General features: G+C 65.4%; 49 protein-coding genes (1 of these 49 cut by a window edge). 27 read left to right on the forward strand and 22 right to left on the reverse strand.

The window, feature by feature from the left end; all coding sequences use genetic code 11:
• The 3 genes from H8F01_RS12120 to H8F01_RS12130 all read right to left on the reverse strand — a co-directional run.
• Positions 1–365: the beginning of a UDP-2,3-diacylglucosamine diphosphatase gene (locus H8F01_RS12120; RefSeq protein WP_187055375.1), read on the reverse strand. Its footprint begins 493 nt before the window's first position; 365 of the gene's 858 nt are visible here — the first part of the coding sequence; its start codon is at positions 363–365; its stop codon lies off the left edge, out of view.
• A 249-nt stretch (positions 366–614) separates the two neighbouring features.
• Complete coding sequence (locus H8F01_RS12125; RefSeq protein ID WP_187055376.1) at positions 615–1,211, reverse strand: SGNH/GDSL hydrolase family protein; 597 nt, start codon at positions 1,209–1,211, stop codon at positions 615–617.
• A gap of 27 nt (positions 1,212–1,238) precedes the next feature.
• Positions 1,239–2,483: an aminotransferase class I/II-fold pyridoxal phosphate-dependent enzyme gene (locus H8F01_RS12130; protein ID WP_187055377.1), complete on the reverse strand. Its 1,245-nt coding sequence runs from the start codon at positions 2,481–2,483 to the stop codon at positions 1,239–1,241.
• Between the two features lie 207 nt (positions 2,484–2,690).
• Between H8F01_RS12130 and rsgA the strand changes: the two genes are divergently transcribed.
• The 5 genes from rsgA to aceE all read left to right on the forward strand — a co-directional run bounded on the left by rsgA (position 2,691) and on the right by aceE (position 12,411).
• A complete protein-coding gene (gene rsgA / locus H8F01_RS12135) occupies positions 2,691–3,746 on the forward strand; it encodes a ribosome small subunit-dependent GTPase A (protein ID WP_187055378.1) in 1,056 nt (351 codons plus the stop codon).
• Between the two features lie 74 nt (positions 3,747–3,820).
• Positions 3,821–4,303, forward strand: coding sequence for a hypothetical protein (locus H8F01_RS12140; protein ID WP_187055379.1), 483 nt, complete (start codon positions 3,821–3,823; stop codon positions 4,301–4,303).
• Positions 4,300–5,574 (forward strand): peptidase MATCAP family protein, encoded by a 1,275-nt coding sequence (locus H8F01_RS12145; protein WP_187055380.1) that lies wholly within the window; start codon positions 4,300–4,302, stop codon positions 5,572–5,574. The genes H8F01_RS12140 and H8F01_RS12145 overlap by 4 nt, the downstream gene beginning before the upstream one ends.
• Before the next feature lie 238 nt (positions 5,575–5,812).
• A complete protein-coding gene (locus tag H8F01_RS12150; protein ID WP_187055381.1) occupies positions 5,813–8,104 on the forward strand; it encodes an NADP-dependent malic enzyme in 2,292 nt (763 codons plus the stop codon).
• Positions 8,105–9,717: 1,613 nt separating this feature from the next.
• Positions 9,718–12,411: a pyruvate dehydrogenase (acetyl-transferring), homodimeric type gene (gene aceE, locus H8F01_RS12155; protein WP_187055382.1), complete on the forward strand. Its 2,694-nt coding sequence runs from the start codon at positions 9,718–9,720 to the stop codon at positions 12,409–12,411.
• A gap of 235 nt (positions 12,412–12,646) precedes the next feature.
• Here aceE and H8F01_RS12160 read toward each other — a convergent pair whose 3' ends face one another.
• The 3 genes from H8F01_RS12160 to H8F01_RS12170 form a co-directional block, all read right to left on the reverse strand.
• Positions 12,647–12,970: a hypothetical protein gene (locus H8F01_RS12160; protein WP_187055383.1), complete on the reverse strand. Its 324-nt coding sequence runs from the start codon at positions 12,968–12,970 to the stop codon at positions 12,647–12,649.
• Between the two features lie 77 nt (positions 12,971–13,047).
• Positions 13,048–14,253 (reverse strand): 5-demethoxyubiquinol-8 5-hydroxylase UbiM, encoded by a 1,206-nt coding sequence (gene ubiM, locus H8F01_RS12165; RefSeq protein ID WP_187055384.1) that lies wholly within the window; start codon positions 14,251–14,253, stop codon positions 13,048–13,050.
• A gap of 96 nt (positions 14,254–14,349) precedes the next feature.
• Complete coding sequence (locus H8F01_RS12170) at positions 14,350–15,591, reverse strand: MFS transporter (RefSeq protein WP_187055385.1); 1,242 nt, start codon at positions 15,589–15,591, stop codon at positions 14,350–14,352.
• A 140-nt stretch (positions 15,592–15,731) separates the two neighbouring features.
• Here H8F01_RS12170 and H8F01_RS12175 point away from each other — a divergent pair, with 140 nt between their 5' ends.
• Positions 15,732–16,034 (forward strand): DUF3247 family protein, encoded by a 303-nt coding sequence (locus H8F01_RS12175; protein WP_187055386.1) that lies wholly within the window; start codon positions 15,732–15,734, stop codon positions 16,032–16,034.
• A 20-nt stretch (positions 16,035–16,054) separates the two neighbouring features.
• On the opposite strand, the gene H8F01_RS12180 is transcribed toward H8F01_RS12175, so the two are convergent.
• The gene (locus H8F01_RS12180) at positions 16,055–17,269 is read right to left on the reverse strand and encodes an acyltransferase family protein (protein WP_187055387.1); all 1,215 of its coding nucleotides are present in this window, start codon (positions 17,267–17,269) and stop codon (positions 16,055–16,057) included.
• A 155-nt stretch (positions 17,270–17,424) separates the two neighbouring features.
• On the opposite strand from H8F01_RS12180, the gene H8F01_RS12185 reads away from it, so the two are divergent.
• The 3 genes from H8F01_RS12185 (at position 17,425) to H8F01_RS12195 (ending at position 19,630) form a co-directional block, all read left to right on the forward strand.
• The gene (locus tag H8F01_RS12185; protein WP_187055388.1) at positions 17,425–18,318 is read left to right on the forward strand and encodes a LytTR family DNA-binding domain-containing protein; all 894 of its coding nucleotides are present in this window, start codon (positions 17,425–17,427) and stop codon (positions 18,316–18,318) included.
• A 75-nt stretch (positions 18,319–18,393) separates the two neighbouring features.
• Positions 18,394–19,125 carry a hypothetical protein gene (locus tag H8F01_RS12190; RefSeq protein ID WP_187055389.1) on the forward strand — a complete coding sequence of 244 codons (732 nt, stop codon included), beginning with the start codon at positions 18,394–18,396 and terminating at the stop codon, positions 19,123–19,125.
• 58 nt (positions 19,126–19,183) lie between these two features.
• Entirely contained in the window at positions 19,184–19,630 is a 447-nt protein-coding gene (locus tag H8F01_RS12195; RefSeq protein WP_187055390.1) for a DUF6491 family protein, read from the forward strand.
• 1,278 nt (positions 19,631–20,908) lie between these two features.
• On the opposite strand, the gene H8F01_RS12200 is transcribed toward H8F01_RS12195, so the two are convergent.
• On the reverse strand, positions 20,909–21,730 hold the full coding sequence (locus H8F01_RS12200) for a ferritin-like domain-containing protein (RefSeq protein WP_187055391.1): 822 nt from the start codon (positions 21,728–21,730) through the stop codon (positions 20,909–20,911).
• A 138-nt stretch (positions 21,731–21,868) separates the two neighbouring features.
• Entirely contained in the window at positions 21,869–22,285 is a 417-nt protein-coding gene (locus H8F01_RS12205; RefSeq protein ID WP_187055392.1) for a universal stress protein, read from the reverse strand.
• A 406-nt stretch (positions 22,286–22,691) separates the two neighbouring features.
• Between H8F01_RS12205 and H8F01_RS12210 the strand changes: the two genes are divergently transcribed.
• The 9 genes from H8F01_RS12210 (at position 22,692) to H8F01_RS12250 (ending at position 28,352) form a co-directional block, all read left to right on the forward strand.
• A complete protein-coding gene (locus tag H8F01_RS12210) occupies positions 22,692–23,150 on the forward strand; it encodes a hypothetical protein (protein ID WP_187055393.1) in 459 nt (152 codons plus the stop codon).
• Positions 23,151–23,244: 94 nt separating this feature from the next.
• Positions 23,245–23,790, forward strand: a complete 546-nt coding sequence (locus tag H8F01_RS12215) for a peroxiredoxin (protein ID WP_187055394.1) — start codon at positions 23,245–23,247, stop codon at positions 23,788–23,790.
• Positions 23,790–24,353 (forward strand): hypothetical protein, encoded by a 564-nt coding sequence (locus H8F01_RS12220; protein ID WP_187055395.1) that lies wholly within the window; start codon positions 23,790–23,792, stop codon positions 24,351–24,353. Before H8F01_RS12215 ends, H8F01_RS12220 begins: the two co-directional genes overlap by 1 nt.
• 62 nt (positions 24,354–24,415) lie before the next feature.
• Positions 24,416–25,168, forward strand: coding sequence for a DUF2884 family protein (locus H8F01_RS12225; RefSeq protein WP_187055396.1), 753 nt, complete (start codon positions 24,416–24,418; stop codon positions 25,166–25,168).
• A 117-nt stretch (positions 25,169–25,285) separates the two neighbouring features.
• The gene (locus H8F01_RS12230) at positions 25,286–25,720 is read left to right on the forward strand and encodes a PA2169 family four-helix-bundle protein (RefSeq protein ID WP_187055397.1); all 435 of its coding nucleotides are present in this window, start codon (positions 25,286–25,288) and stop codon (positions 25,718–25,720) included.
• A gap of 30 nt (positions 25,721–25,750) precedes the next feature.
• Entirely contained in the window at positions 25,751–26,326 is a 576-nt protein-coding gene (locus H8F01_RS12235) for a DUF924 family protein (RefSeq protein WP_187055398.1), read from the forward strand.
• 26 nt (positions 26,327–26,352) lie between these two features.
• Entirely contained in the window at positions 26,353–26,625 is a 273-nt protein-coding gene (locus H8F01_RS12240; protein ID WP_187055399.1) for a DUF2845 domain-containing protein, read from the forward strand.
• Between the two features lie 135 nt (positions 26,626–26,760).
• Positions 26,761–27,069, forward strand: coding sequence for a DUF2845 domain-containing protein (locus tag H8F01_RS12245; RefSeq protein WP_187055400.1), 309 nt, complete (start codon positions 26,761–26,763; stop codon positions 27,067–27,069).
• A gap of 62 nt (positions 27,070–27,131) precedes the next feature.
• Positions 27,132–28,352, forward strand: coding sequence for a low temperature requirement protein A (locus H8F01_RS12250; RefSeq protein WP_187055401.1), 1,221 nt, complete (start codon positions 27,132–27,134; stop codon positions 28,350–28,352).
• A gap of 103 nt (positions 28,353–28,455) precedes the next feature.
• Here the strand turns inward: H8F01_RS12250 and H8F01_RS12255 are convergent, their stop codons facing one another.
• The 3 genes from H8F01_RS12255 to H8F01_RS12265 form a co-directional block, all read right to left on the reverse strand.
• Complete coding sequence (locus H8F01_RS12255; RefSeq protein WP_187055402.1) at positions 28,456–28,605, reverse strand: hypothetical protein; 150 nt, start codon at positions 28,603–28,605, stop codon at positions 28,456–28,458.
• Between the two features lie 124 nt (positions 28,606–28,729).
• Entirely contained in the window at positions 28,730–29,767 is a 1,038-nt protein-coding gene (locus H8F01_RS12260) for a 2-dehydropantoate 2-reductase (protein ID WP_187055403.1), read from the reverse strand.
• On the reverse strand, positions 29,764–31,422 hold the full coding sequence (locus H8F01_RS12265) for an FAD-binding dehydrogenase (RefSeq protein ID WP_187055404.1): 1,659 nt from the start codon (positions 31,420–31,422) through the stop codon (positions 29,764–29,766). Before H8F01_RS12265 ends, H8F01_RS12260 begins: the two co-directional genes overlap by 4 nt.
• A 213-nt stretch (positions 31,423–31,635) precedes the next feature.
• Here H8F01_RS12265 and H8F01_RS12270 point away from each other — a divergent pair, with 213 nt between their 5' ends.
• The 4 genes from H8F01_RS12270 (at position 31,636) to lpdA (ending at position 37,214) form a co-directional block, all read left to right on the forward strand.
• A complete protein-coding gene (locus H8F01_RS12270; RefSeq protein WP_187055405.1) occupies positions 31,636–32,469 on the forward strand; it encodes a DUF2884 family protein in 834 nt (277 codons plus the stop codon).
• A 141-nt stretch (positions 32,470–32,610) separates the two neighbouring features.
• Positions 32,611–33,444, forward strand: a complete 834-nt coding sequence (locus H8F01_RS12275; protein ID WP_187055406.1) for a mechanosensitive ion channel family protein — start codon at positions 32,611–32,613, stop codon at positions 33,442–33,444.
• Positions 33,445–33,649: 205 nt separating this feature from the next.
• Entirely contained in the window at positions 33,650–35,338 is a 1,689-nt protein-coding gene (gene aceF, locus H8F01_RS12280) for a dihydrolipoyllysine-residue acetyltransferase (protein ID WP_187055407.1), read from the forward strand.
• A 100-nt stretch (positions 35,339–35,438) separates the two neighbouring features.
• Positions 35,439–37,214, forward strand: a complete 1,776-nt coding sequence (gene lpdA, locus H8F01_RS12285) for a dihydrolipoyl dehydrogenase (RefSeq protein ID WP_187055408.1) — start codon at positions 35,439–35,441, stop codon at positions 37,212–37,214.
• A 65-nt stretch (positions 37,215–37,279) separates the two neighbouring features.
• On the opposite strand, the gene H8F01_RS12290 is transcribed toward lpdA, so the two are convergent.
• The 7 genes from H8F01_RS12290 to H8F01_RS12320 all read right to left on the reverse strand — a co-directional run bounded on the left by H8F01_RS12290 (position 37,280) and on the right by H8F01_RS12320 (position 49,039).
• Positions 37,280–38,332 (reverse strand): hypothetical protein, encoded by a 1,053-nt coding sequence (locus H8F01_RS12290; protein WP_187055409.1) that lies wholly within the window; start codon positions 38,330–38,332, stop codon positions 37,280–37,282.
• Positions 38,333–38,925: 593 nt separating this feature from the next.
• Entirely contained in the window at positions 38,926–39,978 is a 1,053-nt protein-coding gene (locus tag H8F01_RS12295) for a hypothetical protein (RefSeq protein ID WP_187055410.1), read from the reverse strand.
• 731 nt (positions 39,979–40,709) lie between these two features.
• The gene (locus H8F01_RS12300; protein WP_187055411.1) at positions 40,710–41,378 is read right to left on the reverse strand and encodes a hypothetical protein; all 669 of its coding nucleotides are present in this window, start codon (positions 41,376–41,378) and stop codon (positions 40,710–40,712) included.
• Between the two features lie 62 nt (positions 41,379–41,440).
• Positions 41,441–43,270, reverse strand: coding sequence for a tetratricopeptide repeat-containing sulfotransferase family protein (locus H8F01_RS12305; protein WP_187055412.1), 1,830 nt, complete (start codon positions 43,268–43,270; stop codon positions 41,441–41,443).
• A 116-nt stretch (positions 43,271–43,386) separates the two neighbouring features.
• Positions 43,387–46,266 carry a TonB-dependent receptor domain-containing protein gene (locus tag H8F01_RS12310; protein WP_187055413.1) on the reverse strand — a complete coding sequence of 960 codons (2,880 nt, stop codon included), beginning with the start codon at positions 46,264–46,266 and terminating at the stop codon, positions 43,387–43,389.
• A gap of 168 nt (positions 46,267–46,434) precedes the next feature.
• Entirely contained in the window at positions 46,435–47,538 is a 1,104-nt protein-coding gene (dinB, locus tag H8F01_RS12315; RefSeq protein ID WP_187055414.1) for a DNA polymerase IV, read from the reverse strand.
• A gap of 175 nt (positions 47,539–47,713) precedes the next feature.
• Positions 47,714–49,039: a peptidase MATCAP family protein gene (locus tag H8F01_RS12320; RefSeq protein ID WP_187055415.1), complete on the reverse strand. Its 1,326-nt coding sequence runs from the start codon at positions 49,037–49,039 to the stop codon at positions 47,714–47,716.
• A gap of 275 nt (positions 49,040–49,314) precedes the next feature.
• Between H8F01_RS12320 and H8F01_RS12325 the strand changes: the two genes are divergently transcribed.
• Positions 49,315–50,646 carry an APC family permease gene (locus tag H8F01_RS12325; RefSeq protein ID WP_187055416.1) on the forward strand — a complete coding sequence of 444 codons (1,332 nt, stop codon included), beginning with the start codon at positions 49,315–49,317 and terminating at the stop codon, positions 50,644–50,646.
• A gap of 88 nt (positions 50,647–50,734) precedes the next feature.
• On the forward strand, positions 50,735–52,930 hold the full coding sequence (locus H8F01_RS12330; protein WP_187055417.1) for a beta-agarase: 2,196 nt from the start codon (positions 50,735–50,737) through the stop codon (positions 52,928–52,930).
• Between the two features lie 92 nt (positions 52,931–53,022).
• Here the strand turns inward: H8F01_RS12330 and H8F01_RS12335 are convergent, their stop codons facing one another.
• The 3 genes from H8F01_RS12335 to H8F01_RS12345 form a co-directional block, all read right to left on the reverse strand.
• Positions 53,023–53,430 carry a hypothetical protein gene (locus H8F01_RS12335; protein WP_187055418.1) on the reverse strand — a complete coding sequence of 136 codons (408 nt, stop codon included), beginning with the start codon at positions 53,428–53,430 and terminating at the stop codon, positions 53,023–53,025.
• A gap of 178 nt (positions 53,431–53,608) precedes the next feature.
• Positions 53,609–54,076, reverse strand: a complete 468-nt coding sequence (locus H8F01_RS12340; RefSeq protein ID WP_238480967.1) for an Mpo1 family 2-hydroxy fatty acid dioxygenase — start codon at positions 54,074–54,076, stop codon at positions 53,609–53,611.
• Between the two features lie 248 nt (positions 54,077–54,324).
• Complete coding sequence (locus H8F01_RS12345; protein WP_187055419.1) at positions 54,325–55,221, reverse strand: phosphoribosylaminoimidazolesuccinocarboxamide synthase; 897 nt, start codon at positions 55,219–55,221, stop codon at positions 54,325–54,327.
• Between the two features lie 250 nt (positions 55,222–55,471).
• Between H8F01_RS12345 and H8F01_RS12350 the strand changes: the two genes are divergently transcribed.
• The 3 genes from H8F01_RS12350 to rpe all read left to right on the forward strand — a co-directional run bounded on the left by H8F01_RS12350 (position 55,472) and on the right by rpe (position 57,348).
• The gene (locus H8F01_RS12350; RefSeq protein ID WP_187059271.1) at positions 55,472–55,765 is read left to right on the forward strand and encodes a c-type cytochrome; all 294 of its coding nucleotides are present in this window, start codon (positions 55,472–55,474) and stop codon (positions 55,763–55,765) included.
• Positions 55,762–56,571 (forward strand): co-chaperone DjlA, encoded by an 810-nt coding sequence (gene djlA / locus H8F01_RS12355; protein WP_187055420.1) that lies wholly within the window; start codon positions 55,762–55,764, stop codon positions 56,569–56,571. Before H8F01_RS12350 ends, djlA begins: the two co-directional genes overlap by 4 nt.
• Positions 56,572–56,667: 96 nt before the next feature.
• Positions 56,668–57,348, forward strand: coding sequence for a ribulose-phosphate 3-epimerase (gene rpe / locus H8F01_RS12360; RefSeq protein ID WP_222615660.1), 681 nt, complete (start codon positions 56,668–56,670; stop codon positions 57,346–57,348).
• The last annotated feature ends 323 nt before the right edge of the window (positions 57,349–57,671 follow it).

Genomic DNA, 57,671 nt, shown 5'->3' on the forward strand with positions numbered 1-57,671 from the left:
TCGTCGCCGTGGCTGACGCGGTAGCGGCGGCCGTCGGCGCCTTCATGCACCGCATCCAGCGCGATCTTCACGCCGCCAAAACTCTGCCCGGCCAGGCCGCGCACCGGCGCGTCGTGATTGCCGGGGATATAGATCACCTCGACGCCGCGGCGTGCGAGATCCAGCACCTCGGCAATGACGGCACCATGGTCGGCATGCCACCACGTGCGGCGCGCCAGTGCTTCCATGTCGATGATGTCGCCGACCAGGTAAAGCTTTTCGCAACGCAGTTTGCGCAGGAAATCGAGCAGGTAGCTGGCCTTGCAGTCAGGCGTGCCCAGATGCACGTCAGAGATGAAGGCGCTGCGGCAGTGGAAGGTCGCCATGGCAGTCTCTCCCGGTGGTTACCGGGATGCCAGAATGCCGGGGCTTCGTCACCGTGGCATGGCGGGAACGTTGCAGAGTGGTTTCCGTGTTCGTGTGCGACATCCACGTGTAGGAGCGCACTTGTGCGCGACCGGTGACGAGTTGGCCTTACAGTGCGCCTGTACGCCTATCGAAGATGCCGGCATGCTCAAGCACTGCAGGGCGCGCGATCGCGCACAAGTGCGCTCCTACAAAGGGGCGAGGCGACCTCAGCCCGCCAACATGGCCAGCGCCACCGGCACGGCCGCTTCCGTCCACAACGCGTACTGCGCGGCAGACGGATGCAGGCCATCGTCGGCCAGCAAGGCCGGGTGCTGGCGCGAGATGCCGGTGATATCCACGAAGTGCGCGCCGCGATGTTCGGTGACTTCGCAGGCGATGGCGTTATAGACGTCCAGTTCCTCGGCGATGCGCAACACGTCGCGGCCACTGCCGTGGGCAAATGGCGTGACGCCCCAGTCGGGAATCGACAGCACCAGCACGCGCGACGCGCGTTCGCCAGCCAGCGCTACGGCGCGGTCGAGCAGACGCTGGAACTCGTGCCGGTATTCGTCGGCACTGCGGCCCCGGTACTGGTTGTTGACGCCGATCAGCAGGCTTACCAGGTCGTACGGCGGCGTGAACGTAGCGGCGTCCATCGCCGCCGAGAGCTCGTCGGTGGTCCAGCCGGTGGTGGCGACGATCGTCGGATCGGCCAACAGCACGCCTTCGCGGCGCAGCCGCACGGCGAGCTGCACCGGCCAGCGGCCCGCCTCGGGCACGCCTTCTCCGATGGAGTAGGAGTCGCCCAGGGCCAGGTAGTGCATCGTTGCCGGTTCCATGGCGGGTGGTGCTCAGGCGACCGCGGCGGTGCGTGGCTTCTGGCTGCTGGCCATGCCGGCCAGCACGCGTTCGATGCGCACGAATACCTCGCGCAGCTGTTCCGGCTGCGGCAGCAGGGTCAGGCGCAGGTGTCGGCTGTGCGGCACGTTGAAGCTGCTGCCGGGCACCACCAGCACGGATTCTTCTTCCAGCAGGCGCAGGGCGAAGGCGTTGTCGTCGAAATCGGCCAGCCGGTCGGCTCGCACGCGCGGGAAGGCGTACAGCGCGCCCGCCGGCGATACCAGGTCGAGGAACTCGCTGGCGGCAACGCCTTCCAGCACGGCGCGACGAGCCTCGTGCAGGCGGCCACCCGGTGCCGTCAGCGCGTTGATCGTCGGTGCGGTTTCCAGCGCCGGGCGCACGGCCCACTGCGCCGTCACGTTGGCGCACAGGCGCAGCGCGGCGAGCAGCTGCAGGGCGTCTCGGTAGTCCGTGGTAAGCGCGGGATCGCCCGACAGGCTCATCCAGCCCACGCGGTAGCCGCAGGCGCGATGGACCTTGCTGAGGCCGCCGAAGCTCACGCAGGGCACTTCGCCCGCTACCGCCGCCAAGGGGTGGAAGCGGGTGCCGTCGTAGAGGATCTCGTCGTAGATCTCGTCGCTGAGCAGGAGCAGGCGATGGCGTGCGGCGATATCCACGATGCGCGCCAGCAGCTCACGCGGATACACGGCGCCGGTCGGGTTGTTCGGGTTGATCAGCACGATGGCGCGGGTGCGCGGCGTGACCAGCGATTCGATTTCGTCCGGGTCCGGCAGGTGGCCGTTCTCGGCCAGGCAGCGGTAATAGCGCGGCTTGCCGTCGTTGAGGATGGTGGCGGCGCTCCACAACGGGTAGTCGGGGCTGGGCAGCAGCACCTCGTCGCCCGGCTGCAGCAGGGCGCGCAGGCTCAGGTCAATCAGTTCGCTCACGCCGTTGCCGACGAAGATGCGCTCCACTTCCACGCCGTGCGCGCCGCGATGGCGCTGCTGGGCGACGATGGCTTCGCGGGCTTCTTCCAGGCCTTGTTCATGGCCGTAGGCTTCGCTGTCGTGAAGGTGACGGGCGATGGCCTCGCGTAGATGGGCCGGGGTCTCGAAGCCGTAGCGGCCAGGGTTGCCGATGTTGAGCTTGATGATCGGCAGGCCGGCGGCCTCCAGCTCACGGGATCGCCGGGTCAGGGCACCACGGATTTCGTAGCGCACGTCCGCCAGGTGCGCACTGGGTTTGATCGAGGCCAACGCGAGCGTCCTTCGTCTTGGTGTTGTTGCGGCGCAAGAATTTCGCCGCCAACCCGATCCTAGCAGCGTCCCGGCGCCGCGTGGGAGGCAAAAGGTACCGTTTATCGGGCTTTTTCCGGGCGGCGCCTCCGGTACGCCCCGGGCCCTGGCCTGGCGTTGGCTGGCGCATTGAATGGAACGGAGTATCCCCGGGCATAATGTGTGCCCATGATGAGCCCCGAAATCATCGAGCGACTGCGCCGCATCGGCTGGCGTGGCGACACTCTGCCCGCCGAAGGCCGGCAGCTGGCCCGCGTGGTTGCGCAGCACCGCGCGGGCTACGAGCTGCACGACGGCGAACATCTGTTCGGCGCCCAGCCGGCCGGCCATTTCCTCAAGCGCAGCCTGGACCCGGCCGAGCGGCCCGCGGTGGGCGACTTCGTGGAGATCGAGCCCGGCAAGCCGCCGCATATCGTCCAGGTGCAGCCGCGCCGCACCGTGCTTTCCCGTGCGGCGGCGGGCGAGCGCTACGAGCGTCAGATCATCGCCACCAATATCGACTACGTGCTGGTCTTGACCGGGCTGGACGGTGACTTCAACCCTGCCCGCATCGAGCGCTACCTGTCCTTGACCGAAGGCTCCGGCGCCCAGCCGGTGGTGCTGCTGAGCAAGCTGGATACCCGCGAAGACGCGGCCGAGCTGCTGGCCGCGCTGCGCGCCCGCCTGCCGCAGGACACGCCGATCCATGCCATCAACGGCAAGGATCCGGCCAGCATCAACGTGCTGCTGCCCTATCTGCAACTGGGCGACAGTGCCGTGCTGGTGGGCTCATCCGGCGCCGGCAAATCCACCCTGACCAACACGCTGCTGGGCACCGAGCGCATGGCCACCAGCGCCGTGCGCGGCCACGACAGCCGCGGTCGACACACCACTACTTACCGGGCACTGCTGCAGCTGCCTAGCGGTGGTTGTCTGATCGACACCCCCGGCATGCGCGAGCTCAAGCTCACCGGCGAGGAAAACCTGGACCTGTTCGCCGACATCGAGGCGCTGGCCGAGCAATGCCGCTTCGCCGATTGCGGCCACGGCAGCGAGCCGGGCTGCGCGGTGCAGGCGGCGCTGGACAGTGGCGACCTGTCCGCCGAGCGCTGGCGCAACTTCCTGAAGCTGCGGGACGAGCGCGAGGAGCAGGCGACCACGCTCGAGGCCAAGCTGCGCCGGCAGCGCGGCGGGCGACCGGCGGCCAAACCGCACGCCAACCGTCATTCGCGCGATCGGGATTAGGTGAACGCCACGGTGTTGCTGCGTTCCGCCCGGAACGCACTAGTATCGGAGCAAGGGTAGTTCGGGGAACAGGCATGCAGCGGCTGTCGTCGCGTTGGACGTTTTTCTACAAGCGGTTATTTCCTTTGTTCTGGTTCGGCATGATTGCCATGAGCATGACCGGGCTGTGGGCCGCACCCGCCGCCGGTGGCAGGCACCCCGACTTCTGGTTGATGCTGCTTCCGCCGCTATTCATGGCCGTGGTCGTCTTCGTGCTCTTCAAGACCCTCATTTTCGATCTGGTCGATGAGGTCTGGTTGCAGGGTGATCACCTGCTGGTCACATCTCGCGGTGACCAGGTGAGCGTGGCGCTGGACAACGTGATGAACGTGAGCTCCACCACGATGACCAATCCCCCGCGTATTTCCTTGACGCTTCGCACCGAGTCTTCGCGCCTGGGCAAGACCGTCAGTTTCATGCCGGTTCGTTCCCGGGAGTTTTTCGCCATGTTCAAGCCCAATCCCATCGCCTCTCTGCTGATCGAGCGCGTCGACGCTGCCCGCCGGAGACCGGCATGAGCGTCGATGTCACCCAGGCAAGTCCCGAACTGCAGCGCTACGCCGACCTCGACAGGCGCCTGCTGGCGGCGGTGAAGGGCATCCGCATCCTGTCCACGGTGGCATGGCCGGCTTCGCTGGAAGACCGCATGATCGAGGCCTACGCCAAGGGCCAGTACACGCTGCCGGACGTGAACTACAACGTGCCGGATCTCTCCGCCGAACGCGCCGAGCTGGCGGCCATCGAGCGCGAGGCGGGCTACGACGATCCGCTGGGTGAATACCTGTGCCGCACCGCCGAGTCGTGGCGCATCGCCGCCGAAATGCTCGAGGCCGTGGGTACCGACCAGGTCACCGCGCCGTCCATCGTGTTGTACGGCCGTCCGGGCGACACGATTCCCGGCAGCGACCGCAGCAACCTCGATGCCGCACGCTACTTCGTCGAGCTGTCCGACGAGCTGGGCTCGGACCTGATCGCCGACGACATCAATGTGGCCATTTCCGCCGATGATCTGCGTGCGGACCTCAGCAAGACCCTGGACGCGTTCTTCGGCGAACCGCTGATTTCCGTGGAAGTGGACCCGGAGCTGACCGCCAAGGCGGCCGCCGGTGCCACGCGCATCCGCCTGCGCGGTGGTACGCGCTTTACCGATTACGACCGCCACCAGCTGCTGGCGCACGAAGCGCTGGTCCATTCACTGACCGCGTTGAACGGCCGTGCCCAGCCGTTGCTCACCTCGTTCGCGCGTACCTCGCCACGCGTTACCGCCACGCAGGAAGGGCTGGCCGTGTTCGCCGAGCTGATGTCCGGCGCCATCGATATCTCCCGCCTCAAACGCATCAGCCTGCGCATCCTGGCGATCGACATGGCGCTGGGCGGTGCGGACTTCGTCGAGGTCTACCGGTTCTTCAGTGACTGCGGGCAGAGCCCGGCCGACAGCTTCCACTCCGCGCAGCGCGTGTTCCGCGGCGTGCCGCTCACCGGCGGCGCGGCGTTCGCCAAGGACAACGTCTATCTGTCCGGCCTGCTCACCGTGCACACGTTTTTCCGCTGGGCGCTCAAGCAGCGCCGCATGGACATGTTGCGGAATCTGTTCGCCGGCAAGCTGGCGCTGCACGATGTGATCAGCCTGCAACCGTATTTCGAGTCAGGCGTCATCGCCGCGCCGCGCTGGCTGCCGCCGTGGATGCAACACGCTCACGGACTCGCTGGCAAGCTGGCCTTTTCGTTGTTCGTCAACCGCATACACATGGGCAAGGTGCAGGCGGAAACGTTGTCGCTGAGCCTGTAGCTCGGCTTTTTGCAGGAGCGCACTCGTGCGCGACAGGCAGGGACCGAGCTACCCCGGCATGCCCCGGTCGCGCACAAGTGCGCTCCAACAGTAAGCGGAGTTGTTGCATACCAGTTGTGTGAACCACTGCGTCACCATGCTGCGCCGCACGGTCGGGAGAGGGCTGTCACCGGTGATACCATTGCCCGATACCGCTGTGGCGGCCCCGATTCCCCATCACATCTGATCCCCCTATCCCATGGCCCTTCCCGAAGAACTGCGCCTCGCCGCTCTCGAGTACCACCGCCTTCCGCGCCCCGGCAAGATCAAGGTCGCCGCGACCAAGCCCATGGTCACGCAGCGTGACCTGGCGCTGGCTTACTCGCCCGGCGTGGCTTATGCCTGCGAAGCCATCGTCGAAGATCCCAATGCCGCCAGTGAGATGACCGCGCGCGGCAACCTGGTGGCGGTGATCACCAACGGCACCGCCGTGCTGGGCCTGGGCGACATCGGCCCGCTCGCCGGCAAGCCGGTGATGGAAGGCAAGGGCGTGCTGTTCCAGAAGTTCGCCGGCATCGACGTGTTCGACATCGAGATCAACGAGCGCGACCCGGACAAGCTGGTCGACATCATCGCCTCGCTCGAACCCACTTTCGGCGGCATCAACCTTGAAGACATCAAGGCGCCGGAGTGCTTCATCGTCGAGCGCAAGCTGCGCGAGCGCATGAAGATCCCCGTGTTCCACGACGACCAGCATGGCACCGCCATCATCGTGGGTGCAGCCGTGGTCAATGCGCTGGAAGTGGTCGGCAAGAAGATCGAAGACGTCAAGCTCGCCACCACCGGCGTGGGCGCGGCCGGCATTGCCTGCCTGGACATGCTCGTGGCGCTGGGCCTGAAGCCGGAGAACATCCTGGCGTTCGACCGCGAAGGCGTGCTCTACACCGGCCGCGACCAGATGGATCCGGACAAGCAGCGTTACGCGCGCGACACCGACAAGCGCACGCTGGCGGAGATCGTCGACGGCGTGGATGTGTTCCTTGGCCTGTCCGCCGGCGGCATCCTCAAGCCGGAGATGGTCGCCACCATGGCCGACAAGCCGATCATCTTCGCCCTGGCCAATCCCAATCCGGAGATTTCGCCGGAAGATGCCAAGAAGGTGCGCCCGGACTGCATCATCGGCACGGGTCGTTCGGACTATCCGAACCAGGTCAACAACGCGCTGTGCTTCCCGTACATCTTCCGCGGTGCGCTCGACGTGGGCGCCACGGGCATCAACGAAGCGATGAAGATCGCCTGCGTGCGCGCCATCGCCGAGCTGGCCCGCATGGAAGCCGGCGACCTGGCCAGCGCCTACGGCGGTGACATCCCGACCTTTGGCCCGGATTACCTCATCCCGCGTCCGTTCGATCCGCGCCTGCTGGTGATGCTGGCGCCGGCCGTCGCGCAGGCCGCCATGGATTCGGGTGTCGCCACGCGTCCCATCGTGGACATGGAGGCGTACATCGAGAAGCTTGGCCAGTTCATCTATCGCACCGGCCTGCTGATGAAGCCGGTGTACGAGCGTGCGCGCGCCGACCGCAAGCGCGTGGTCTACGCCGAAGGCGAGGAAGAGACCGTGCTGCGCGCCGTGCAGACGGTGATCGACGAGCGCCTGGCGTTCCCGATCCTGATCGGCCGCCCCAGCGTGATCGAAACGCGCATCGAGCGCCTTGGCCTGCGCATGCGCGCCGGCGTCGATTACGAGATCACCAATATCGACGACGATCCGCGCTTCAACGAGTACTGGCAGCAGTACCACGCGTTGACCGAGCGTCGCGGCGTGTCGCCGGCCGCCGCCAAGAACCTGATGCGTTCGCGTCCCACGCTGATCGCCTCGCTGATGGTGGAGCGCGGCGAAGCCGACGCGATGATCTGCGGTCTGGTCGGCCGCTTCCACAAGAAGCTCGGCTACATGCGCAGCGTGTTCGGCCTGGATCCGGGCGTGTCGTGCACCTCGGCCATGACCGGCGTGATCAACGACCAGGGCGCGTGGTTCTTCCTCGACACCCATGTGCAGTGCGACCCCACCGCCGAGCAGATTGCCGAGGCGACCCTGCAGGCCAGCTATCGCCTGAAGCTGTTCGGCATCGAGCCGAAGATCGCCCTGCTGTCGCACTCCAACTACGGCAGCCACGACAACCCGAGCGCGGCCAAGATGCGCAAGGTGCGCGAGATCCTGCTTCAGCGCGGCCCCAAGCTGGACATGGACGGCGAGATGCAGGCGGACACGGCATGGGACGAGGCACTGCGCCTGCGCATGTTCCCCAACACCACGCTGTCCGGACGCGCCAACCTGTTCGTGATGCCGAACCTGGATGCCGCCAACATCACCTACAACATGGTGCGCGTGATGACCGACGGCGTGGCCATCGGCCCGATCCTGATGGGCATCAACCGGCCGGCGCACATCCTTACCCCGGCGGCAACGCCGCGTCGCGTGGTGAACATGACCGCCATTGCGGCGGTGGATGCGCAGATTCGCCAGGCTCAGGGTGAGCGGCGGAGCTGAGGGTAGGGTGGTTTTGAGTTTGGCGAGAACGGGACCTTGAGGGTCCCGTTTTTGTTTGGTGTGGGGCGTGGGGTTGGTGTTTTGCCGCGCGGCCGGCTTTTGCTTTGCGCCCTCTTCCCGCCGGGGAGAGGGCCGGGGTGAGGGGTGGGTGCTCGCCTCACCGCTTGACAGGAACCGTGATCCCAGCGAGGCGCTTTGCAACCGCCAGATGGCGGGTCATCCAGTGCCTTTGCTCTCGGCCATCGGTAGTCACGCAGGCGCCAGGTTGCCGCTTACCCCGCGGGGGCGTTTCGACCTCCTGCCGGAGGCCGAGTCACTTTTCTTTTGCTGGCCCAAAAGAAAAGTAACCCAAAGAAAATGGCCTTAAGAGCTGGCAGCATTCCGTAGGGATAAGCCCGAACGGCTGAGGAACGTTGCTGCTTGGCAACCTTCGCCTCTACACAGCGGGTACATCAAAGCGCTTCGCAACGCGCCGATGCTAAGAGGACTTAACGCGGAGCGTCGTGCCGCTGTGCGGCACCTCCTTCCTTGCCACTCGGGTGTTCACGTTGAACATCCCCTGTCGCTCGTCCTCTCCCGTTCGGGAGAGGACTGGGGTGAGCACTGAGGTGAAAGAGAAACAGACTTCACACGGTGCGAGATACCCCCTGTAGGAGCGCACCTTGTGCGCGACCGCAGCGTCGTGTCGATACCGCTCCGTCAGGTGGTCGCGCACAGGGTGCGCTCCTACAGACAAGCTGAGCCGGTACGCAATACGCCGTCGCGCAACGGCGCGATGTGCAGCGCAGCTGCACGAGCCTTCGGCTCTGGCTCTGGCTTTTGACCTACCCGACCCCTTGAGCGGCGGTGAGGGGCGGACGACAGGCCCGCAGGGGGATCGGCACGGATGCCGATCCCTTTTCGACAGGACATGGAGGTCCTGTCGAAAAGCCCGGCCGACCCTCACGAACTGGCCGGCTTCACCGGCCAGCGCCGCGATGGGGGTGCCTTTTCTTTTGGTTACTTTTCTTTGGGCAAGCAAAGAAAAGTAACCCGGCCTCCGGCAGGAGGTCGGAACGCCCGCTGCGTAAGCGGCCAGGTCGCGGTAACGCCCGAAGCGAAGACCCAACGCAAAGTCACTGGACCCCTACCTTCGCAGAGGAGAGGGTTAAAGAAGGAAGCGGCGAGGCGAGCAGCCTCCCCCCCTTTCGGGGCTCACCCCAACCCTCTCCTCGCCCTTCAAAACCGCAGCCATCCACCGATGCATCCCGCGCCCCCGAACAAGGAAAGCCCTCGCACCGGCCCTTGCCACCAGCCAGTCCACTTTCCGTAACGCCAGAACAAGCAAGCACAAGTGAACAGGACCGCCCCGCGAGGCCCCCATTCCAACTGTGCATTTTCGACCCGCGCGGGAGAAACAGCGCGCACATGTGCGCGTGGCACATCGACCAAAGTCGACCCCGTCCCTACTGTCGCCCAATCAATACCTTCCACCCCCATTCGCTACCGTATTGTCTCGATCCAATTGGCGAAAAACACCGCCGGAGATACACTCGGAGGGTTTCCCGCCTCTACCCGGAGGCGATCCACCTATAGCCGCGCCTAGCCCCCGGCGCCGCGGAGAGAAGCTCCCCATGGATCAGCTCGACGACATCCTTCATCAAGACCTCGACCCGACCGAAACCCAGGAATGGGTCGAGTCGCTCAACGCCGTCATCAGTCACGATGGCACCGAGCGCGCGCATTACCTCTTGGAGAAGATGGTCGATTCGACGCGCCGGGCCGGCGGCTACCTGCCGTTCAACCCGACCACCGAATACGTCAACACCATTTCGCCGGGCAACGAAGCCAAGATGCCGGGCGATGCGGCGATGGAATGGCGCATCCGTACGCTGATCCGCTGGAACGCGATGGCGATGGTCGTGCGCGCCAACCGCAAGCCGGGCGAACTGGGCGGCCATATCGCTTCCTTCGCTTCGTCGGCCACGCTGTATGACGTGGGCTTCAATCATTTCTGGCGCGCACCGAGCGCCGATCACCCGGGCGACCTGGTGTTCCACCAGGGCCACTCCAGCCCGGGCGTGTATGCGCGTTCCTTCCTTGAAGGCCGCATCTCCGAAGAACAGCTCGACCTCTTCCGCATGGAAGTGGCCGGCAAGGGTCATGGCCTGTCCTCGTATCCGCACCCGTGGCTGATGCCGGACTACTGGCAGGTACCGACGGTGTCGATGGGCCTGGGCCCGATCCAGGCGATCTACCAGGCGCAGTTCTGGAAGTATCTGGAACACCGCGGCCTGATGCCCAAGACCGACCGCAAGATCTGGTGCTTCATGGGCGACGGCGAAACCGACGAGCCCGAGTCGCTCGGCGCCATTTCGCTGGCCGGCCGCGAAGGCCTGGACAACCTGGTGTTCGTGATCAACGCCAACCTGCAGCGCCTGGACGGTCCGGTGCGCGGCAACGGCAAGATCATCCAGGAACTGGAAGGCGTGTTCCGTGGCGCTGGCTGGAATGCCATCAAGGTGGTCTGGGGCAGCTACTGGGATCCGCTCCTCGCCCGCGACACCAAGGGCGTGCTGCGCAAGCTGATGATGGAAACCGTCGACGGCGAGTACCAGGCGTGCAAGGCCTTCGGTGGCGCGTATACGCGCGAGCACTTCTTCAACAAGTACCCCGAAACCCGCGAGATGGTCGCCAACCTGTCCGACGACGACATCTGGCGCCTCAACCGCGGCGGTCATGACCCGCACAAGGTGTATGCGGCGTACGACCAGGCCACCAAGACCAAGGGCATGCCCACCGTGATCCTCGCCAAGACGGTGAAGGGTTACGGCATGGGCGCGGCCGGCGAATCGCAGAACCCGACGCACCAGCAGAAGAAGCTGGACGCCGACGCCGTGCGCCACTTCCGCGACCGTTTCAACATTCCGGTGACGGACGACAAGCTGGCCGACGTGCCGTACTACCACCCGGGCAAGAACTCGCCGGAAGTGGAGTACATGATGGAGCGTCGCCGTGCGCTGGGCGGCTTCCTGCCGCAGCGTCGCCGCACCTCGGACATCAAGCTCAAGACGCCGGAACTGGCGGCGTTCGAGCAGATCACCAAGGGCTCGGGCGAGCGCGAGATCTCCACCACCATGGCGCTGGTGCGCGGCATGAACCTCATGCTGCGCGACAAGCAGATCGGCGAGCGCATCGTGCCCATCGTGGCCGACGAAGCGCGCACGTTCGGCATGGAAGGCATGTTCCGCCAGATCGGCATCTACGCGCCGTTCGGCCAGAAGTACCGTCCGCAGGACGCCGACCAGCTGCTGTACTACCGCGAAGACCAGAAGGGCCAGGTGCTGCAGGAAGGCATCTCCGAGGCCGGCGGCATGGCCGCCTGGATGGCCGCGGCCACCAGCTACAGCATCAGCAACCAGCCGATGCTGCCGTTCTTCGTGTACTACTCCATGTTCGGTTTCCAGCGCATCGGCGACCTGGCCTGGGCGGCCGGCGACATGCGTGCGCGCGGCTTCCTGATCGGCGGCACCGCCGGCCGTACCACCATCAACGGTGAAGGCCTGCAGCACGAAGACGGTCACTCGCACCTGCTCGCCGGTGCGATCCCCAGCGTGAAGTCGTACGACCCGACGTTCTCCTACGAAGTCGCGGTGATCCTGCAGGACGGCACGCGCCGCATGCTGCAGGAACAGCAGGACGTGTACTACTACCTGACCGTGATGAACGAGAACTACAGCCATCCGGACATGCCCGCGGGCGTCGAGGAAGGCATCATCAAGGGCATGTACCTGTTCAAGGATGCCGGCAAGCCGAAGAAGGGCGAGCCGCGCGTGCAGCTGCTGGGTTCGGGCACCATCCTGCGCGAAGTCATTGCCGCCGCCGAGCTGCTTGAGAAGGACTTCGGCGTCACCGCCGACATCTGGTCCTGCCCGAGCTACGCCGAGCTGCGTCGTGACGGTTTCGACGCCGAACGCTGGAACCGCCTGCATCCGGAAGACGAGCAGCGCGTGCCGTACGTGACGAGCCTGCTGCAGGGCCGTCAGGGTCCGGCCATCGCCGCCACCGACTACGTGCGCGAGTACTCCGACCAGATCCGCGCCTTCATGCCGGACGGCATGCATTACACCGTGCTCGGCACCGATGGCTACGGTCGTTCGGATACCCGTGCGCACCTGCGTGGCTTCTTCGAAGTCGATCGTTACTGGATCGCCCAGGCCGCCCTCGCCGCCTTGGCGAAGGAAGGCAAGGTCAACGCGAAGGACGTGGCCCGCGCCATCAAGACCTACAAGCTGGATCCGGACAAGCCGAATCCCGAAACGGTCTGAGGCGTAAAGCCCGGTTGAAGCAGAACGAAAACGCCGCGGTCACCCGCGGCGTTTTTTGTTGCCCGTTGGCCACCCCGTAGGAGCGCACCCTGTGCGCGACAGATTTTCGCGATCCCTGCTGCAATGAGGGCAGGCCGTCGCGCACAGGGTGCGCTCCTACAGGTAAAGCCGTACACCGACAGCCGCGCAAAAAAAACCCGCCTTGCGGCGGGTCTGGACTGTCGAGCAGGAAAACTCAATCGTCGTCGCGGTCGCGGAACAGGTGACGCAGCAGGAAGAACGCGCCCACCGTACCGGCGACGATGGCCGTGGTGGCTACCGGATGACGGCTGACCTGGCGGCGAAGGCGGCGGTACTGGTAGTTCGCCTCATCGGCGAAATCTTCCGCGGCGTGACCGATGCGGCGCGCATAGGTGGTGCGGCTGCGGCCGAAACGGCGGCTGGCCTCACGGCCTCGATCCACCAGTTCGTCCGCACGGCTGGCGGCTTCGCCGGCGTAATGGCGCACGCGATCACGGACGCCGTTGACGGTGCTGTCGAAGTCATGGTGGCGGCTCATGGCGTCCTCCTTGCGATATAGGGGGCTCACGTTGCCAGCGGCGGTGTGAGCGGTGCGTAAATGATGCGCCGCATTGTTCAGCGGCGATGTCGGTCCAGTCTGGAAGCGCTGTGGTTGTCTGCGGCAAGCGCGCGTGCGATGGCATGCCGGACAGGCGGCAGGGCCTGGCTGGCCTGCAGGAGTGCCGAGCGGGCGCGACGCAGCAGGGGGCGATCGTCGGTATACAGGCTGACGATGGCCATGGTGGCCGCATAAAGCGGCCAGGTGGCGCGACGGTGCATGCGCTGGTAGCGACGCAGGAGCTCCGGGGACGCCATGTCACGGCCGCTGCTCACGGCCCGGCCGATCAGCGTGGCCAGCGTTTCCACCCCGCGCAACCCGAAGTTGAAGCCATGTGCCGTCACCGGATGCATGCCCACCGCGGCGTCGCCGAGCAGTGCGAAGCGCGGTCCGACGAACCGACGCGCGTATACACCCACCAGTGGATAGGTGTGACGCGTCGAGGTGATCCGCATCTCGCCGAAGTAGTGATCGAAGCGGTGACGCATCTCCGTGTTGAAAGCCTCGTCGTCCATGTCCATCAGTCGCTGCATATCGCGCGGCGGCAGTGTGACCACCATGGAGGCTTCCCCGTTGCGCAGGGGCAGCGCGGCCAGCGTCTGGGCATGGCCGAACCATTCCAGCGCTTCGTCGCCATGAGGTTTTTCCAGCGCCATGCGACAGACCAGCATGGTCTTGCCGAAGTCGTGCATGTCGGCCGCGATGCCGGCATCGCGCCGCACGCGCGAGAAGCGGCTGTCCGCGGTGATCACCAGTCGTGCCGCCACCTCGTCGCCGTGCGACAGGCGAAGGTGGGCGGATGTGCCATGCAGCGTGACCCCTTCCACCGACGTGTTGCACGCCAGCGTGACGCGCGGTTCGTGCTCGATGCTGGCAAACGCCGCACGACGGATGCGGTCATTGGGAACGAGGAAACCCAGGGTTGCGTCGTGCCTGCCCGTGGGGACGACATGCAGGCCTTGTCGCAGGTGTCCGTTGAGCACGCGTGCACTGCGTAACGGCGAGGCATCCGCTGGCCCCAGGCGCTGCCAGATGCCAAGGTCTCGGAGGATCCGCACCGAACGCGGCGTGAGGGCGATTTCGCGGCCGTCGAACGGCGGTTCGCGCAGCACGTCCAGTGACTGCTGTTCGATCACCAGGATGCTGAGCCCGGTGTCGGCCAGGGACCGGGCAAGGCACAGGCCGGCGGGGCCGGCGCCGACGATGGCGATATCCACGTTCATGGCAGGGCACGCGGGAGGAGTTGGCCCATGCTATCGGGCGCCAGGCCAGCTCCCTTGATGCGGATCAAGACGGGCACGTCCCGCCACGATCCGTGCTTACGACGTGGTCGAGGAGCGCAGGCTCTGGCGGCGACGCAGGGTCGGGAACATCGTCATCCACAGGCCTACCACGACCAGAGTGCCGATGCCGCCGATCAGGGTGGCGTTGATCGCGCCCACCCACGCCGCGAGCAGGCCGGATTCGAACTCGCCCAGCTGGTTGGAGGTGTTGATGAAGATGGCATTCACCGCGCTCACGCGGCCGCGCATGTCGTCCGGCGTATCGAGCTGCACCAGCGCGCCGCGGATCACCATGCTCACCATGTCGAAGGCGCCGAGCGCGAACAGGGCGACCAGGGAGAGCCACAACACCTTGGATACGGCGAACACCAGCGTCGCCACGCCGAAGCCGGCCACCGAGGCGAACATGATCGGCCCCACGCGGCGTTCCATCGAATGCCGCGCCAGCCACACCGACATCAACAGTGCACCCACGGCAGGCGCAGCGCGCAGCAGGCCCAGTCCCCACGGGCCGGTGTGCAGGATGTCACGCGCGAAAATCGGCAGCAGCGCGGTGGCGCCACCCAGCAGCACGGCAAACAGGTCCAGCGAAATCACGCCGAGCACATCGGGGCGATGGCGGATGAAATCCACGCCGGCGAACAAGCTCTTCAACGTCGCCGGTTCGCGCTTGGGTTGTGCCTGTTCATAGCGCAGGTGCGCCATCAGTAGCACGGCGATGAGGTAGAGCACCGTGCACACGGCGTAGACCGTGCCGGGGCCGGCCACGTAGAGCAGGCCGCCAACCGCGGGGCCCATGATCATCGCGGCCTGTCCGGCCGATGCGCTCGCGGCCATCGCACGCGGCAGTATCGGTGTCGGCACCAGCGCGGGCAGCATGGATTGCAGCGCAGGGAATTCGAAGGCCTTGGCCACGCCGATGACGAACACCAGCGAGAGGATCATCGCCTCGTGCGCCAGGTGCATCAGGCTGATCACGGCAAGCACCGCGATCGCCAGCATGTCCACGATCTGCCCCAGCATGACGATGCGGCGTCGTTCGAACTGATCGGCCACGTGGCCCGCCGGCAGCGCCAGCATGACCGAGGGGAAGAACTGCACCAGGCCGATCAGGCCAAGATCCAGCGCGCGGCCCGTGATGGCATAGATCTGCCAGCCCACGGCTACCGACAACATCTGGAAGCCGAAGCCCGAGCAGATGCGGGCGAACCAGAATTGCACGAAAGCGGGGTGCGAGCGCAGCGATTCCGCAGAAGCTTGCGCGGGAGAGGATGACATGGAGGATCCTTGCGGGAACCCGTCCATTATCGGTGGCTGAAGCGCTGTGGCAAAGCACCCGCGCTTCACATGGATGTGATCCGGGTTTGCCTTTCGCCGCCCTAGGCTGGCCTTGACCCAGCAAGCCGACGAGGTGACTCATGGGGCAATTTGCCAACTACGTGTACACGGACCCGGTCAGCATCCGCCATCTGGAAGATCTGGTCGATCAATTACCGACCAATGGCCATGTGGTCCTGCAGCTCACGGACGGCACCATCCACGATGGCGTGGTGTGCGAGCGGCCGAACGTGCAGGTGTTCCGCGACCCGCAGCAGAACGAAGGCATCAACGGCGTGGTCCGGCTGGAACGGCCGGACGTACCCGACTGGACCTGCTATGTGTGGCTGGGCGACATCCATCACGTGGAACACCTCGATTCCACCATGGGCAGCGAAACCTGAGGCTTCGCTGCCCGTGATGATCACGCGCCTTGTGCCTGTTCGATCAGCGAAGGATGCGTCGGCAGGGCGCGCGGCTTCGCATCGAGCCCGAACAACGGACGCAGCCATGGCGTGCGACGGATCACGAACTCGTGCAACAGCGCGCAGCCGCCCACCGTGCCGAGCAGCATGAGCGTGGGCTCCAGCACCGCGCCGAGTTTCAGCGGAATCAGCCAGTAAGCCAGGGCGAGCATCACGCTCTGGTGCAGGATGTACCAGGGGAACACCGCTTCACGTGCATAGGGCAGCCAGCGGAACGGGCGGTTGAGGTATTGATGACCCCAGCCCAGTACCGCGGCGATCATGTTCCACGCGTAGAAGAAGCGAAGTGCACGCATGCCCAGGTGGTACAGGTTCATCGTGCCGGCGGACATATCGAAGGCACCGTGCAACTGGTCCATCAGCACGAAGCCGGCAAAGCAGCACAACGCCACGCTCAGCGAGCGATGGCGCAGTCGCGCCAGTTCATTCCACAGCGCCGGATGCGTGCCGATGGCATAGCCATAGAAAAACACCGTGGCGTAACTGGCGTGGGCATACCAGTCGCCGATCACCGCGTGGTTCTGCGGGAAGCGCGCCGCCAGCAGCGGGTGCCAGCCGAGCAGGGGCAGGGCGGGCAGTACCAGTAACGGCCCGCCACGCAGGCGATGGATGGCGGCGATGACGCGCTGCCCGCCGCCCGACTCCAGTACCGGCAGCAGCACGATCAGCAACAGGGTGAAATTCCAGACGTACGGCAGGTACCACAGGTGGTTCCAGGTGACGCCGAAGTTCCAGCCGTCGAAGGCCCCACGGGGCCATGGGCCGCCGGTCCAGTAGCGCAGCAGGAATTGACCGAAGCCCGGGGCCACCAGCCCGTTGTCCACGCCCTGCACATACGGCTGGATGGGCACCACCACCGCCATGCCGAACAGCAGCGGCAGCATCAGCCGCACCGTACGCTTCCATGCCAGCCGGGGCAGGCTCAGCCGGCCGCGCAGGAAGTGCACGGCCATGCCGGAGATCAGGAACAGCAGGTCCATGCGCCAGAAGTTGGAGGCCAGCATGGGGTACTTCAGCCAGTCGGCGAGGTAGCTGCTCTTGAGGTGGAAGGTCCAGTCCTCGGCCGGCCCCACGTAAAGCATGCCCAGGTGGTAGAGGATCAGCAGGCCGAAGGCCAGTACGCGCAGGGCATCGATATCGTGGCGGCGGTTCATGAACGGCACTCCGTTGGCGAATGCCGGCCATGTTCCGCCGCAGCCCCCTTACCGGTCGCCCGCTAAGTGATTGATTGACCGTAAACAGGGACGAGTGGCGGGCGTCCGGGGACGAAAGGTGACGGGACAATCGCCAGTCCACGTAGAATCCGCGGATGACTCCCCGGCCGGCTTTTGACTACAACCGTTTCCAGCGCTGGCGCCGGCCTTTCGAGATCGGCTTCTGGGTGGTCATGCTGATGACCAACACCATCTTCAACGGCATGGTGGCCTGGTTCGACGACGTGTATCGCATCCATCGTGCCGACAGCTTCGAACCCTGGGTGTGGGAGGCCAGCAGCAGTCTGGCGATCCTCTCGCTGGTGCCCTTCGTGGTCTGGCCCACCCGCCGCTGGCCCATCCGTTTCGATACCTGGAAGGCCAACCTGAAGTTTCACCTGGCCATGAGCGTGCCGTTCTGCCTGGCCCACGTCGGCCTGATGATCGTGCTGCGCCTGCTGGCCTACCAGGCCCTCAAGGGCTGGCACTACCACTTCGGCAATGACTGGCCGCTGCAACTGGGTTATGAGTACCTGAAAGACATCCGCACTTACTTCTCGTTCGTCGTGACCATCACGGGCTACGGCCTGTTCGTGCGTCGCCTGCAGGGCGAGGCCAGCCTGCTGGCCGAGCCGGACGAAGGCCCTCCGGTGGAGCCGGTCGACCGGCCCGAACGCTTTCTGGTGCGCAAGCTCGGCAAGGAGTTCCTGATTGCCGCGAGCGAGATCGAGTGGCTGCAGGCCTCCGGCAACTACGTGAACCTGCATGTGCGCGGTCGCGACTACCCGCTGCGCGCCACCATGGCCGGCATCGAGGAGCGGCTCGACCCTTCGCGGTTCGTACGGGTGCACCGCAGCTATCTGGTCAACCTGGATTACCTCGCCGAGATCGAGCCGCTGGATACCGGCGACGCGCGCCTGACCATGCGTGACGGTGCCACCTTGCCCTGCAGTCGCCGTTTCCGCACCCAGTTGCGCGAACGCTTCGGCGACGTGCCGGTCAGTGCCTGAACGCCGGGTACTGTGGTTGCGTCCTAACCCGCCATCGTTCCACTCTTAATGCCTTCCCGTCACAGGACTTTCTCCATGAACCAGCGCCTACGCCTTGCTGCCACCACCTTCGGATCCCTGCTCGCGCTGGCCGGCTGTTCCCAGTCCGGTGACCAGGCCCAGGCGCCGCAGCAGGCCCAGGCGCCGGTTGACGACTCCGCTGGCAAGCTCGATACCTATCGCCAGCTGTTGCGCATCAACAACGACGAAATGGCCGTGACGATGGGCAAGGAGATCCTCAGCCGCTATCCCAACAGCGCCGCGGCCAAGGAAGTCCAGGAAACCCTGCCGGCGATCGAGAAGCGCTACATCGAGAACAGCGAAAAGAACCGGCTGGCTGGCCTGTGGCTGTATCAGGTATCGCCCATGGCTGGCGGCACGCAGTCCACGGCCACCATCTACACCAGCCAGCCCGGTGGTGAAAACCGCGTGCGGCTGGTGTTGCGCCGTCACACCGAATGGGGACAGAACGCCTTCCTCTTCAACGGTGGCCCGCATGGCTTCGTGTGCAAGGGCGTGTGTTCGATCAAGGCCACTTTCGACGGCAAGCCGGGCACCATCAGCGCGTTTGCGCCGACCACCGGTGAACCCGCACTGCTGTTCAAGGACGACAAGGGCTTCATTGCCCAGCTCGAAAAGGCCAAGAAGATCACCATGGACGTGACCCTGCAGGATGGTGAGAAGAAGGTCACGCTGGTGTTCGAAACCGGCGGTTTCGACCCGTCCAAGTGGCAGGCCGTGAGCAAGTCGCCCGCCAAGAAAAAGTAACGTCCACGCGCATGGGATTCATGCGTTGGTATGCCCAGCACTCTCGGAGATGAAGGTCATGGCAGTCAAACAACTTCTTGCCGCTGTTGCCGTGGTGGCCGCCCTCGGCGGTTGCACCCGCGTCGGCAAGGATTACACCTCGCGTATGGAAGCGCGCCAGCAGGATTACGCCGCTGCCGCCGGCACTCCGGTCAACAACTTCCACTACTTCAGCCTGTGGTCGTGGGAACCGCTCAGCAACCAGCAGCTGGCCGTCTATACGCGATCGAACGAAGCATGGCTGCTCGATCTCGACGGAAGTTGCCGCAACCTGGAGTTCACCAACCACATCAGCCTGACCTCCAGCGCCAGCGAAGTATCGGTGAAGTTCGACCGCGTGCTGACCGGCCCGGGCGATGCGCCGTGCTTCATCAAGCAGATCCGCCCGGTGGATCTGAAGAAGCTCAATGCGCCGCAGGAAGGCAAGCCGCGTGAGGTGGAAGAGGCGCCGCGGCCGGCGAAGTGACCGGTGAGGACTTCGCAGCGACCGGGTCTTGTGTCGATGCTTTGGTTCACTCGGTGATCCATGCCCAAGCCGCGCGCTATTGCTCCCCCTCCCCGGAGGGGAGAGGGTTGGGGTGAGGGGTGGGTGCTCGCCTCACCGTCTCACTAGAGCCGTCATCCCAGCAAAAGCTGGGATCCAGTGACTTTGCTCTTGGCCGTTGGCCTCGTGTAATACGGCGACCTGGCCGCTTACGCAGCGGGCGTTCCGACCTCCTGCCGGAGGCCGGGTCACTTTTCTTTGCTTGCTCAAAGAAAAGTAACCAAAAGAAAGAGCACCCCATCGCGGCGCTGGCCGATAGAGCCGGCCAGTGCGTGAGGGACGGCCGGGCTTTTCGACAGGACGTCCCTGTCCTGTCGAAAAGGGATCGGCATCCTTGCCGATCCCCCTGCGGGCCTGTCGTCCGCCCCTCACCGCCGCTCAAGGGGCGGGGTAGGTCAAAAGCAGACGGCTCGTGCAGCAATGGCATATCGCGTGCCGGCTTAGCTTCACTGTAGGAGCGCACCCTGTGCGCGACCACCTGACGGAGCGGTATCGACATGACGCTGCGGTCGCGCACAAGGTGCGCTCCTACAGGGGTCTCTCGCACCGTGTGATACCCGCTTCATTCTCGCCTCAGTGCTCACCCCAGTCCTCTCCCGAACGGGAGAGGACGAGCGACAGGTGATGTTCAACGTGAACAACCTAAGGGCAAGGAAGGATGTGCCGCGAAGCGGCACGACGCTCCGCGTTAAGTCCTCAGCGCTTAGGCGCGTTGCGAAGCGCTTTGAAGTGCCCGCTATGTAGAGGCGAAGGTTGTCCCGCAACAACCATCCTCGACCGTTCGGGCTTATCCCACCGGCATGCTGCCAGCCTTTAAGGCCATTTTCTTTGGGTTACTTTTCTTTTGGGCCAGCAAAAGAAAAGTGACTCGGCCTCCGGCAGGAGGTCGAAACGCCTCCGCTGCGTAAGCGGCAACCTGGCACCTGCGTGACTACCGAAGGCAGAGAGCAAAGGCACTGGATGCCCCGCCCTTCGGCGGTTGAACAGCGCCTCCCGCCTTCGCGGGAATGACGATCGAGGCGGTGGCCTGAGAACCGACCATCGCCGAAACTGCATGCCCCGCCCTCCGGCGGCCGAAAAGCGCTTCCTGCTTTCGCAGGAATGACGACTCTGGCGAAACGATGAGCTGGGCTCCAACCTCCACCCAGGCCGCCACGCCAGAACCCTCTCCCGAAGAAGAAAGAGTAAAAACCCCAGCGATCAGTTAAGAAACAACCTCTCCGCCAACTTCGCCAGCGGCTTCTCCATCGCATTCTGCAAGCGCGGCGGCAACTCCAGCGGCTTCAGCAACATCTTCACCGTCATCTCCGCCGGAATGTTCCGCTTCAGCAGATCCTGTGCGCGCCCGGTGATGCGCTTGAACTCCGCCTGATTCTCCGCCAGGTGCGGGTAGCACTGGTTGAACACATGACGCAGCGCGATGTCGCTGTCTTCGCTGCGGATCTCGTTGAGGCGGCGCAGGATGACGCGGAAGATCTTGTAACGGCTGAAGCCCTCGCGTTCGCGGTACAGGCGGAAGTGCTGGTAGAAATTCTTGTAGTGGCGTACTTCGTCGCTCTTGATGTGGCCGGTGAGCTGCTTGAGTACGGGCTCGTCGGTGATGTCGTTGAGCGCGCGATAAAGACTTGCCGTGCCGGTTTCCACCACGCAGCGGGCGGCCAGCTCCAGGCCCCGGCAAGGTTCCAGTTCTTCGGCGGTGCACACCGCGCCGTATTCCGCCCAGAACGAGGCGAAGCCCTTGTCCCAGTCGAACTCGGGCCATACGGTTTTCACGTAGGTGGCAAGGGCGCGGCCGTGTTGCAGTTCTTCGTGTTCCCAGTGCTGGCTCAGCCAGGTCTGCAGGGTTTCGTCACCGGCAAAGTGATCCACGAGGTTGTGTGTGTAGAGATCCGAGCCGCTCTCGACGAACGATGCGCTGCACAGCAGGAAGAAAAGATCCTCGTTCTGGCGAATGCGCTGGATCTCGATCTGGCTGAAGTCCAGGCTCTCGATGGTCCAGGGCAACGATTGGGTGTAGCTCACGCGGGCATTCCTGTGCGGGGGCCTAGCGGCTGGTTCAACGCATGGCGCGGCGCCAGCCTGGCATGACGGTCGTGTGACAGCATACTTGCAGATGACAAAAGCGGATTAATGAGCGCCCACCCGGGGCGCTCCGACCGGTCAGCGGATCACGGTCACGGGCACATGGGCGCGTTCCAGCACTTCGCCGGAGACGGAGCCAAGCAGCCAGCGTGCAAGTGCGCCGCGTTCGGTATGGCCGATCACGATATGGTCGATGCCGTGGCGGCTCACCTGGTCCATGAGTACGTCGCCCGGGGTGCCGCGCACCACTTCCGCGTCGATCAGCGGCGCCGAGCCGGGCACCAGCTGTTTCACTTCCTCGAGCAGGCGGGAACAGCGCGAGCCGCCCTGGTCGGTCATCATCAATGCACAGGTATCGGCGCTGCCCTCGGTGACCTGCAAGGCCGACACCACGCGCACCCGGCCGCCCGTGGCCAGTGCCAGCTCCACCGCAAAACGGACAGCGCGCTGCGAGGTGGGGGAACCGTCGTAACCGACCAGCGAATACTTGGGCATGCGCGATCTCTTGGTGCGGGTGGCAGGACGAAGCGGACCGGATGCATCCGGTGTTGCGACCTTCAACCACTGGGTTTTCGGGTGTCGATGCCAGCGTAAACCTCGCCGGGCGCCCGCGCCATGGTGTGCAAGATGTTTCGGGAGGGGTTCGGGCAACGCTCGTCGGCGCTGGCGCGAAGGTGCCGCGCTTGCGCATGCAAGCTGCCGTCCTGTCACGCTTTTTAGGGGTGGCAGGCGGTGCCCGTTGAGGGCGCCGTTCACGAACTGCTTGGTCAATTCCACGCAACGTTCACGGGAAGTGCCGACGATGGCAGTCGCAAAAGCGGACATCTGCCAGGGTTCAGTCATGGTGGCGAAAATGGCAGATGTCGTCCCGAGCTTCAGGACTCACCCCAAGGAGACTGCAATGATCAAGCGTACGTTCGGTATGGCGGCTCTGGTACTGGCTTGTGCAGGCGCGGCAATGACGCTGCCCGCGGCGCCGGCGAAAGCTGCCGAAGCGGAAGTGAAGTGCGACCTGAGCTTCAGTCTCTCGGGCTGGTCGATCATCTACAAGCACGCCTCGGGTAGCGGCACGGTGGTGTGCAGCAATGGCCAGAAGGCCAAGGTGAAGATCTCGGTGAATGGCGGCGGTCTGACGGCCGGCAAGTACCGCATCGACAACGGCAAGGGCGACATCACCCATGTGCGCAGCATCGACGACGTGTTCGGCGATTACGCGCAGGCGGGCGCCGAGGCCGGCGTGGTCAAGAGCGGTGAAGCGCAGGTGCTGAGCAAGGGCACCACGTCGCTGGCACTGCATGGCAGCGGCGAGGGCGTGAACCTGGGTGTTTCGGTGGGTGCGTTCTCCATCACCCGCGAGTAAACCGCCAGCCACCCGGCAGGTCCCAAAGGGCGCCACATGGCGCCCTTTGTTTGGGTACGCGTACACTTCGCGGATATCCGGTCGGAGTGTGCTCATGCGTCGTGTGTCGTTTCTGTTGTTGCTGAGTCTTCTGCTCGGGGTGCTGATGCCGCTGCATGCCGACGAAGCTGCTCCGGCCATGCCGCAGGCGGGCCAGGCAGCCCCCGGTTTCCGCCTGCAGGACCAGAACGGCAAGTGGCACTCGCCGGCCGACCACAAGGGTCACTGGGTGGTGCTGTATTTCTATCCGAAGGACTTCACGCCCGGCTGCACCACCGAGGTCTGCGCTTTCCGCGACGACGTGGCAAAGCTGCGCCAGCAAGGCGCCGATGTGCTCGGCGTCAGCCTGGACGACGTGAAGTCGCACGCCGAGTTCGCCGCCAAGTACCACGTGCCGTTCCCGCTGCTGTCCGACGCCGACAGCAAGACGGCCCAGGCCTACGGCGTGCTCGCCTCCAAGTTGGGCTTCAAGTACGCGCGCCGCACCACCTTCCTGATCGACCCGCAGGGCCGGATCGCGAAGGTCTATCCGGATGTGGATCCCGAAAAGAACTCCGCGCAGGTGCTGTCCGACCTGGCCACGCTGAAGGCGGCTTCCTGATGGCACTGGTGATGCGTAGCGATACCGCCCGTCGCGAAGGCTTTGCGTTCTGGCGCATTCTGGTATGGCTGATCCTGCTGCTCGCCGCCTACGGCTGCCTGCAATACGCCACCCACGCAGGGCAGCTGTGGCGTGCACTGGCCCCCCTGCCTGCTACTGACACGGGTGACATCCTGCAACTGCAGAAGATGCTCGCGTGGGACGTGCTTTATTTCTTCATGGCGTTCGCGCTGGTGGTGATCTGCGCGGGCGTCATTCTTCGCCAGGCGTGGGCGCGTTCCTCGCTGCAGATGGCCTCCGTGTTGCTGGCGGTGGGCTGGGGCCTGGTCGGCGGCATCATGCTGTTCCTGCAATGGCGCGAATTCAGCCAGGGAGTAGCCCTGACGAACGCGCAGGCGTCGCTGGATGCGGCCTCGCAGATGGCGCTTGCGCACATGCATCGCAGCTTCCTGATGGCCATGGGCATCAAGGCCCTGGGCGTGCCGGTGCTGCTGTGGCTGGCCTGGCGCCTTGGCCAGCCGGCGGTGCGCGGCCAGTTCCGCAGCCTGCGCGGGCGCCGCTGATTCAGGTTCGGTTGCCACGCCGCAGGTTATCGCTGCGGCAACGTCCGCTCCGGTTTTTCCCCATGCGCCTGCGCCACCTCTCCGTTCTCCTGGGCTTTTCGGCCGCCAGCATGGCGCTGCACGCCCAGGACCTGGCCACGACCTGCCACGCCACCAGCAGCTACGACCTGACCGTGGCCCCCGATCACCTCCAGTTCGACCGGGCGCAGCCGTCGCCGAAGGTGGTGGTGCTGCACGATGGCAGCCTGCGCACCGATGGTGCGGCGGTATCCATGCGTCCGGACGACGAAGACCGGCTGTCGCTGTTTGAGCGAGACCTGCGCGCCCTGGTGCCGCGGGCGAAGGCGGTGGCTGCCAACGGCGTGGACATGCTGGCCGCCGCCATGCACGACGAGGGCACCCGTCTGCAACTGGATGCCGCCACGCGGGCGGAACTTGACCGCCGGGTGGCCAGTCGCGCCGCTGAGCTGAAGCAGCGCATCGCCGCCAGCAACAGCACGCACGACTGGCAGGGCAACCTGGCCGACCAGTACGCCAACCAGCTCGCCGCCGACCTGATGCCCCTGCTGGCCAACGATCTGGGCCAGCAGGCCATGAACGCCGCCATGACCGGCGACCTGCAGGCCGCGGCCAGCCTGCGCGACACCGCCGCGGACCTCACCACCCAGCTGCGGCCGCGCCTGGAGCAGCGCATGCAGGCGCTGTCACCCCAGATCAAGGCGTTGTGTCCGTCGGTTCAGCGCCTGGCCGAGTTGCAGCAGGGCCTGCGCGGTGCGGGCGGGCAACCGCTGAATCTGCTCGAGGTGGGGCAGTAAAACCCCGGCTGAGCATGAGTCTCCTCTTCGCCCGGGATTAACCTTCTGCTAAGCGGCGGGGAGAGAGGATGGCGTCCGCCACCGTTCCAGGCGCAGCAGTCAGCAGGAGGCGACCGCGTGTCGCGCGCACCACACTACAACGCCCTGATCCGTCGGGGCATCGATGACCGTGCCCTGTATCGCCGGGCCCTGTCGCAAGTCCGAGAGCCCGGCCTGCAGGCGCTGCTGGGTGAGAATCTTCAGACCCTGGATGCCCTCATCGGCGACCTGCAGGCGCACGTCCACGCCGCCGGGCGCACCCCGGCCCGCCACGGCACGCTGGCGGGCGCCATCCGCAGCGTGCTTGCTGATATGGCCGTGGGCATGGCGGGCAATCGCGATTCGGCCTGGGTGCACTACCTGGCTCGCAACGAATGCGCCCTGCTGCATGTGTTCGAACAGCAGCTGGCGCGGGCGTCGGACGATTCGGCGCGTGTGCTGAGAGTCCAGTTGTCCCGCCTGCACGGCATCCACAAGGATATGCACTGCCTGGCTGGCACCACCCACGGTTGACCGGCCGCTTCGTCACCTCAAGGAACGGGCGTGATTTCGACTCCTGCCGACGTGCTGGACTTCTGGTTCGAGCCTGCCACCGAGGCGCACTGGTTCGCGCGCAGCCACGCGTTCGATGACGCTGTTCGCGAGCGTTTTGGCGCCACGCTGGAGGCGGCGCGCCGGGGCGATCTCGACGCCTGGGCCAATACCCCCGAGGGCTGGCTGGCGCTGCTGATCGTGCGTGACCAGTTCAGTCGCAATGTTTATCGCAATGATCACCGGGCGTGGTCCACCGATGCCGGCACGCAGGCCATCGCGCTGGCGGGCATTGCACGCGGGTATGACCAGGCCCTGTCGCCGCTCCAGCGCCTCTTTGCCTACCTGCCGCTGGAGCACGCGGAAGATCTTGCCTTGCAACAGCACTGCGTGAGCCTGTTCGAGAGGCTGGCGGCGGAGCAGCCCGAGGCTGCGCGCGCCCGCTTCAAGGACTTCCTTGATTACGCCCGGCAGCACCACGATGTGATAAAGCGGTTCGGCAGGTTTCCGCACCGCAACGCCGTCCTTGGACGTGCGGATACGCCAGCGGAGCAGGCCTATCTGTCCACCCCGGGCACCGGCTTCTGAGCGTCAACGACGACACGGAGTTCATCATGCGCCGCTATCTCCTCCTTGCCCTGCTGCTGTTGAGTGCTTCCGCTTATGCGAGCAACACCTATCGCGTGGGCAGCTCGGTGCTCACCGTCGGTGACAGCGCCGTGCGCGCCATGCAGCTGATGGGCCAACCGGATTTCAAGGAGCCGGTCCAGAGCGACTTCGGCGGTTACCAGGGCGAGCGCTGGCAGTACCTGCGCGACGATGGGCGCGTGGTCATCATCACCATCATCAACGGCAAGGTCGCGGAGATTGCCGACCGCTCGCGTTGAGTGCGCCTTGCGGCCACGCCCTTGAGAGGGCGTGGCCGACACGTTGCGGTGGCGCCCGACGCATGCCGCCTTCCCCGACTGCCCCGATAAGGTGAATTCTCCGCGCCGCGCGCGCATGGAGAGGGGAGAGGGGCAATGCGTCGATACCTGGTCTTGGGTGGGCTCCTGCTCACCTGTGCGGTTCACGCCGGCAGCGGCACCCTGCGCGTCGGCAGCCAGGTGCTGGTGGTGGGCGACAGCGCCACGCGTGTCATCGAGCTGCTGGGCAAACCGTCCTATCGCGGTCACGCCAAGGCCGCTCCAAGCCAGCGCAAGAGCGGCAAGAAGGGCAGCAAGGCGAGCACCTCCGGTGGCGAGCAGTGGCAGTACCGGCAGGGCAACCGTCTGGTCACCATCACCCTGGCGGACGGCAAGATCACCGGCATTCGCGACGACGGCCGCTGAGCAGGATAGTGGCGCACATGCCGCCCATGCGATAAGAAGCGCGATTCCCCGGAGATCGCGCCATGTCCAACGTGCCCCCAGCGGCCGAGCACGCCTCGCCCAGCCTGCTGCGCCTGCGTCAGCCCGGCGCCCACGGCAAGGTCACCAACATCGAGTTGTTCTTCGACCTGGTGTTCGTCTATGCGGTGACGCAGCTCTCGCACACCCTGTTGCACGACCTGAGCGTGATGGGCGCGGTGCGCGTGCTGTTGCTGTTCCTGGCCGTGTGGTGGGTGTGGATTTTCACCGGCTGGATCGCCAACTGGCTGGACCCCGAGCGCCTGGCTGTACGCCTGCTGGTGCTGGCGCTGATGTTCGCCGGACTGTTGCTGTCCACCGCGTTGCCCGAGGCATTCGACGGGCGCGGCAAGGTATTTGCCATGGCCTACGTGGCCATGCAGGTGGGGCGTTCGCTGTTCATGGTCTGGGCCCTGCGCCATGCCAGCCAGTCCGCGCGCTTCAACTTCTATCGCATCACGACATGGCTGGCCGTCACTGGCGTGCTGTGGCTGGTGGGCGCGTTTGCCGATGGCCATGCGCGCCTCGCATGGTGGGCCGTGGCGCTGGGCATCGAGTACATGGGGCCGGCGGCGTTCTTCTACGTGCCCGGGCTGGGCCAGTCCTCCACCCGCGAATGGGACGTGGAAGGCGGCCATATGGCGGAGCGCTGCAGCCTGTTCGTGATCATCGCGCTGGGTGAATCGGTGGTGGTGATGGGCAGCACGTTCGCGGACAGTGCACGCACGCCGGATCTCTGGCTCACCTGCGTCACGGCCTTCATCGGTTGCGTGGCCATGTGGTGGATCTACTTCGACATGGGCGTGGAACGGGGCAGTCGCTCGATTCGCCATTCGGCCGATCCGGGACGTACCGCGCGCATCGCCTATACCTACCTGCATCTGCTGATCGTCGCCGGCATCATCGTCAGCGCGGTGGGTGACGAACTGAGCCTGACGCATCCGCACGCAGCACCGGACACGGCCCAGGTGGCCGTGCTGCTGGGCGGCCCGGCGCTCTATCTGCTGGGCAATGCCTTGTTCAAGCAGGCGGCCAACCAGACCAACGTGCCGCTGTCCCATCTCGCAGGACTCGGCCTGCTGGCGTTGCTGTTGTGGCCCGCGCACGCGATGACGGTGATGTCGCTGGCCACGGCCACCACCGTGGTGCTGGTGGTGGTCGCGGTGTGGGAGAGTCTTTCGCTGCGCGACCTGCGGCGCGAGCTGTACGGCGCAACGGAGGAGTAAGCGCCGGTCCTCTGCAGGAGCGCACCTTGTGCGCGACCGCAGAGTCAGGTCGGTACCGCTCCGTCAGGTGGTCGCGCACAGGGTGCGCTCCTACAAAGAGGCTTCAGGCGGCAGTCGGAACCTGCACACCATGCAACTCCGCCAGCAGCGCCTGCGCGCTCCACGTACGCCGCGCCTGTTCGGCTTCATGGATCAAGGCCACCAGCCGTGCGTTCACCGGCACGGTCACGCCATGCCGTGCAGCGATGCGCACCACCTCGCAACGGAGGAGTAAGCGCCGGTCCTCTGTAGGAGCGCACCTTGTGCGCGACCGCAGAGTCAGGTCGGTACCGCTCCGTCAGGTGGTCGCGCACAGGGTGCGCTCCTACAAAGAGGCTTCAGGCGGCAGTCGGAACCTGCACACCATGCAACTCCGCCAGCAGCGCCTGCGCGCTCCACGTACGCCGCGCCTGTTCGGCTTCATGAATCAAGGCCACCAGCCGTGCGTTCACCGGGGCGGTCACGCCATGCCGTGCAGCGATGCGCACCACCTCGCCGTTGATTGCATCCACTTCCGTGGGCCGGCCGCGCTCCAGGTCTTCCCACATGGACGAACGCGCCACCGGGTCGATGGCCAGCAGGCGCGACGCGAGACGGCGGAACCAGCTGTCCGGCATTTCCAGCACGCGCGGCAACCATTGCGGGCGCAGGGGGGTGAGCTTCGCGGGCTGGACCTGTGCGGCGGCGAAGACCGCGAGTGCTTCGCGCTGGGCCAATGCCAGACAGCGTCGCCAGTCGCGTTGCGACAGCTCGTCCTTCAGGGGCACGTTGGCCAGTGCATTGATGGCGTTGTTGAGGTTCAGCAGCAGCTTGGCCGCCAGCACCGCGGGCATGTCGGGGCGCGCCATCAGGGGCAGGCCGGACGCCTCGAAAACCGGGAAAAACGCCGCCAGCGAATCGTGTGCCTCCACCATCAGTTCGCCGCCGGAACCCTGATGGAAATCGCCGGGTATGCGCTGCAGCACGTTGAACGGCACCATGCCGGCCAGCACCGGGTGTCCCGGCAGCGCGTCGCGCAGGATGGCGGCGTTGTGCAGGCCGTTCTGGAAGCTCACCACCGGCACGCCGGGTGCAATGATGCCCGCCAGCTCCTGAGCAACGGTTTCCGTGGCGGCCGACTTCACGGTGACCAGCACCAGGTGTGCCTTGGCGGCGGCGAATGGATCCACCTGCAGCTCGACGTCGCGCGTGGCCACGTGCTCGTGCCCGCCGCGCAGATCGCTCCAGTCCAGGCCGCCGTGGATACGCCATGCATCGATGACGCGTCGCCGGCCGATGCAGGTAATGCGCGCATGCTCATGCAGCCGCGCCGCGAGATAGCCGCCGACGCTGCCCGCGCCATAGATGGCAATGCGGGGCAGGGCGTGCACGCTCATGCGACGGCCTTGGCCGCGGCACGACCGGCGATGCGGCCGGAGAACAGGCAGCCACCGAGGAAACTGCCTTCCAGTGCGCGATAACCGTGCAGCCCGCCACCACCGAAGCCTGCCGCTTCGCCCACCGCGTAAAGGCCGGGCAGCGGCGCGCCGTCATGACCGAGCACGCGTGCGTCCAGGTCGGTTTCCAGGCCGCCCAGCGTCTTGCGCGTCAGGATGTTCAGGCGTACGCCGATCAGCGGACCGTTCGCGGCATCCAGCAGTCGATGCGGTTTGGCCACGCGCACCAGCTTGTCGCCGCGATAGCGACGTGCGTTGTGGATGGCCATCACCTGGCTGTCCTTCGCAAACGGATTGTCGAACTGGCGGTCGCGCGCTTCGATCTCGCGCCGGATATGCGCTACGTCGAGCAGCGTATTGCCGGCCAGTGCATTCATGCCGGCGACCAGATCCTCCAGCGTATCGCGCACGATGAAATCGCGGCCGTGCTGCTTGAAAGCCTCCACCGGCGCCGGCGCGCCCTTGCCGACCGCGCGTTTGGCCACTTGCCGCCAGCTCTTGCCGGTGAGGTCGGGGTTCTGTTCCGAGCCCGACAGCGCGAACTCGCGCCGGATGATCTGCTGGTCGAGGATGAACCAGCTGTAGTCGTGGCCGGTGCGGCGCAGGTGTTCCAGCGTGCCCAGTGTGTCGAATCCCGGCCACAGCGGGCCCGGCAGGCGGTTGCCGGTGGCGTCGAACCAGAACGACGACGGGCCCGGAAGAATGCGGATCGCATGTCGGGGCCAGATCGGGCTCCAGTTCTCGATGCCTTCCACGTAGTGCCACATGCGGTCGCGGTTGATCAGGCGCGCACCGGCATGTTCAGTGATGCCCAGCATGCGGCCGTCCACGTGCGCAGGTACGCCGCACAGCATGTGCGCCGGCGGCGGACCCAGGCGTTCGGGCCAGTTCTGCCGCACCAGTGCGTGATTGCCGCCGATGCCGCCGGAGGCCACGATCACCGCCTGCGCGTGTTGTTCGAAGCCATGCAGCACGTCGCGCGAGCTGGGCTTGCCGCGCGCCATGCCGTCGGCCGCCAGCACGTTGCCGCGCACGCCGGTCACGGCGCCGCCTTCCACCATCAGCTCATCCACGCGATGGCGGAAACCAAACTTCAGCAGGCCCTTCGCCTGCGCTTCACGCGCGCGTCGCACGAACGGTTCGATCACACCGGGGCCGGTGCCCCAGGTCACGTGGAACCGCGGTACGGAATTGCCGTGGCCCACGGAACCGTGGCCGCCACGTTCGGCCCAGCCCACCACCGGAAACCAGCGCATGCCCATGGCGTGCAGCCAGGCGCGTTTTTCACCAGCGGCGAAATCCACGTAGGCTTCGGCCCAGCGGCGCGGCCACGCATCCTCGGGACGATCGAACGCCGCCGTACCCATCCAGTCGGCGAGCGCCAGCGCGTGCGAATCGCGCACGCCCATGCGCCGTTGTTCCGGCGAGTCGACGAAAAACAGTCCTCCGAATGACCAGAACGCCTGCCCCCCCAGGCTTTGTTCCGGTTCCTGGTCCAGCACCAGCACACGCTTGCCGGCATCGGCCAGTTCCGTGGCGGCCACCAGCCCTGCGAGGCCGGCTCCCACCACGACCACATCGCACCCGTCCCGCATCCTCCGCCTCCCCGTGGCGATTCGCGTTCCCGAGCCGCGAACTTAGCGTGCCCGTTCAGCCATTCCTAGGTGCGCTGCGTCATAGGCCAGAAGGCACGCCATGACCGACGGCACGGCATGACGTGCGGCCCATGCCGGGCTTTCGTGCCGTGCGGCATCGTGAGCTTCGACGACGCGCGGCAAGGCGCGGACGCAGCACACGGAGGGAGCAGGATGCGTACCACCTTGATGGCTTGCGCACTGGCGACGGGATGGGCGCTGGTTGGCACTGCCCAGGCAGGCGGTGTCGACGTGCACGACGACCGGTGCGGTTACTCCACGGATTACGACGTGCAGGTCATGCCTGATGGCGTCGCCTTTCATCGCGACAACGGCAAGCCGGCCGATGTGTTCATGCATGACGGTCACCTGCGCGTGGACGGTCGCAACGTGGCGGTGAACAACGACGATGCGTTGCGCCTGCGCGATTACGAACGGCAGGTTCGCCAGTTGCTCCCTGATGTGGCGAGTGTGGCGCGCGACGGCGTCAACATGGGTTTCGCGGCGATGCGCACCGTGTTGATGACGTTTGCCGAGAACGATGACGAGCGTCATCGCCTGGTCGGCCGCCTCGACGACAACCATCGCCAGGCACTCGCGCGTATCGACAACGGCCTGGGCAAGGGCGTGTGGAAAGTGACCGACATGGAGCGGGTGGTCGAGAAGAGCATCGAGACATCGGTATCGGATCTGGTGGCCAAGGTGGCTGGCGAGGCAGTGGAAGCCGCGCTGACCGGCGACGGAGACCGGGTGGCGGCGCTGGAGGCACGCGCCAGCACGCTCGACCAGAGCCTGGATCGCGAAATGGGCCGGCGTTCGGGCGAACTCGGTCGCCGTGCCGAGGCGTTGTGCCCGAAGCTGGGTTCGCTCGATGCCCTGCAGCAACAGTTCCAGTTTCGCCTGCCGGACGGCTCGCGCCTGCAACTGCTCGACGATGACAAGGACAACAAGAAGCTGATAACAGCCACGGATAGTGCGCGCGCCGGAAGAGGCGACCTCGTTCACTGATCCACGGTCGGGGCTCCCCAGCACGACATTGGACCGCGTCGGTCTCCGGCGTGGTCCCGTTTTGCATGCGCGCGGACAACGGAACCTTGATTGGCGGGCTGTTAGGCTCGCGAGGTTTGCTATCCGAAGGACTCGCGATCCATGCATCAACTTCTGGCCCGCCTGCCGCTTTCCGAAGGCTCCATCAACACGATCATCAACCTCGTTCTGGCGCTATTGCTGCTGCTGATCGGCCTGTGGCTGGCCGCACGCGTAGCCAACGTCGCGCGCCGCGCGATGCAGCGCGCCAGCCTCGATGAAACCCTGATCGGCTTCCTGCGCAACGTGATCTACGGCGTGCTGATCGCGGTGCTTATCGTGATGGTGCTGCAGCAGGCCGGCGTGCCTTCGGCGCCGCTGGTGGCCGCGCTGGGAGCCGGCGGCCTCGCCATCGGCCTGGCCTTGCAGGGCTCGCTCAGCAATCTCGCGTGGGGCGTGCTGCTGATCCTGTTCCGGCCACTGCGCGTGGGCGACTACATCCGCGCCGGCGGCGTGGAGGGCACGGTGGCAGGCGTGAGCCTGATGTACACGCTGCTGGTGATGCCGGACAACCGCGAAGCCGCGGTGCCCAACGCCAAGATCGGCTCCGACGCCATCATCAATTTCAATCGTCGCGGCACGCGACGTTTCGAGCTCAAGGTGGGCATTGGCTACAAGGACGATATGGGCAAGGCGATGGACCTGGTCCGCGAGCTGTTCGCTGCCGACGCGCGCATCCTGCGCGATCCCGAGCCTGGCGTATGGCTGGACAGCCTGGGTGACGGCGCGGTGGTGCTGGTGATGCGGGCGCATACCCGTGTTGCCGATTCGTGGCCCGCCCAGACCGATTTCCTGCGCGCCGTGAAGGAGCGATTCGAGGCCTCGGGCATCAACATGGCGGTGCCCCAGCGCGAGGTGACGGTGGTGCGGGGAATCCTGCCGGAGCAGACCACCTGACCAAGTGGAATGCCCTGTCGGGCCGTGGTTTTCGACGATTCCGGCAAAGAGGGGCCGAAACCCTCGACCAAAGTCGTGCATACGTATGCGAATGGTGCCTTCAACCGATCCAAAAGCGTCCGGAACCGGGTCTCGTTCGCTATGATTGATGCCTTACGCGGCCGTCATCCCCGCCGGCTCGCCATCGCCATCCGTAGGAGAAACCATGGCCGACCTTAAAGAAGCACGCGTCCCCGATATCGGCAGCGAAAACGTGCCGGTGATCGAAGTGCTGGTGAAACCCGGCGACAAGGTGGCCAAGGAGCAGGGCCTGGTCACGCTGGAATCGGACAAGGCGACCATGGAAGTGCCGGCCCCGTTCGCGGGCACGGTGAAGGAAGTGAAATTGAAGGTGGGTGACGAGGCCTCCGAAGGCACGCTCATCGCCATCATCGAGGTCGAAGGCGACGCCGCGGCCCCCGCGCCCAAGCAGGCTGCGCCGGCCAAGGCCGAAGCGCCCGCCAAGGCTGCTCCCGCGCCGGCTCCCGCTCCCGCCGCCCCCGCTGCAGCGCCCGCCGCTGGCGGTGGTGCCGTGCAGGAAGTGAAGGTGCCCGACATCGGCAGCACCGACGTGCCCGTCATCGAGATCCTGGTGAAGGTGGGCGACACCGTCGCCAAGGACCAGGGCCTGATCACGCTGGAATCGGACAAGGCCACGATGGAAGTGCCGGCCCCGTTCGCGGGCGTGGTGAAGGAACTCAAGGTCAAGCTGGGCGACGAACTCTCCGAAGGCAGCGTGATCGCGCTGGTCGAAGCCGCCGGTGGCGCGCCCGCTGCTGCGCCGGCCCCCGCGCCTGCTGCTGCCAAGGTCGAAACGCCCAAGGTGGAAGAAAAGCCCGAGCCGGTCGCCGGCCGTGGCGTGCTGCCGGGCAACGCGCCGGAAGGCGATGTCGCGCCCACCGCGCGTCCGCCGTTCGACGCCAACATCGTCATGCCGGGCGACGCCCCGTATGCCAGCCCGGCCATCCGCGCTTTCGCGCGCGAGCTGGGCGTGGACATTCGCCAGGTGAAGGGTTCGGGCCGTGGTGGCCGCATCCAGCGTGAAGACGTCACTGGTTACGTGAAGCACGCGCTTGCCTCCGGTGCCCGTCCGGCCGGTGCGCCGGTCGCGGCCGGCGGCGGCCTCAACCTGCTGCCGTGGCCGAAGGTGGACTTCAGCAAGTTCGGCGAGATCGAAGAAAAGGCGCTGTCGCGCATCCAGAAGATCTCGGGTGCGAACCTCGCCCGCAACTGGGCGATGATCCCGCACGTCACCCAGCACGAAGACGCCGACATCACCGAGCTGGAAGCCTTCCGCAAGAAGCTCGGCGAAGAGAACAAGGACCTGAAGGTCACCCCGCTGGTGTTCCAGATCAAGGCGGTGGTCGCGGCGCTGAAGAAGTTCCCGCAGTTCAACGCCTCGCTGGATGAAACCGGCGAGAAGCTGATCCTCAAGAAGTACTTCCACATCGGCATCGCGGTGGACACGCCCGATGGCCTGGTGGTGCCGGTGATCCGCGACTGCGACAAGAAGGGCCTGCTGGACCTGGCCACCGAACTGGGTGAGATCTCCAAGAAGGCACGCGACAAGAAGCTTGGCCCCAGCGAAATGTCGGGCGGCTGCTTCTCCATCTCCTCGCTCGGCGGCATCGGCGGCACGGCGTTCACGCCTATCGTCAACGCGCCGGAAGTGGCCATCCTTGGCGTGTCCAAGGCAGCCATGAAGCCGGTGTGGAACGGCAAGGAATTCGCCCCGCGCCTGGTACTGCCGCTGTCGCTCAGCTACGACCACCGCGTGATCGACGGCGCGCTCGCCGCGCGCTTCGCTTCCTACCTCGCACAGCAGCTGGGCGACATCCGCCGCCTGCTGCTCTGACCTGGCTTTTCCCCTCTCCCCTCCGGGGAGAGGGCAGGGTGAGGGGCGGGTGCTCGCGATACCGCCTCAACAGGTAGCGAACAAGAACAAAGGATTCCCCATGGCAAGCACCATCGAAATCAAGGTCCCCGACATCGGCGGTCACGACAACGTGCCGGTGATCGAGGTGCTGGTGAAGGTCGGCGACACGGTCGCCAAGGAACAGAGCCTGATCACGCTCGAATCGGACAAGGCGACGATGGAAATTCCGTCGAGCGCCGCCGGCGTGATCAAGGAACTGAAGGTCAAGGTCGGTGACGAAGTCTCCGAAGGCGCGCTGATCGCCGTGCTCGAAGCCGCCGAAGGCGCCGCCAAGGCAGAGGAAGCACCGAAGGCAGCCGCGCCGGCACCTGCGCCGGCCCCTGCCGCTGCGCCTGCCGCGGCTCCCGCGCCGAAGGCAGCCGGTGCATCGGGTCGTACGCCGGACATCGAATGCAAGCTCGTCGTGCTCGGCTCGGGCCCCGGCGGTTACACCGCCGCGTTCCGCGCGGCCGACCTCGACGTCGACACCGTACTGGTCGAGCGTTACGCGTCGCTGGGCGGCGTGTGCCTCAACGTGGGCTGCATCCCGTCCAAGGCGCTGCTGCACGCTGCGGCCGTGATCGACGAAGCCGATGCCATGGCCGCGCACGGCGTGAGCTTCGGCGCGCCGAAGATCGACCTGGACAAGCTGCGCGACTTCAAGACCAAGGTGGTCGGCAAGCTCACCGGCGGCCTGGCCGGCATGGCCAAGCAGCGCAAGGTGCGCACCGTGCAGGGCGTGGGCACCTTCGTCTCGCCGAATGAGATGGAAGTCCAGACGGCTGAAGGCACCAAGCTGATCCGTTTCGAGAACGCCATCATCGCCGCCGGCTCGCAGTCGGTGAAGCTGCCCGCGTTCCCGTGGGACGACGAGCGCATCATGGATTCCACCGGCGCGCTCGAGCTGAAGGAAGTGCCCAAGAAGCTGCTCGTCGTCGGCGGCGGCATCATCGGCCTGGAAATGGCCACGGTGTATTCCTCGCTCGGCAGTGAAGTGACCGTGGTCGAGTTCATGGACCAGATCATCCCGGGCGCCGATGCCGACCTGATCAAGCCGCTGGCGCAGCGCCTGGCCAAGAAGCTCAAGGGCGTGCACCTCAAGACCAAGGTGGTGGACGCCAAGGCCACCAAGAAGGGCATCGAGGTCAGCTACGAAGGCGAGAGCATTCCCGAAACCACGCTGTTCGACCGCGTGCTGGTGGCCGTGGGCCGCTCGCCCAACGGCAACAAGATCGGCGCGGACAAGGCTGGTGTGGCCGTGACGGAGCGCGGCTTCATCAACGTCGACACGCAGATGCGCACCAATGTGAAGCACATATACGCCATCGGCGACCTGGTAGGCCAGCCGATGCTGGCGCACAAGGCCACGCATGAAGCGCGTGTCGCGGCCGAAGTCGTGTCCGGCATGAAGAGCTACTTCGATGCGCGCGTGATTCCGTCCGTTGCGTTCACCGATCCGGAAGTGGCATGGGTGGGCGTCACCGAGCGCGAGGCCAAGGAAAAGGGCCTCAAGGTCGGCGTGGGCAAGTTCCCGTGGGCGGCCAGCGGCCGCGCCATCGGCATCGACCGCACCGAGGGCTTCACCAAGCTGATCTTCGACGAGGAAACCCATCGCATCGTCGGTGGCGCCATCGTCGGCCCGCACGCGGGCGACCTGATCAGCGAGCTTTGCCTGGCGATTGAGATGGGCGCGGAAGCGGCTGACATCGGCCTCACCATCCATCCGCACCCGACGCTTGGCGAATCGGTGGGCATGGCGGCCGAAGTTTACGAAGGCACCATCACCGACCTGTACATGCCGAAGAAGAAAAAGTAAGCAGGCAGCGTCGACATGAAAAAGCCCGGGATTTCCCGGGCTTTTTTTTAACCAACGGCGGGAGGTCAGTTCGATTCGGGGAACTGGATCGACGGCGTGCTGCCACTCGATGCGGTGCAGCTGCCCAGGTTGAGATTGTTGCTCTCGCCCGTGCTGCCGGAGTTGGCGACACAGGACGGGGCGGCGGTCGAGCCGTTGGACACCGCAAGCTTCACCGTGATGTGCGAGCCGCTGTTGAACTGCGCTTCCGAACCGCCAGCGTTGCCCACCACGTTGAACTCGCCGACCTTCCACACGGTGGCCAGGTACAGCACGCTGTCGTTGCCACTGGAGCTGTAGGCCGTGGTGCCGTTGGTGAACACCACCGTGTCCTTGCCGCTTGCGGTGGCGCTGCCGGTGAGCTTCACGTTGCCCAGCTGCGTGGCGGGCACGTCCGGCGCGGTGGTGGCGGCGCTGTTCTTGTAGCAGTCGCCGGCGCCGTCGCTGCCGAAGCCGCTCGGGCAACGCCTGCCGCCGTAGTTGATCAGCCAGTACTGCATGAACACGGCGGCCGAGCCCTGCACTTCATAGTCCGGCGCATAGACGAACTGCTGCCACACCGTGCAACCAGAGTGTCCTTTGCAGGCGGACGTGGTGTCGTCGAAGCTGGAATTGATCTGCAGCGAGTACTCGTTCGGACCCAGGATGCCGCCGCCGCCATAAGCGGCCACGCCCACGCCGGTTTCCGAGGTCACGCCCGTCACGGACGGGAACGTGCCCACGGCCTGCTTGATCAGGGTGGCGGACTGCAGCGTGTAGTCGTTGCCGTTGCCAGCGGTTTGCGCAGCACCGCCGAAGAGGCGGAAGCGCGGCACGGGTGCAACGCGCGGCTGGAGTGCATGGCAGGCGGTCTGGTGCCAGACGATGCTGGGGTACGACGCCTGGAAGCAACCTTCCGACGGTGTGGCGATCTGCGCCATGGCGTCGCGCCAGCTGGCGCGCGACTGTTCCTCCATGGGGCTGACGTACTCCGGCGTCGCCTGCACGGAGGCGCCACCCGAAGGTGCGGCGTAAACGGCAGGAAGGAAGGCGGCGCCGATCAGGCCGGCGAGCAGCGCAATCTTGGTCTTTGCACGCATTGAATATCTCCCAGGTACGCAAATAACCATCGGTTTTCGACCGAGGACGATTCCGTCGGCCGATGACAGGCAAAACTGCCTACACGCCAGCAGTCGGGCGACTGCAGCGAATCCCTTGCGGTTCCTATGGGTGCTTCCTTGGAAGGAAGACGAAGCGGGTACTCCCCAGTGCTGAGTGATTGGGAAAACGCAGTGTCCCCTTGGCACTCCGGAGTACTTGGTACTCCTTGGATCATGCGGATTGCAAATCGAAAAATCATGCGTCGGTCGGAGTAAGCCCTATGTCAGCAACCATGCATCGCCGGGCTCGATCCGATGCCTTGAACACCAAGCTTATTTTCCAGGTAAACCGCGGGCGTCGAATTGCGCTTGACGAGAGCTGGCCGCAAGAAGACGCGGCTACGAAAACCGCCGCAAGGACGGCTTAAAGCAGGGCTTGTCCATAGCTGCCATGGGCAGTGAAGGGTGCCGGAAAGAACCCATGGGGTTCATGGGTCGAATGCCTGCGGCGCGCCATGAAGGCGGCATGCAAGCAAAAAGAAAGAGCCCGGATAGACCGGGCTCTTTGTCTTGCACGTCTGAAACCGCAGCGATCAGTTCGATTCGGTGAACTGGATGTACGGCGTGGAACCACCGGCGGTGGAGCAGGTGCCCAGGTTGAGGTTGTTGCTCTCGCCCGTGCTGCCGGAGTTGGCAACGCACGACGGAGCCGTGGTGGAGCCGTTGGATACGGCCAGCTTCACCGTGATGGACGAGCCGCTGTTGAACTGCGCTTCCGAACCGCCGGCGTTGCCGACCACGTTGAACTCGCCGACCTTCCACACGGTGGCCAGGTACAGCACGCTGTCCTTGCCGCTGGAGCTGTAGGCGGTGGTGCCGTTGGTGAAGACCACGGTGTCATTGCCACCGGCGGTGACGCTGCCGGTGAGCTTCACGTTGCCCAGCTGCGTGGCCGGCACATCCGGCGCAGTGGTGGCGGCGCTGTTCTTGTAGCAGTCGCCGGAACCGTCGCTGCCGAAGCCGGAGGGGCAGCGCGAGCTGCCGTAGCCGATCAGCCAGTACTGCATGAAGACGGCCGCCGAGCCCTGCACTTCATAGTCAGGCGCATAGACGAACTGCTGCCACACCGTGCAACCGGAGTGGCCTTTGCAGGCGGATGTGGTGTCGTCAAAACTGGAGTTGATCTGCAGCGAGTACTCGTTGGCGCCGAGAATGCCGCCGCCGCCATAAGCCGCCACGCCCACGCCGGTTTCCGAGGTCACGCCGGTCACGGTCGGGAAGGTGCCCACGGCCTGGGTGATCAGGCTGGTGCTCTGCAGCGTGTAATCGTTGCCGTTGCCGGCGGTTTCGGCAGCGCCACCAAAGCCACGGAAGCGCGGCACCGGTGCAACGCGCGGCACCACTTCGTGGCAGGCGGTCTGGTGCCAGATGACGCTGGGATACGTGGCCTGGAAGCAGCCATCCGACGGCGTGGCGATGTGCGCCATGGCGTCTCGCCAGCTGGCGCGGGCCTGCTCTTCCAGCGGGCCGACGCTTTGCGTCGCCGCCTGCATGGAGGCGCCGGCGGTGGGTGCGGCGTAAACGACGGGAAGGAAGGCGGCGCCGATCAGGCCGGCGAGCAGCACAATCTTGGTTTTTGCACGCATTGAGTTTCTCCCTGGTACGCGAATGGTTATTGGTTTTCGGCCGCGGAGAATTCCGTCAGCCGATGACAGACAACAACTCACCTACACGCCAGCAACCCGACGGTTGCAGCGCTTTCGCTTGCGATCTCATTGCTCCTTCCGAATGACGGAAGGCGAATCGATGACGTCCCCAGCATCGAGTACTCGGGGATAACAGGGCGGCCCCTGAGTACTCCGGAGCGTTTGGTAACCCATGTGTCACGCGGTTGCAAATCGAAAAAAAGTGCGTCCTTTGATGTAAGGAACACGTCAGACTGCTTTGTATCGATAGAAACAATGCGACGCATTGAGCGCAAAGAGAAAATCGGCGCGATGATTCCAGTGCCGGCCTCGGTGCGAAAGGGAGTGCTCGCAAAAAGGCACGAGCGTGAAAATCGTCATCACGACGGCTTATTGCAAGACAGGTCGATCACTGTCGCGGTGTGAAGGAAACCGCTTAAAACAAGCCATTTTCGACATCATCGGAATGTCTGTGATGCGCTTCGCAATTCGTGGTGTTGTTCGATCGGAGTTGTGACTGGTGCGTGAAGTCTTTCGATGCGCAAACGCGCGCCGCGCCTTGCTGGCGGCAGCGTCGGCAAAGTGGCGGCAGGAGTAGCGTGATCGAGTCCGGCGCGATGGTTGCGAATGGCGATGTCGTGCACGCCGTGCGAGATCGCGCCGAGGCACGGTCTCGCTATCGATGTCGGGCCTTACTTTTCCGTGTTCGCCAGCGCCGCCTTGATCGGCACGGAGGTCTCTCTCAGGTAACCCACGGTGCCCTTCGAGCTGTTGATCATCTGCTGCAGCACGCTGAGGAACTCCACCGGGTCGACGTCCTTGCCCAGGTTGATGCGCGTCTGCAGATCCACCATGCGCGGCGCGTCGAGCGCCAGCGTCGCGTTGTGCGAAGTCCAGCTGGCCGCATCGCGCAGGGCGGCGTAGGCGGCGGCATAGCGGTGCAGGCGTGACACGTCGATCCAGGTGGCAGACTGGTTCGCCACCGCGACATCCCACGCCTGCGTATTGAACGCCGGCCAGTTGATGCTCAGCGCAAACTTTCCACTCAGCTCGCGAATGTGCCTGTTGACCTCGGCATCCGGCAGGCCCTTCTTCACGTCATCGGCCACGGCTTGCTGGATCGCCGTCAACGGCGCGAGTTTCTTCTCGTCCGTCTGGATGGCGTCCTGTATGTCCTGCAGCGTACTGCCGAGTTCCGCATTGATCTGCGCGCTGGCGTACTCAGCAGCGTGTCGATGATGTGCGTGCTCGATCCACTGCTCCAGGCCCAGCGCGGTGAGAATACTGAGCACGATCATCAGGTAGTGCTGCAGGAACTCGCGCAGCGAGTGCATCTTCACCTTGGGTACTTCGAAATGCATGGGGAATTCGTCCATGTCAGGCATTGGAATACGCGGCCGTGCTGGCGGCCGCTACAAGGTGGTCATTCGTCGTAGCCGAGCCGCGCCATCATCGGCCGCAGTATCGGCAACACCGGCTCGAACTTGTCGCGGTACGCTTGCCAGCGATCAACGGCCTTCCGATGAATGCCCTGGGTGACCTGCGCGTAGCTCGGCGTGCTGATGTAACCCTTGGCGCGGGCATGCTCCGCAAAGCGTGCCATGGGGGTGCTGTCTTCCACCTGCAGGAATTCGCCCAGCCGTACGAGATGCTCGTCGAAGCGCGAGACGACGGATTCGTAGCGCCACTCCAGCACACGGGGAGCAAACACCTCCACGTGGCGGAACCAGTGTTCGAAAGCATCCACGTATCCGCGCGCGAGACGCTCCAGCGACGAGCACAGCACCATGAAGGCTGGCGAGCGGAACGGCTGCATGAAACAGCTCATCAACACATCGCAGGGGTGGCGCAGGCACAGGATGATGCGGGCCTCCGGAAACAGCCGCATGATCATGGGCAGGCACAGCATGTTCAGCGGGTTCTTGTCGACCAGTCGCCGGCTGCCGAGGTCCGGTGCAATCCGCTGTACGTCCGCGGCATAGAGTTCCCGCAGCTGATCCACGTTGGCCTGGGTCAGCCCGGCGAGATCGGCTGGGTACGCCTGGCCCGCCAGCTGCATGCGCTTGATCAGTTCGTAGATGAAGGCGCGCTCGTCCATCGAGCGGAAATCGGGGTGCGCATCCAGCATCTGTTCCAGCAGCGTGGTGCCGGAACGGGGAAAGCCCACCACGAACACCGGGCTCTTGTCGCTGCCTGGCGCATGCAGCGGCGACCATCGGTCGCGTTCGAGCCGGCTGACCGATTGCGTGACCATATCCAGCGGCTGGCTGCCTGGCTCAAGCAGCTCGGGGACGAAGTCCCGGGCGAATCGCAGCTGCGAGGCGTGGGCGTCGTCCAGCGCCTGCCATGCGTCTTCGCGGCGGCCCTGCTTGTCGCGAATGGCGGCCAGGCTGAAAGCCGCGCCGGCCCGCAGATGGGCATCCTGGTGCTCGTTGCGCAATCCGTCGAACAACTGCGCCGCCTGCTCCAGCTCGCCGCGCCGCGACGCAACGCTGGCGTGCACCTGCAGCCCGGCGTGTCGAAGCTCCCAGTCATGGGCGGGCAGCGATGCAAGCGATTCCAGCGGCAGGTCGGCAAGCTCGGTGACGGCCCGCTCGATCTGGTTGCTGCGTTCGTACATGGACGCGCGCATGGCGGTGATGCGCTGCGCCAGCGAAAGGCATTGCGGCCCTTCCGGCAGCACCGCCTGTGCCAACGTACGAAAGGCCAGATCCTGGTAACCGAGGCTGGAAAGCATGGTGGCCAGGATCAAGGCCTGTTCGGCGGGCTGGGGCGGCCATTGCCCTGCGCCGTCGAGCATCACCTCGGCGCCGCGCGTGTCGCCGCAGAAGTGGCAGGCATAGGCAGCCTGAAGACGCGCCTCGATGAAGTCGGGGGCAAGGCTCACGGCCTGCAGCAGCGTTTCGCGAGCGATCAGCCAGCGCTGTTGCTGTGAGTAGAGCAGGCCAAGGTTGTACTGGACGTCGGCCTGTTCGGGGGCAAGCTCGATGGCCTTGCCCAGCGCACGTTCGGCGAGTTCAGGGTTGCCTGCCGCACGCGCGGCGTTGCCCAGGTTGTTCCAGTAGGCGGAGACATCCGGCCGGCGTTGCGTAAGTCGCTGGAAATTGTCCAGCGCATCGTGGACGTGGCCTGTCGACTGCTGCGCCGCGCCCAGCAGGAGCAGCACCGTATCGTCGGCCGTGGCGGGGTCACCGGCGGCCTGGCCGAGGGCGAGCAGGCGGTGCATGTCACCGGCGTTGAACGCCGTGATCATGCTTGCAATCAGTTGCTCGGACGATGATGACGCGGACGTGCCCATCGCCTGATCTTAACAGCGATGTGGCCGCAACAAGCGTTGCGGCCACATGCCTACCTTCCGTCGGACGGTGCTTAGAACTTCACCGTCGCACGAGCCCAGTAGTAGCGACCCATCACGTCATACGTTGCCGTATCGACGTTGTAGTTCAGGCCGTTCTGGTACACCAGCGGCGGGACGCGACCGGTGAGGTTGTCGATACCCACGTCGAACTTCGTGTGGGCAGCTGCCCACTCGTAGCCAGCCTGGATGTTGTGGTACGTGATGGCACCCATCGGCATGGCCACGGCCTCGCCGGTGTCGGCGTAGGCGGTGAGGTTCTTCAGGTGGTTGATGTAACGGCTCTGCCACTGGGCGCTCCAGTTACCGAGCGACCAGTTCAACGTCAGCGTGCCACGCCAGCGGCTGATGTTGCCGAACTGCTGGGTGTAGGTGCCCGCGTAGTTGATCGTCTCCGCACCCGGTGCACCCGGCGTGGCGTCGTTCTTGAACGTATCGATGTACGTGGTGTTGAGCGAGGCCTTGAAGTTGCCGGGATCCACGCCTGCCACGTTGAAGTGCGGAATGGCGTAGTTCAGGGTGAAGTCGACGCCGCTGGTGCTCAGGTTGCCCAGGTTCACGTACGGCGTGTTGACGTAGTTGATGCCGCCCGGGATGGACGTGCCGTTGCCGTAGCGGTTGATGTAACCGCAGTACGGGCTGGCGTTGTCGGCGAAGCACTCATTCAGCACGGTCTGTGCCTGAATGATGGTCAGCATGTCCTTGAGCGTGATGCGCCACAGGTCGACCGTGGTGGACGCGCCTTCCAGCCAGCTCGGCGAGTAGACGAAGCCGAAGTCATACGACTTGCCCTTTTCGGGCTTCAGCGACGCACCCACGGGCACGGCGCCCGAGTAGTGGCCGGCGATCTGCGTGTTCAGCGTGCTGACGTAGTTGGTGTTCGGCGGCATGAACTGACAGGCTGCGGCGTGCTGGGCCAGCTCGGCAGACGTCAGGTTGTAGCAGGGATCGTTGACCGTCGGGTTGGTGATGGTCTGGCCGTCGTACAGTTCATCCAGGTTCGGCGCGCGGAACACCTGCGAGACCGTGCCGCGGACGAGCAGGTCGGCGATCGGACGATATTCCACCGCGAACTTGCCGTTGGTGGTGCTGCCGGACGTGTTGTAGTTGGAATGGCGCAGGCCCAGATCGACGTTCAGCGAGTAGGCCCAGGGCTGTTCGCTCAACAGCGGGATCAGTGTTTCGGCGTAAAGCTCCTTCACCGTCTGGTTGCCGCTGGCCGGCGAGCCGCAGGCCTCCTGCAACACGACGCAGGTGCCCTTGGAGACGTCGAGCAACGCATCGCTGGTGACGGTGTAATCCATCGTGTTCTTGCGATACAGCACGCCGGTGGACAGCTGCATGGTGCCGGCGGGGAGATCCCAGAGGCCGCCCGAGGCGTTGGCCTGGAACTGCTTCATGACGTTGGTCAGCGCGTAGATCGGGTTGCTGACGCCACTCTTGAGCTGCGCCGTCACGGCGGGATCAGCCTGGTTGAAGATGTTGGCGCCGGCATCGATCGCCGCCTGCAGGGCGGGGATGTTCACTTCGTTGAAGTTGGTCTGCACGCGGTGCGTGCGGCCGTAGTCGAAGCTCGCGTCCCAGATCCAGCTGCTTGAACCGAAGACGCCGCGCAGGCCGGCATTGACCTGGGCGTTGTCGGTGCTGAACGTATGCAGGCGGGTGCCCACGCCGGTAAGACGCGTGCTGATCAGGTTGTTGCCCGCCACCGCCGGATCACCGAAGGCCACGCCGAACGGGTTGTTCGGGTTGTTGGCCGCCACCGACCAGCCGTCGGCGCCGCTGGTCGGTGCAGGTGCGTCCTGGCCGGCCGAATGCGTGTGGTTGTAGAACGCATCGCCAAAGAACGTCACGTAGTCGTTGATCTTGTAATTACCAAGCACGAAGACGTTGGTGCGTTCGGACTGCGTCTGGATGTAGTTGTAGGCGTTGTAGTTGTAGACGTCGCTGGCGCCGTTGAAGCAACGGTAGTCGTTGACGCTGTTGCCCGAGCCGCTGGCCAGCGTGACCAGGCCGGAGGAGCAGTTGGCGGGCAGGCCGGGGTTGCCGGCCGGCAGCTGGAACTTGCCGGAGGGAACCGTGTGCGAACCGGAGATCTGCGGACCGGAGCTGTACAGCGACAGCTGGTGGGCCGAGAAGCCGCGGCGCGTGGCGATCACCGGATCCTGCTTGTTGTAGTCGATGCCGGCGACGATGTTGCCCTGGTCGCCGCTTGCGCCCACGGTGAACTGCGCGCCATGACGCTGGCCATCGCCATGCGAGGAGACGCCGTCGTTGACGCTCAGCTCCGCGCCCTTGTAGTCCTTGCGCAGGATGAAGTTCACCACGCCGCCGACGGCGTCGGAGCCGTACACGGTGGAGGCGCCATTGGCCAGCACGTCCACGCGCTCGACCATGTTCTGCGGAATCATGTTGAGGTCGGCGTTGGCCAGGCGCTGGCCGTCCACCAGCACCAGGGTGCGGTCGGTGCCAAGGCCACGCAGCGACACGCGTGCCGCGCCGTCGCCGCCTTCCAGCGTCGGGCTGGCGACGCCGCCGCCGTTGCTGTTGTTCTGGGTGTTGGTAGCCGTACCCGACACGCTGGGCAACTGCTGGATCACGTTGCCGAGGGTGGGCGTGCCGTTGTTGGTGATCGCGCCACGGTCGAGGGTGACGACCGGACTGGCGGTTTCAGCGTCGACGCGGCGGATCAGCGAGCCGGTGACGGAAACGGCGGTGAGCGTTTTTGCGTTGGACTTGTTGGCTTGCTGGTCGCCGCTGTTCTGGCTCTGCGCGCTCGATGCGTCCTTGTTTGTTGTGGCGTCCTGCGCCTGAGCCATGGCGGCCGTGGATGCGATGCCGACAGAAAGCGCCAGGCGTACCGCAATCGACAGACGATTGTAATTGGACTGCATGTTTGTCTCCCCGAATTTAGGCAAAAGAGTTCCCGCTATAGGCGCCTGGACGTCTATAGGTGTTGCACCGCTTATTGGGTTCCCCGAGGCCACTCTTTCAGGAAATTGATACCGAGACAAGGCCTCTTTAACAATTCTTTCAGTAGCCGAATGCTTTCACGAGTGGTTTCAATTGAAACCAACGTGTCCGAACAGATCGCTTTGGGCCGCGAAGCTGTCGGCGTCCACGAATCCGGCCAGTCCCACACCCACGAGTCGATAGCGCGTTTCCGACGGACGGTCGACGCGGTCACGCAAGGCACAGGCAATATCCGCAATTTCTTGCGCAGAGGCTGGTCGTGTCGATGGTGTGAAACTTCGCGTGAGCGTATGGAAGTCCGACGTCTTCAGCTTGAGCACCACCGTGCGCGCCACGCGCGCGTGGTCGCCGCTGGCTTCGCGTTCGTGGGCCGCCCAGGTTTTCTCGGCGAGGCGCCGGATGTGCGGTGCGATCTCATCCAGCGTGAGGTCGCTTTCGAAGGTGTCCTCGGCAGACACCTGCAGGGTCGGGCGGTCGGGCTGCACCGCATGGTCATCGATACCCAGGGAGAGTTCGTGCAACCGTCGTCCCCAGCGGCCGAAATGTTGTTCGAGTGGCGGACCGCCAAACGCTTTGAGGTCACTGACCGTGGCGATGCCCAGTTCGGTCAGCTTCGCCTCCATCACCTTGCCCACGCCTGGAAGCCGCCCCACCGGCAGCGGTGCAAGGAACGCCTCGACCTGGTTGGGACGTATCACGAACAGGCCATCGGGCTTGCGCCAGTCCGAGGCGATCTTGGCGAGGAACTTGTTCGGGGCCACGCCGGCTGATGCCGTGAGCTGCGTTTCCTCGCGGATGGCGGCACGGATCGCTTCCGCCGTTGCGGTGGCCGAAGGCAAGTGCGTGTGCGTGGTGGTGACGTCGAGGTAGGCCTCGTCCAGTGACAGCGGTTCGATCAGATCGGTGTGACGCGCGAAGATCTCCCGCACCTGCCGCGATACCGTCTTGTATCGCGTGAAATCCGGCGGCACGAAAATCGCCTGCGGGCAAAGGCGTTCCGCGCGCACCGCCGGCATGGCCGAGCGCACGCCAAAGGTGCGTGCCTCGTAGCTTGCGGCGCATACCACCGAACGTGCACCGCGCCACGCCACCACCACCGGCTTGCCGCGCAGCAATGGATCGTCGCGCTGCTCCACCGACGCGTAGAACGCGTCCATGTCGACGTGGATGATCTTGCGGGGCAGGGAAGGCACAACCGGACGCGGGTGGGGCGGGGCGCACAGTCAAACACGAAACGGCCCGGTTGGCGCGTGGCATTGCGGCATGGTGGCGAGGTGGCCTGTCGCGAGCCGGGTCCGTTCCCACGGGCTCGCTCCCACAGAAGGCGGCCACATGGTGGGAGCGAGCCCTGCTCGCGACAAAGCCCTTTTATTGCCAGGGCGTGTGCAGACTCTCGTCGACGCGCTTCCTGTCCAGTTCCACGAAGGCGTGCAGGTCGAAGGTATCCAGCCGGAAGCGCTGGGCGGCGGTGAAAAAAGCCATCAAGGAAAGAATGCGCTGGGGATTGCGTGCCCACGGCGGCACATAGACCGCACGGGCAATCAGGCCGCTCTCCAGGTAAGGGGCCAGCATGATCACGTCCGACGCGGTCACGCGCCCCGCAAACAACAGCGGCAGCATTTCGACATGGCCTTCCTGCAGCACCTTGCGGATGAACACATAGATGCCCATCACGCCTTCCAGATAGGCACTGTCCTTGGTGAAGCAGATCTTGCCCCTCGGGTCACCGCCACGGAAGATGCGCGCCGCGCTCTGGTAGCTCTCGACCGGTGACTGGCCAGCATCAAGGAAGCCGCGGAACACTTCGATGAAGTCCGCGCCGTCCAGTGCGTTCTTGACCGCAACTACCCGCAGCGCGATGCGACGCAGGCGGTTCAGGTCAATCGCGCCGGTGATGATCTCGGAGAACGTCGCCAGCCCTTCCTGCGCGCGCGTGGTGCGGGGCGCGCCCAGGCCCAGCGATTTGAAGTAGGGCTGATGCTTGCCGTTGAGCAGCGTGGCGGTGTGCACGAAGGCTTCGTGTTCGGTGAGCTGTTCCAGGTCCAGCGCGGAGAACAGCGCGGTCGAGCGAAGGTTGATGCTCTTGCTGCCGGCCGTGGCCTTTGACGGCAGGTCCGGGTCGAGCACCACTTTCACCTCGTCCTTGTCGAAGAAAGGACCCAGGCGTTCGCGCAGGCGTTGGGCGAATTCTTCGGCGGGTATATCGGCAGGCACACGCGGGAGGCCTTCGCGGCTGATCAGGTCGTCGCTGATGGCCAGCAGCTCCTTCGCTGCATCGAACGCGTTGGCGGTCTGCCCCAGGTAGATCGCGTCGGGCCGCCCATACAGCGCAGTCGAGCAGCGCGTAAATGTCTCCGTGCCGATGCCCATCAGCATCTGGGCTGCGGTGAGATAGCTCCACGCGGTCTTGAAGAGCCAGTCCCCGAGCGGGTGGCCGCGGTCCAGCTTGGCCATGATCGCCCTGAGCGCGGCCATTTCGCCGCTCAGATCGGGGTGGCGCACCGGTGGCTGCGGCAGTACGGGCTGGCCCTTCTCCCAGGAGGCCATGAAGGTCGTTTCCATGGACTGCGGCCAGTCGATGGCCTTCAGTACGCGGATCTTCTTGCCCACGGCGACCAGTTCCCGGTCGCATTCCAGCAGGGGGCCAAGGGTCTTGTCGTCCTCGGGGCGGACGACGCCCGCAACGGTACTCATGGTGCCTCCGGGTAGTGCTTCAGCAGGAAGGAAGGGCCGGTTCGCCTTGGCGACCGAGGCTGTGACTATGGCCTCCGCCTGTGATGGCCGATAGCGAAAAACTACTGATTGTCTTGAGAAAGTCATGTTGACGGCGGGTGCTGTCACATCCTCTTGGATTCTTCGTGCCGCTTGCACTTCGTCGTCGGTGCCGTGTCTTCCGCCAGTCGTAGAACCGGGCGCAGTCCGCTATCGTCCATGTCTCGTATCTGTCACGAAGGACGCCGTGCCGCTCCATGACTGCTGAGAACTCTTCCGCGTATCTGCGCCGCCTGGGCACCTGGGATGCGGCCGCCATCGTGATCGGTGGCGTGATCGGCGCCGGCATCTTCCGCAGCGCCTCCACCGTGGCGGAGCGCACGTCCTCGGGCGCGCAGCTGCTCATCTTGTGGGCCATCGGTGGCCTGCTGACCCTGGCAGGCGTGCTCTGTTACGCGGAGCTCGGCGCCCGCCGGCCACAGGCAGGCGGTGTCTATATCTATCTGCGCGAGGCCTACGGGCAGCTGCCGGCCTTCCTGTTCGGCTGGACCATGGCGCTGATCAACTACCCCGGCAGCGTCGCCGCGGTGGCCACCACGTTTGCCGACTATTTCTGCTCAGCCATCGGACTGTCGCCGCAGCTCTGGGTGAAGCCGGTGGCGGCCGGCGCCATCGCCTTCATCGTGGGCGTGAATTTCTTCGGCATCCGCGCCGGTTCGCGCATGCTCAACGTGTTCACCTTGCTCAAGCTCTCGGCCATCGCCCTGGTGGTGGTGACGGGTGTGATCCTGGCGCACGGGCAGTTCGGCCATGTGCTGGCCACGGACACCACGCATAACGTGCCGTCCATCGCGATCCTCGGTGCACTGCTGCCGGTGCTGTTCACCTACGGCGGGTTTCACTACCTCAACGATCTGGCCGGCGAAGTACGCGAGCCGCAGCGCACGCTGCCGCGCGCGCTGGGTCTGGGTCTGTGCGGCGTAGTGGTGTGCTACGTACTGGTCAATTTCGCCTACCTCGCGGGACTGGGGCATGCCGGGCTGGCGGCTAGCCAGGCGCCGGCGGCGGACCTGATGCGCCATCTGTTCGGGGAGGGTGGCGCCACCCTGATCGCCGTGGGCATCGCCTGTTCCACCTTCGGTTACTGCAGCATCGCCATCGCCGGTGGCGCGCGCGTGCTGCAGACCATGGGCTCGGACGGCATGCTGTTCAAGGCGGTGGGGCGCATCCATGAGCGCTCCCACGCACCGCGCGTGGCACTGGCTGTACTGGGTGGCTGGGCCATCGTGCTGGTGATCTCGGGCAGCTTCGGCCAGCTGGTCGACTACACCACGGTAGGCGAGTGGTTGTCGCATGCGTTCGGCATTGCCACGCTGTTCTGGTATCGCCGGCGTTTCCGCAACGAACCGTCGCCGTATCGCGTGCCGTTCTATCCGGTATTGCCCCTGCTGTTTGTCTGCACGGTCTTGGGCGTGATCATCGTCACGTCGATCAATTCGCCCGGCGATGCCGGCATGAGTCTGGCGCTGATCGCCATGGGCGCGCCCGTGTATTACGCATGGCGCGCGTGGCAGCGGAGGTCAGCATGAAATTGCGTTCGCGCTGCACGCTGATCCAGCAAGCCAACCTTCAGACGGCACAGGCATACTGCCGCCAATTCCACGCGACGAGCCACGGATGAACCGGATCGCTCCCCTAGCTGCCTGCTGCCTGCTGGCCCTGAGTGGCTGCCACAAGGCGAGCGATACCGATCGTGCCGATCTCAGCCACGCCGTGGCCACCGCATCGGCTCCCGCCGCCGCCGCGTCCAACGTAACGGCAACGCCGGCACCGAAGACGCCGCAGACCTCGCTGGATCACGTCGTGCTCGACGGCAAGCCCGTCACGGTCGATGGCATGTCGTTGCAGCGCTACGTGTTCCAGCCATCGCCGCAGCCGCAGGTCACGGTGATGCTCGACAAGGGCGACTGGTCGAAGGAAGGCTCGCTGCGCGTGGACATGCAGAACGCGATGCCATGGGCGGTAACGCTTACCGTGGATATCGATGGCGTGAAGGCGGGTGAACACCTGCACGCGACGGTCGGCATCCCGGCGGGCCCGCCGCAGACGCTGGTGATCCCGCTGCGCGCCACGTCGCCGCGCGACATGGGCATGCAGGTCGGGCCGCCCATGCCGTATGTGTCGGGCGGCAAGCGCCTGTTCGTGGCCACCACGGTGGAAGGCAAGCTCGATCTGGCGCACGTGAAAGCCGTGCGTCTGGGCATGCCCGCGCCCACGGCGGCGCAGAGCCTGCTGTTCGGCCGGCTGGATACCTCGCGCGGCGACCACGACCTGCGCGAGGCCTATACCGGCATCGTCGATGCCTGGGGCCAGTACACGCGCGGCCAGTGGCCGGGCAAGGTGGATTCGGACGAAGCGCTGCGTGGCGCCCGCCCGAAGAAGAAAGCCGTGGCGGCCATGGACGCACAGGCGCGCAAGGGCTTCGACCGTTTTGGCGGCCGCACCGACCAGCCGGCGTTCAAGGCTACCGGCTGGTTCCGCACCGAGCAGCGCAACGGCCGCTGGCAGCTGGTGACCCCCGAAGGGCACGCCTTCTTCTCGCTGGGCGTGAACGTGGTGGACGATGACGGTGGCCGTACCTACATCGACGGCCGCGAGTTCATGTTCAAGGACCTGCCGCGCGACAGCAGCCGCTGGACGCCGTTCTACGGCACCACGGGCAAATCGTCCGGCGAGCAGCAGGCTTCGGCGGGCATCGCCTATCACCAGGGCAAGTGGTTCGATTACTACTCGGCCAACCTGTTCCTTGCCGACGGGCGTCATTGGCGCCAGGCCTGGCGCACGCGCACCATCGAACGCCTCGATCACTGGGGCTTCAACACGCTGGGCAACTGGAGCGACGACGCACTGACCCAGATGCACCGCATGGCCTATACGCGCTCGGTGAACATCGCCGGCACGTTCGGCAATGTCTCCAGCGGTTACGACTACTGGGGCCGCATGCCTGATCCGTTCGATCCGCGCTTTGCGCAGGCGGCGGACGTGGCCGCGGCGCAGGCCGCGAAGGAAGTGCGCGACGATCCGTGGATGCTGGGCTACTTCGCCGACAACGAACTGGCATGGGCCGGGCAGGGGCCGCAGGGGCGCTGGGGCCTGGCGCAGGGCACCCTGCGTGGCGAAGCGCGCAGCCCGGCCAAGCAGGCCTTCATCGCCGCGCTGAAGAAGGAATACGGCACGCCGGCAAAGCTGGCCACCGCATGGGGCATCACGCTGGATTCGTGGGATGCGCTGAACGTCACCAACTTCGCCGCGCCCAGTCCTGACGATGCGCACCCGGCCATTGCCGATGACTACAGCGCCTGGCTGCGCGCCTATGCCGACCAGTATTTCCGCACGGTGGCGCAGGCCATCCACAAGCACGATGCCCACCACCTGTTCCTCGGCGGGCGCTTCGCGGTGCATACGCCGGAAGCGGTGGCGTCATGCGCGCAGTTCTGCGATGTCGTGAGCTTCAGCGGGTATGCGGATGTACCCGAGCGTGCCTTCGACGCGGCCGCCTTCGCCAAGCTCGACAAGCCGGCGCTGATTTCCGAATTCCATTTCGGTTCCGATGATCGCGGCCCGTTCGGCAAGGGCGTGGTGCCGACGTGGAACGAGCAGCAGCGCGGCGAAGCGTATGCGCACTACGTCGCCGACGCGGTGGCCAATCCTGCCATCGTGGGCGTGCACTGGTTCCAGTACGTGGATCAGCCGGTCACCGGTCGGCTGATTGATGGCGAGAACTCGCACATCGGCCTGGTCGCGATTACCGACCGGCCGTTCACGCAGTTCATCGACGCCGTGCGCGAGGCGAATCGCAAGACGGGATATTGAGAGCCAGGAGTGAGTAGAGAGGCGTGAGTAGTCAGAGAAGGGCGTCGTGCTCTCTCTCGCTTCTCACTCCTCTCCACTCACTCCTGCCCCTTTCATGCAAGGCTGGTCGCCGCGCCAAACGCCAGCGCCATCACCACGGCCACTGCCATGCACGCGCTGGCGGGGCGGATGCGGCGGGCGTCCACGCGCGGAATAAGACGCCACAGCACGAACACGCCGATCACCATGTCCACCACCAGCGCGCCGCGGAACAACGGCGAGACCAGCAGGGGCGCGTAAGGTGGTTTGGCATGCCCTTCGTGCATGGCGACGCCGACGATGAGCAACAGGCCGATCAGGTTCCACATCAGGCAGGCGAGATACGTGCGGTTGAACACAACCGGGCAGCGTTCGGCCCAGCGCAGTACCGACCAGGCAACGATGGCGAAGAACAGTGCGCCGATGCTGCTGTAGAGCACCCACCAGAGCAGGGAACTGACAAGGGTAAGCAGGGTGGTCATGCAGCTTTTCCGGTTTTGCTCGTCATTCCGGCGCAGGCCGGAATCCAGTGGCGATGGCGCTGGGTTGCCGCATGGACGAACCGCGCAGTTGGGACGACGCGTTGTATCGCGTGGCGAACATCGGGCATCGACGCTACGGGATTCCGGCCTGCGCCGGAATGACGGGTAGGCAACGAATTCAGACGCCGACGCGGCGGAGGAACTTGTCCATCAACCATGCCGGTCCCACCAGCAGGTAGGCCAGGTCAGTGAAGAAGCTGGGCCGGCGGCCTTCGATGGCGTGGCCCACGAACTGACCGATCCAGGCCACCACGAACACGCCGATGCCGGTCAGCAGCAAGCCGTGCGGGCCCAGTGCGCGATAGGCGAACTCGGTAATCAGGCACAGCAGCACCAGCACCACGAACAGGGCGGCGGCGATGCGGCGTGATTGCTTCCAGTACCACACGAACGCCAGCACCAGCGCGGCCACGGCCCAGAACCCAGGGCGGCCGATCATCGGCGGCACGGGAATGGTCCACATCATGGCGATGGCGCACCACAGGATCAGCGGTACGCAGATCCAGTGCAGCAGTCGGTTGGTGGGGTTCTGATGGTCGTTGCTGTAACTGTCGAGCCAGACCTGCATGCCTTGCGTCGATGCCATCGGTGCGCGCCACTCTTCAAAGAGGTTGAGGTCGGAACGATTGCCACAGGTGTGGCAAACCGGTCCGGCTGCTGCGGCAAGGACAGGGCGCCGATGAGGGGCCAGTGCCGTGCCGGTGCCAGACCATACCGCGTCGGCGAGGCCGAAGGGAACGTGGTGCAGCTTGGGCGGTGCGCAAGGGGAGGCGGGTGGCCCCTGCGGCTGGCGAGGGGAGGCGTGCTGCCTCCCCTGGCGGGGCGATGCCGGGTTCAGTCCAGCGTGATGTCAGCCAGGCGCTGCAGCGCTTCGGCGTACTTGGCCGAGGTGGCGGCGATCACGTTGGCCGGCACGCTCGGGCCCGGCGCTCTCTTGTTCCAGTCCAGCGTTTCCAGGTAGTCGCGCACGAACTGCTTGTCGTAGCTCGGCGGGCTGATGCCGACCTGATAGGAGTCAGCCGGCCAGAAGCGCGAGGAGTCGGGCGTGAGCATCTCGTCCATCACATAGAGCTTGCCGTTCTCGTCGGTACCGAACTCGAACTTGGTGTCGGCGATGATGATGCCGCGCTCGGCCGCATAGGCGGCCGCCCACTGGTAGATGGACAGCGTGGCCTGACGCACCTGCTCGGCCAGCTCGGGGCCGACGGCCGCCACCACCGCATCGAAACTCACGTTCTCGTCGTGGTCTCCCACGGCGGCCTTGGTGGACGGGGTGAAGATGGGTTCCGGCAGCTGCTGCGCCTGCTTCAGCCCGGCCGGCAGCTTGATGCCGCACAGCGAGCCGGTGGCCTGGTAGTCCTTCCAGCCCGAGCCGATGATGTAGCCGCGCGCAATGGCTTCCACCGGCACCGGCTTCAGGCGACGCGTCACCACCGCGCGCTTCTCGTACAGCTTCAGGTCGGTGCCGGCCGGCAGCACGTCGGCCAGCGGCACGTCCAGCAGGTGGTTGGGCACCAGGTGCGCGGTCTTGTCGAACCAGAAGTTGGAGATCTGCGTGAGCATCTCGCCCTTGCCCGGGATCGGGTCAGGCAGCACCACGTCGAACGCGGACAGGCGGTCGCTGGCCACGATCAGCAAACGGTTCTCCGGCAGCGCGTAAACGTCGCGCACCTTGCCGCGATGGATCAGGTCCAGGCCCGGAAGGTTCGATTGCAGCAGGGTGGTGGGCACGGTCGTTCGCTCCTGGAGGGCCGGCCTGGCGGTCCAGGACGGGAAAACGGGGGAAGACGGCCCGGAACAGGCCGGCGATCAAGCGGGCAATTGTAGCGGGTGCGGCCCTTGGGGGAGGACTTGCTGTCGCGGGAGGACTCCGGCGGGCCTTGCCGTGGCTGCTAGAATCGGCCCTTTTTGAGCCCGGGTCTTCGTGATGGTCCTGCCGCCCCGCCGCATCGCATCGCTCGTCCGTTGCCTGGCCGCCGCCATGCTGGCGTGGGGCGCCGTGGCGCCGGCACAGGCGGCCGCACCGCAGAAGCCCGCGCGGCTGGGACTGTGCGCGGCCTGCCATGGCGAAACCGGCATGGCACAGATACCTGGCGCACCGAACCTGGCCGGCCAGCAGCTGGATTACCTGCGCGAAGCGCTCAAGCAGTACCGCGACGGCCGGCGCAACGTGCCGTTGATGCGCGCGGCGATCGGCCCCATGAGCGATGCCGACCTCGATGAACTGGCGCGCTGGTACAGCGCGCAGACGCCCGCCCACCAAGGCAACCCATGAATTTCACCTGGACCATCTGGCTCGCCCTCTTTGGACTGATCTTCGGCCACGGGCTTCCGGGCGCCGTGGTGGGCGGCATCACCGGCTTCGTCATCGACAGCCTGCGGCAGGGGCAGCGCCGTCGCGCCACGCCGGAAGCGGGTGGCTACATCAGCCCGTTGTTCGCGCTGCTGGGTGCGGTGGCCAAGTCCGATGGCCGCGTGTCCGAAGCCGAAATCGCCGTGGCCGAACGCCTCATGCAGCGCATGGGCCTGGAGCACGAGCAGCGCAAGCTCGCCATCACCGCCTTCAACGCGGGCAAGCAGCCGGAATTCGACGTCACCCCGGCCATCGACCAGTTGCGTCGATGGGTGGGCCTGCGTCGTGACCACGCCTTTCCCGTGCTGGACGTGGTGATCGAAACAGTCATCGCCGAGGGCAATCCGCCGCCGGAGAAGATGGCCATCCTGCGCCAGCTCGCCTTCGCGCTGCGCGTGAGCGACATGGAGCTGATGGCGCTGATGGCGATGAAGGGCTACGCCTGGAACGCTACCGGCGGCTCGCGTGGCTATGGCTCGCGCGGCAATGGCGGTGGCTACGTGCCGCCGCAGCGCAACACGCAGGGGCCCGATCCGTACACCGTGCTCGGCATCGGCCGCGATGTGGACGACCGCGCGGTGAAGCGCGCCTATCGCAAGCTGATTTCCGAACACCATCCCGATCGCCTGGGCGACCTGCCGGAGGCCATGCGCAAGCAGGCCGAGTCCCGCGCCAGCGAGATCAATGCCGCCTACGAACGCATCAAGGCCGAACGCGGCTTCAAGTAAACCCATTGACGACATGCGGGAGCGCACCCTGTGCGCGACTGCTGCCGCCTCGAACCGCCGGGTCGCGCACGTGGCGCCCCTACAGGAACAACGATCATGAGCATCCAGAGCAACGTCATCGCCCCATCCATTCTTTCCGCCGACTTCGCCCGGCTGGGCGAGGACACCGCCAAGGCGCTGGCCGCCGGCGCGGACTGGGTGCATTTCGACGTGATGGACAACCACTACGTGCCCAACCTCACCATGGGCCCGATGGTGCTCAAGGCGCTGCGCGACTACGGCATCACCGCGCCCATCGACGTGCACCTGATGGTGAAGCCGGTGGACCGCATCGTGCCGGACTTCGCCAAGGCGGGCGCCAGCGTGATCAGCTTCCATCCGGAAGCGAGCGAGCACGTGGACCGCACCATCGGCCTGATCAAGGATTCGGGTTGCCAGGCGGGCCTGGTGTTCAACCCGGCCACGCCGCTGTCCTGGCTCGACTACGTGATGGACAAGCTGGACCTGATCCTGCTGATGTCGGTGAACCCGGGCTTCGGCGGGCAGAAGTTCATCCCCTCCGCGCTGGACAAGCTGCGCGAAGTGCGTCGCCGCATCGATGAGAGCGGCCGCCCGATCCGGCTGGAGATCGACGGCGGCGTGACGGCGGCCAACATCGGCGAGATTTCCGCCGCGGGCGCCGACACCTTCGTGGCCGGTTCGGCCATCTTCAATGCGCCGGACTACAAGACCGTGATCGAGGCCATGCACAAGGAACTGGCCGCGGTTCGCGGCTGAGACTTGCAAGAACGACGGCGCGTCGCCTGACCCGTCAGGCAGACGCTCGCTGCGTTGTGTCAGCGACGCTGTGCAGGCGGCAGATAAGAAAATCCCGGCGCATCTGCGCCGGGAAAAGTTTCGTCGGAACGACGTGTGAGGAGACCACACGACGGCCGGTGATCCACGGCAAGAACCATCGACCGTCAACAAGTCAGACCGGGATTTTACGGTTTGGTTCCCGTACTTGCGTCGTCACCTTGCGATAGCGCTTTGTTAACACACAAAAAAATCCCCGCTCGTGGGCGGGGAAGGAACGTGCCTGGAGGACTCGGGTGCGGCCG

It is taken from the genome of Dyella telluris, from assembly GCF_014297575.1.
Lineage (GTDB): Bacteria > Pseudomonadota > Gammaproteobacteria > Xanthomonadales > Rhodanobacteraceae > Dyella > Dyella telluris.

Bases quoted from the DNA above. Each gene is read 5' to 3' on its own strand.
- H8F01_RS12275 (WP_187055406.1), top strand. From the start codon at position 32,611: ATGCATCAACTTCTGGCCCGCCTGCCGCTTTCCGAAGGCTCCATCAAC.
- aceF (WP_187055407.1), top strand. From the start codon at position 33,650: ATGGCCGACCTTAAAGAAGCACGCGTCCCCGATATCGGCAGCGAAAAC.
- H8F01_RS12325 (WP_187055416.1), top strand. From the start codon at position 49,315: ATGACTGCTGAGAACTCTTCCGCGTATCTGCGCCGCCTGGGCACCTGG.
- H8F01_RS12310 (WP_187055413.1), bottom strand. From the start codon at position 46,266: ATGCAGTCCAATTACAATCGTCTGTCGATTGCGGTACGCCTGGCGCTT.
- H8F01_RS12350 (WP_187059271.1), top strand. From the start codon at position 55,472: ATGCTGGCGTGGGGCGCCGTGGCGCCGGCACAGGCGGCCGCACCGCAG.
- H8F01_RS12260 (WP_187055403.1), bottom strand. From the start codon at position 29,767: ATGAGCGTGCACGCCCTGCCCCGCATTGCCATCTATGGCGCGGGCAGC.
- H8F01_RS12170 (WP_187055385.1), bottom strand. From the start codon at position 15,591: ATGTCATCCTCTCCCGCGCAAGCTTCTGCGGAATCGCTGCGCTCGCAC.
- H8F01_RS12175 (WP_187055386.1), top strand. From the start codon at position 15,732: ATGGGGCAATTTGCCAACTACGTGTACACGGACCCGGTCAGCATCCGC.
- rpe (WP_222615660.1), top strand. From the start codon at position 56,668: ATGAGCATCCAGAGCAACGTCATCGCCCCATCCATTCTTTCCGCCGAC.
- H8F01_RS12195 (WP_187055390.1), top strand. From the start codon at position 19,184: ATGGCAGTCAAACAACTTCTTGCCGCTGTTGCCGTGGTGGCCGCCCTC.
- ubiM (WP_187055384.1), bottom strand. From the start codon at position 14,253: ATGAACGTGGATATCGCCATCGTCGGCGCCGGCCCCGCCGGCCTGTGC.
- H8F01_RS12270 (WP_187055405.1), top strand. From the start codon at position 31,636: ATGCGTACCACCTTGATGGCTTGCGCACTGGCGACGGGATGGGCGCTG.
- H8F01_RS12300 (WP_187055411.1), bottom strand. From the start codon at position 41,378: ATGCATTTCGAAGTACCCAAGGTGAAGATGCACTCGCTGCGCGAGTTC.
- H8F01_RS12145 (WP_187055380.1), top strand. From the start codon at position 4,300: ATGAGCGTCGATGTCACCCAGGCAAGTCCCGAACTGCAGCGCTACGCC.
- H8F01_RS12215 (WP_187055394.1), top strand. From the start codon at position 23,245: ATGCGTCGTGTGTCGTTTCTGTTGTTGCTGAGTCTTCTGCTCGGGGTG.
- H8F01_RS12295 (WP_187055410.1), bottom strand. From the start codon at position 39,978: ATGCGTGCAAAAACCAAGATTGTGCTGCTCGCCGGCCTGATCGGCGCC.
- aceE (WP_187055382.1), top strand. From the start codon at position 9,718: ATGGATCAGCTCGACGACATCCTTCATCAAGACCTCGACCCGACCGAA.
- H8F01_RS12150 (WP_187055381.1), top strand. From the start codon at position 5,813: ATGGCCCTTCCCGAAGAACTGCGCCTCGCCGCTCTCGAGTACCACCGC.
- H8F01_RS12190 (WP_187055389.1), top strand. From the start codon at position 18,394: ATGAACCAGCGCCTACGCCTTGCTGCCACCACCTTCGGATCCCTGCTC.
- H8F01_RS12185 (WP_187055388.1), top strand. From the start codon at position 17,425: ATGACTCCCCGGCCGGCTTTTGACTACAACCGTTTCCAGCGCTGGCGC.
- H8F01_RS12140 (WP_187055379.1), top strand. From the start codon at position 3,821: ATGCAGCGGCTGTCGTCGCGTTGGACGTTTTTCTACAAGCGGTTATTT.
- H8F01_RS12240 (WP_187055399.1), top strand. From the start codon at position 26,353: ATGCGCCGCTATCTCCTCCTTGCCCTGCTGCTGTTGAGTGCTTCCGCT.
- H8F01_RS12205 (WP_187055392.1), bottom strand. From the start codon at position 22,285: ATGCCCAAGTATTCGCTGGTCGGTTACGACGGTTCCCCCACCTCGCAG.
- H8F01_RS12250 (WP_187055401.1), top strand. From the start codon at position 27,132: ATGTCCAACGTGCCCCCAGCGGCCGAGCACGCCTCGCCCAGCCTGCTG.
- djlA (WP_187055420.1), top strand. From the start codon at position 55,762: ATGAATTTCACCTGGACCATCTGGCTCGCCCTCTTTGGACTGATCTTC.
- H8F01_RS12180 (WP_187055387.1), bottom strand. From the start codon at position 17,269: ATGAACCGCCGCCACGATATCGATGCCCTGCGCGTACTGGCCTTCGGC.
- H8F01_RS12320 (WP_187055415.1), bottom strand. From the start codon at position 49,039: ATGAGTACCGTTGCGGGCGTCGTCCGCCCCGAGGACGACAAGACCCTT.
- H8F01_RS12335 (WP_187055418.1), bottom strand. From the start codon at position 53,430: ATGACCACCCTGCTTACCCTTGTCAGTTCCCTGCTCTGGTGGGTGCTC.
- H8F01_RS12245 (WP_187055400.1), top strand. From the start codon at position 26,761: ATGCGTCGATACCTGGTCTTGGGTGGGCTCCTGCTCACCTGTGCGGTT.
- H8F01_RS12220 (WP_187055395.1), top strand. From the start codon at position 23,790: ATGGCACTGGTGATGCGTAGCGATACCGCCCGTCGCGAAGGCTTTGCG.
- H8F01_RS12210 (WP_187055393.1), top strand. From the start codon at position 22,692: ATGATCAAGCGTACGTTCGGTATGGCGGCTCTGGTACTGGCTTGTGCA.
- H8F01_RS12330 (WP_187055417.1), top strand. From the start codon at position 50,735: ATGAACCGGATCGCTCCCCTAGCTGCCTGCTGCCTGCTGGCCCTGAGT.
- H8F01_RS12305 (WP_187055412.1), bottom strand. From the start codon at position 43,270: ATGATCACGGCGTTCAACGCCGGTGACATGCACCGCCTGCTCGCCCTC.
- H8F01_RS12290 (WP_187055409.1), bottom strand. From the start codon at position 38,332: ATGCGTGCAAAGACCAAGATTGCGCTGCTCGCCGGCCTGATCGGCGCC.
- lpdA (WP_187055408.1), top strand. From the start codon at position 35,439: ATGGCAAGCACCATCGAAATCAAGGTCCCCGACATCGGCGGTCACGAC.
- H8F01_RS12125 (WP_187055376.1), bottom strand. From the start codon at position 1,211: ATGCACTACCTGGCCCTGGGCGACTCCTACTCCATCGGAGAAGGCGTG.
- H8F01_RS12340 (WP_238480967.1), bottom strand. From the start codon at position 54,076: ATGGCATCGACGCAAGGCATGCAGGTCTGGCTCGACAGTTACAGCAAC.
- rsgA (WP_187055378.1), top strand. From the start codon at position 2,691: ATGATGAGCCCCGAAATCATCGAGCGACTGCGCCGCATCGGCTGGCGT.
- H8F01_RS12265 (WP_187055404.1), bottom strand. From the start codon at position 31,422: ATGCGGGACGGGTGCGATGTGGTCGTGGTGGGAGCCGGCCTCGCAGGG.
- H8F01_RS12160 (WP_187055383.1), bottom strand. From the start codon at position 12,970: ATGAGCCGCCACCATGACTTCGACAGCACCGTCAACGGCGTCCGTGAT.
- H8F01_RS12225 (WP_187055396.1), top strand. From the start codon at position 24,416: ATGCGCCTGCGCCACCTCTCCGTTCTCCTGGGCTTTTCGGCCGCCAGC.